We start from the raw sequence: 57,671 nt of genomic DNA, 5'->3' as shown, positions 1-57,671 counted from the left end.
AGATGAATACATTACTGGTGTCGCCAAACTCGAAAAAAGACTGCTGATTATGCTCAGTCTTGAGAAGATTTTTAAATAAGGGCTGTTCATGATGAACTATATTGATCACATTCAGCCTATTCATCTTGATATTTTAAAAGAAGTAGGGAATATTGGAGCGGGACATGCCGCAACGTCCCTGTCTACGCTCCTGAACCGGAAGATTGATATGAAGGTGCCAAGCGTCCGTGTTGTTCCGTTTACAGAGATGATGGAGCTGACAGGCGGTTCTGAAAAAGAAGCGGTCAGCGTCAGCCTCCGTATTGAAGGAGAAGCAGGCGGCAACATGTTTTTCATGCTGGCAGTAGAGGAAGCGGATCGGTTTATCCAAAAATTAACGATGGACGACATGTTTACATTCCATGACCGTGAGGTGCAGCATATCGGTTTTTCTGCGATGCAGGAAATGGGGAACATTTTGTCCGGCTCATACTTATCAGCATTGAGTGATTTTACGCATTTAAAACTGCAGCCGTCTGTACCGGAGCTTGCCGTCGATATGTTTGGCGCTATTATCAGCTATGGATTGCTTGAAATTTCCCAATACAGCGATTATGCCATCGTGATTGACACGATTTTGACGGAGCTTGAAGCGGGAGATATAGAAACAGTAAAAGGGCATTTCTTTTTATTGTTGTCTCCGGACTCATTCCCGGTAATTTTTGAAGCACTTGGAGCCGGTTATAATGAATAACGTGCGGGACGTTGTGAAAGTAGGGATTGCAGACCTGAATGTCGTCAAGCCGCCGGGGACAATCCGCACATCCGGTCTTGGTTCCTGCGTCGGCGTCGTGTTGTACGATGAAACAGCTCGTGTCGCTGGAATGGTTCATGTGATGCTTCCAGACTCAAGCCTTGCAAAATCAAATATGAAAAATGCCGCTAAATTTGCCAATACAGGGGTACCGGCTCTGATTAATGAGCTGACGAAAATCGGCGCACGTCCATCACGGCTTAAAGCCAAAATTGCAGGCGGTGCGCAAATGTTTCAGTTTAAATCCGGTTCTGATTTAATGAAGATTGGTCCGCGGAATGTCGATGCCGTCAAAGAACAGTTAAAGGCGGCCCGCATCCCGATTCTCGCTGAAGATGTCGGCGGAAACAGCGGCCGGACGATTGAGTTTGATCCATCTACGTCCATTCTTCATATTCGGACAGTCAATAAAGGTGAGCAGCAGCTGTAAGAAAAGCAGGGGCATCAATGCCGCTGCTTTTTTGTGCATAATGTTGGCAAATGCATGACTTTTCTTTAAAATAATAAAAAAAGGATGGTTTTGCACCGGTTAGGTCAGGGGGGATCAAATGACGAAGACAACGCAGCAGGAAGAGCAGGATCTATGGACAAGGTGGAAAAAAGAGAAGCATCCGGACGATGGGGATGCACTCGTCACCCGATACATGCCTCTTGTGACTTTTCACAGCCGGAGAATAGCGTCCACACTGCCGAAAGCGGTAAGCAGAGAAGAAATTATGAGTTTCGGCTTATCGGGTCTGTATGATGCTCTGTTAAAATTTGAACCTTCACGTGATTTAAAATTCGATACGTATGCCTCTTTTCGCATTCGCGGAGCCATATTAGACGGGCTTCGTAAAGCGGACTGGCTGCCGCGTGCCGCCCGGGAAAAATCAAAGAAGATTGAAGCGGCTGTGTCGAAGCTTGAACAGCGTTATTTACGGACAGTGACAGCGGAGGAAGTTGCAGAAGAGCTCGGAATCACGGCAGATGATGTTCATGATACAATGGCGGAACATTTTTTTTCTCACGTTTTATCAATGGATGAACAGATGAATGAACTGGATCAGCAGGAAGGTTTTGGTTTTGTCATTAAAGATGAACAGGTATTGTCACCGGAAGAAGAGCTTGTTAAACAGGAACAAATAAATGATTTGGCCGCGCAAATTGAAAAATTGACGGAAAAAGAGCAGCTTGTTATTGACCTTTTCTATAAAGAGGAGCTCACTTTGACAGAGATCGGTGAAATTCTCGGATTATCGACATCCCGGATTTCGCAGATTCATTCGAAGGCATTATTTAAGTTAAAGCAGCAGCTTGTGAAGAAAAAAGGGTAATCCATTTACGAAGGAAACGGGGTGGCGGTGTGGATTTTAAATCGGTTGAGATGCAGGTGGCACTTCCCCGGACTTATGAGGCGTCCAAAACGGTGCTGGACCAGCAGCAAAATGCCCTGTCTGCCCAGCAAAATGCAAATGCTGATGCGGAAAAAGAAGCAGAATGGAAACGAAAAGCCGTTGTTGAGGGGGATAACATCGATAAAATGAATTTGAATGAACGCGGCCGGGAAAATGAACAGCAAAGACAAAGAAGAAAGAAGAAACAGGATGAAAAAAAGAAATCCGCCCATCCTTATAAAGGGAAGCGTATTGATGTGAGCGGGTAAGGAGAATTATGACGACGTTTTTAATAACCATCTCATTTTTATTGCATGCAGTCAGTCTGTTTGCGCTTATTTTATTATACCAGCGGCAAAATAACATAAAGCTGACTGAACAAAAAATGAGGCAGACAGCATTGGAAACAGAAGAAATGATGACCGCCTTTTTAATGGAACTAAAAGAAGAGAATGAGCATCTTCTAAAGCAGTTGTCGAACAAGCCTCCTGAACAAAAAGAAATCGTGCCTCTGCCGGAGGAAATGAAACAGGATGCTGTACCGCTGCCGCCAATCGTTCCGAGAAAAGCTGCCGCGAAAGCATATACCCGTATAAAAAATGACCAGGAGAAGCCGGTGACAGTTCGTTCTCCGGCGGAACAGATGATTGAACTGAAAAAACAGGGGTTTTCAGACGAGGATATCGCACGCAAGATGCAGATTGGTATCACAGAAGTACAGCTTGGATTAAAATTGTACCGGCCGCAAGAAAAATAGTTGCGGACGGGGTCTCATTGTGATATAGTAACTAACGGTGTTAATACACACGTCTTTTGATTCAGGCAGACGGTGCCGTCCATGACGGATTTTGTCTGAAAGGGATAAAGACGGAGGAAATATAACCAAACAGGAGGAAACAAACATGTCAGTCATTTCTATGAAGCAATTGCTTGAAGCTGGTGTTCACTTCGGCCATCAAACACGCCGCTGGAACCCGAAAATGAAAAAGTACATTTTCCAGGAGCGTAACGGGATCTACATCATCGATCTTCAAAAAACGGTCCGCAAAGTGGAAGAAGCGTACAAATTTGTAAGAGAAGTTGCCGGTGACGGTGGTAAAGTATTGTTCGTTGGAACGAAAAAACAAGCTCAGGAGTCTGTGAAAGAAGAAGCAGAACGTTCAGGTATGTACTACGTGAACCAACGCTGGCTTGGTGGTACACTTACAAACTTCTCAACAATTCAAAAGCGTATTCAACGTTTGAAAAACATCGAAAAAATGGCGGAAGACGGTACATTCGACGTACTTCCGAAAAAAGAAGTTGTTCAGCTTAAAAAAGAGCATGAGCGCCTTGTGAAGTTCCTTGGCGGTATTAAGGATATGAAAGGTCTTCCAGATGCCCTTTTCATTATCGACCCGCGTAAAGAACGTATTGCTGTGGCAGAAGCGCGTAAATTGAACATTCCGATCGTTGGTATTGTTGATACTAACTGTGATCCGGACGAAATTGATTACGTAATCCCTGCAAACGATGACGCAATCCGCGCTGTAAAACTTTTAACTGGTAAAATGGCTGACGCTGTTCTTGAAGCGAAGCAAGGCGAAGAAATCGCTGAAGCAGCAGCTGGAGACGAAGCGCAGGAAGCTGAAACAGCAGAAGCTGCAGCTGAGTAATACATTATAAAGGTGATAAGAGGGATACCCTTATCACCTTTTTTTAAAGAAGTGCGGATTTCACCATGGCAATGCTTTCGTGGTCCGCTCTACATATTTAAGGAGGAATTATAATGGCGATTACTGCACAAATGGTAAAAGAACTACGTGAAAAAACTGGCGCAGGTATGATGGACTGCAAAAAAGCATTAGTTGAAACGGATGGCAATTTGGACCAAGCTATCGATTACCTTCGTGAAAAAGGAATCGCGAAAGCGGCAAAGAAATCAGACCGTATCGCAGCAGAAGGTACTACATTCATTACAAGCGAAGGCGACACAGCTGTGATCGTTGAAGTAAATGCAGAAACAGACTTCGTTGCGAAAAACGAAAACTTCCAGGTGCTTGTGAAAGAAATCGCGGCACATCTTTTGGCTAATAAACCGGCATCGGTTGAAGAAGCACTTCAACAAACAATGGAAAACGGTAAAACAGTTGATACGTACATCAGCGAAGCGATTTCTAAAATCGGTGAAAAAATCACACTCCGCCGTTTTGAAATCCGTACAAAAGGCGAGAACGCTGCTTTCGGTGAATACTTGCACATGGGCGGACGTATTGGCGTACTTGCTGTTGTTGAAGGTACAACAGATGCTTCGGCAGCAAAAGACGTGGCGATGCATGCAGCTGCATTGAATCCGAAGTATGTATCACGCGATCAGGTTTCTGAAGAAGAAGTAGAACGTGAGCGTAAAGTATTGACTGAGCAGGCGTTAAATGAAGGCAAGCCTGAAAACATCGTAGCCAAAATGGTAGAAGGCCGCCTTGGCAAGTTTTTTGAAGAAGTATGCATTTTAGATCAAAGCTTTGTTAAAGATCCTGACCAAAAAGTGCGTCAATTCCTTGAATCCAAAGGGGCAACATTGACGGAATTTGTTCGCTATGAAGTGGGCGAAGGTTTGGAAAAACGTCAAGATAACTTTGCTGAAGAAGTAATGAGCCAAGTGAAAAAATAATGCTTTCTTTTCCGCGGAGCGGAACGGAATAAATGAAATCCCTTGCCGCTCCGGTGAGGGATTTCATGTACATTAACAGATGGAGGTCTACATGAGCCAGCCTAAGTATAAACGCGTTGTATTAAAATTAAGTGGTGAAGCATTAGCGGGCGAAGCCGGTTTTGGGATTAACCCGACGGTCATTCAATCGGTTGCTGAACAAGTGAAAGAAGTAAGTGAACTCGACGTTGAAGTGGCGGTCGTCGTTGGCGGCGGCAACATTTGGCGTGGAAAAATCGGCAGTGAAATGGGAATGGATCGTGCTACGGCTGATTATATGGGCATGCTGGCTACCGTCATGAATTCTATGGCACTCCAGGACAGCCTGGAACAGCTTGGCATTGAAACGCGGGTACAGACGTCGATTGAAATGCGTCAGGTCGCAGAGCCATACATTCGCAGACGGGCAATCCGCCATCTTGAAAAGGGGCGCGTTGTTATTTTTGCGGCAGGTACAGGCAATCCGTACTTCTCAACCGATACAACCGCTGCATTGCGCGCGGCCGAAATTGAAGCGGAAGTTATTTTAATGGCGAAAAATAATGTGGACGGTGTCTACAGTGCGGATCCGAAAATGGATGCAGGCGCAGTGAAATATACAGAATTATCATACCTTGATGTCATTAAAGAAGGACTGGCGGTTATGGACTCAACAGCTTCTTCTTTATGTATGGATAACGATATTCCACTTGTTGTTTTCTCGGTAACAGAAAAAGGGAATATTAAACGTGTGGTTATGGGTGAAAATATCGGAACAATCGTAAGGGGGAAATAATCTTGGCACAGCAAATTATCGACCAGTCAAAAGAAAAAATGGATAAAGCGATTCAAGCTTTCACACGTGAACTGGCGTCAATCCGCGCCGGACGGGCAAGTGCAAATGTATTGGATCGTATTTCAATCGATTATTACGGGGCACCGACGCCGATTAATCAGCTTGCTTCCATCAGTATTCCGGAAGCGCGTCTTTTAGTTATTCAGCCGTACGATAAAACATCGATGGGTGACATTGAAAAAGCGCTTTTGAAATCGGATCTTGGTTTAACGCCATCGAATGATGGTTCAGTGATTCGCTTAAACTTCCCGGCATTGACAGAAGAGCGCCGTAAAGAACTCGCTAAGCTTGTGAAAAAGGAAGCGGAAGATGCGAAGGTGGCAATCCGCAACATTCGCCGTGATGCGAACGACGATTTAAAGAAAAGTGAAAAAAGCGGCGATATAACGGAAGATGATCTTCGCGGCTACACAGAAGATGTTCAAAAACAGACGGATGAATACATTCGTAAAGTGGATGACATCGCAAAAGAGAAAGAACAAGAGATTATGGAAGTGTAAAAAAGAAACCCTCTTGCTGGCAAGAGGGTTTCTTTTTTTGGATTTTATCGCCGCATTTCCTATGAAATCATCTTATATGTTAAAATGGATAGGAAGAAGCGATGTGGAGGATGTTGTATGGGACAAAAACAGTGGTTCTGGCAATCAAAACATACAGGGGAAACGACGATTTCAGAAGAAAATATACCTGTACATATTGCCATCATTATGGATGGAAACGGCCGCTGGGCAAAAAAACGGGCATTGCCGCGTATCGCCGGACATAACGAAGGAATGAAAACGGTACGGGAAATAACTCGAACCGCAAGCCGGATTGGCGTAAAAGTATTGACTCTATACGCATTTTCAACAGAAAATTGGAAACGTCCGAAATTGGAAGTCGATTTTTTAATGAAATTGCCGGAAGAATTTTTATCCACCTTTTTACCGGAACTCATAGAAGAAAATGTGCGTGTGGAAATGATCGGTGATATGGAGCAGCTGCCTACTCATACAAAAAAGGCTGTTCAAAATGCGATGGACAAGACAGCAGGAAATGACGGACTTATCTTAAATTTCGCCTTAAATTACGGCAGCCGGGCAGAGATCGTAAAAGCGTTTCACGCAATGATGAACGATGTACAATCGGGTGTTTTAAAGAAAAATGAAATATGTGACGAAACGATTTCCCGCTATTTAATGACGAGTCATTTGCCTGAGCCTGATTTGCTCATCCGCACGAGCGGAGAACACCGCCTCAGCAACTTTATGCTCTGGCAGCTGGCATACACCGAATTTTTCTTTACTGATGTATTATGGCCCGACTTTTCAGAAGAAGACCTTCTTGAAGCAGTGGCCGCTTTTCAAAAAAGATCGCGGCGCTTCGGCGGGTTGTCGTGAAGAATAAGCTGGGGGATTATGAATGATGAAACAACGAATTATCACGGGTGTCATTGCAGCCGCTGCGTTTTTACCAATCGTTTTGTATGGAGGGCTGCCATTTATTATGCTCGTTTATACGATGAGTGCAGCAGCCGTGCTGGAGGCGTTAAAAATGAAAGGCATTCCGACAGTGTCGTTGCCGGGACTGTTGTCTGTATTGCTTTCATTTGTTTTGCTGCTTCCATCAACTATTGCGGGCGAATGGCAGAAGGCAGGGTACGGAAAAATGGAGCTCCTGCTTGTTTTCGTCCTTCTTTTCTTAGTGTATACCGTCATCACTAAAAATAGATTTACGTTTGACGAAGCCGCATTTTGCGTGCTCGCTCCCCTATATATCGGCTTCGGATTTTTCTATATGATTGAAACGAGAGAAGCAGGGATCATGTTTGTCTTTTTCGCGCTGTTCATTACATGGGCAACGGATTCAGGCGCTTATTTTGTCGGCCGGTCAATCGGTAAACGGAAATTGTGGCCGGAAATCAGCCCAAACAAAACAGTTGCGGGTTTTTACGGAGGTATTGCTTCGGCTGTAGTGGTAGCGATTATCTTTTTGTTTATGATTGACTTTGAAGCGGGTGCTGTATGGGTACTGCTCGCCACGGCTTTATTATCTGTCGCAGGACAAATTGGCGATCTTGCTGAATCGGCATTGAAACGTCATTATAATGTGAAGGATTCGGGAACATTACTGCCGGGCCACGGGGGGATTTTAGACAGGACAGACAGCTGGCTCTTTGTATTCCCGCTATTGCATATGCTTCAACTATTGTAAGGAGATGATTTTTTGAAAACGATTAGTCTGCTCGGGGCCACCGGATCGATCGGCGTACAAACGCTCGATATTATCAGAAAGAATCCGGAATCATTCACGCTTTCTGCTTTTTCCGCAGGAAGAAATGTGGATGCGGCAAGACAGATCATCAACGAGTTTATGCCTGATTTTGTTTCCGTTGTCGATAAAGATGATGCTGAACGTCTTCAGTCCGAATACCCGAATGTCCAGATCATGCACGGGTCGCAGGGACTGGAACTAGCTGCCGTTTATTATAAAGCGGATACGCTTGTGAATGCTGTTATTGGCAGCGTCGGGCTTCAGCCGACATTAAGCGCAATTGATTCAGGCAAAACGATCGCGATTGCAAACAAAGAAACGTTAGTAACGGCAGGACATATTGTGACCGCTGCTGCTAAAAAAGCGGGTGTGGAATTACTCCCGGTCGATAGTGAGCATTCGGCGATTTTTCAGTGTATGCAAGGAGAACGCAACAAAAATGTCAGCCGAATTATTTTAACGGCTTCTGGAGGAAGCTTTCGTGACAAAAAGCGGGAAGAGCTTGCCGATGTGACGGTGGCAGAGACGCTGAACCATCCAAACTGGTCAATGGGCGCTAAAATCACAGTAGATTCTGCCACAATGATGAATAAAGGGCTTGAAGTAATTGAAGCACACTGGCTTTTTAGCTTGCCATATGATCAAATAGATGTTATTTTACATCGGGAAAGCATCATACATTCAATGGTAGAATTTCATGACCGTTCCGTAATGGCACAGCTTGGTTCGCCGGATATGCGGGTGCCGATTCAATATGCATTGACTTGGCCTGACCGTCTGCCGCTGCCGGATACAATGCCGCTGGATTTAGTGGAAATAGGGCGTCTGCATTTTGAAAAAGCAGATTTTAACCGGTATCGGATGCTTCATTTTGCGTATGAAGCAGGAAGAACGGCAGGGACAATGCCTGCTGTCATGAACGCCGCCAACGAAGAAGCAGTTGCCGCATTTCTTGATGGGAAACTTACTTTCCTGCAAATTGAAGAGATGGTGGAACGCGCGATGGAACAGCACAATGTCATTCTTTCACCGGAACTTGGGGCGATTATGGAATCGGATGCTGAAGCAAGAGCGTTTGTGCGCTCATTCTTATCATAAAAAGGTGGTTAGAAACGTTTGAATACCGTAATAGCGTTTATCGTTATATTTGGCACGCTTGTTTTTTTTCATGAGCTTGGTCATTTCCTGTTTGCCAAACGAGCAGGGATCTTATGCCGGGAATTTGCGATTGGATTTGGTCCGAAAATTTTTGCTCATAAAAAAGGAGAAACGGTTTATACGATCCGCTTGCTGCCTCTCGGCGGTTATGTTCGCATGGCAGGCGAAGATCCCGAAATGACGGAACTGAAAGCCGGACAGCGTATTGGTGTCATTTTTAACGAAACTGGTGAAGCCGTCAACTTAATTGTCAATGGCCGTGACCGTTTTAAAGAAGCGCGGGTCATCGAGATTGAAAAAGCGGATCTTGAGCATGGGCTGACAATCAGCGGATACGAAGAAGGAGAAGATGAATTAAAAACATTTCGTGTTCACCGTGAAGCGTTAATGACCGAAGATAATTTAAGCACGCAAATTGCGCCTTGGGATCGTCAGTTTAACTCAAAAACACTGTCCCAGCGTGCAATGGCTATTTTTGCTGGTCCGTTATTTAACTTTATTTTGGCTTTTATTGTATTCGTGTTGATTGCGCTGATTCAAGGTATTCCCACGAACGATCCGATGCTGGGCAGCGTAACGAAGGATGGTGCGGCTGCTGAAGCTGGACTGCAGGAAGGGGACCGCGTTACGGCCATTGACGGCGAGACGATGTCATCATGGGAGGATATTGTCTCGGTGATTCAAAAAAATCCTGGCGAGGAGCTCACATTTGACATTGAACGTGACGGAGAGCAAATGATGGTGCCGGTCACACCGTCAACGGAAGAAGCAGAAGGGGAAACCTTCGGCCGGATTGGGGTCCATAGCCCTTTTGAAAAATCATTTGTCGGTGCATTCACGTATGGGGCCAAAGAAGTATATTTTTGGACAACGGAAATTTTCCGTCTTCTTGGTACGCTTGTAACCGGTCAATTTTCCATTGATATGCTGTCCGGTCCGGTTGGTATTTATGCAGCAACAGATACCGTTGCGAAATCGGGCATTTTATACTTAATGAAATGGGCCGGCGTTTTAAGCATCAACCTCGGCATCATGAATTTGCTGCCGCTTCCGGCACTGGATGGAGGCCGTCTAATGTTCTTTCTTTACGAAGGTGTACGCGGCAAGCCCGTTGACCGTCAAATGGAAGGGATGGTCCACTTCGTCGGATTTGCGTTATTAATGTTATTAATGATTGTCGTCACATGGAACGACATACAGCGTTTCTTTTTACAATAATAGAACAACTACTTTTTAGTCGAGGTGCGATTGAATGAAACAAAGCAAAACGTTAATTCCAACAATGAGAGAAGTGCCGGCTGATGCAGAAGTAAAAAGTCATCAGCTCCTTCTCCGCGCCGGCTTTATACGGCAAAATGCGAGCGGTGTGTACAGCTACTTGCCGCTCGGGAAGAAAATGCTCCGCAAAGTGGAAGACATCGTCCGTGAAGAAATGGACGATGCCGGAGCAGTTGAATTGTTAATGCCGGCATTACAGCAGGCAGAACTCTGGCAGGAATCCGGCCGCTGGCAAACTTACGGTCCGGAATTGATGCGCTTGAAAGACCGTCATTCACGTGAATTCGCACTCGGCGCCACACATGAAGAAGTCATTACGGCACTCGTTCGGGATGAAGTGAAATCATATAAACGCCTGCCGCTGACATTGTATCAAATTCAAACAAAATTCCGCGATGAAAAGCGGCCGCGTTTCGGTTTGCTTCGGGGCCGGGAATTTGTGATGAAAGATGCGTATTCTTTCCATTCTTCTCAGGAAAGTTTAGATGAAGTGTATGACCGTCTATTTGAGGCGTATTCAAATGTGTTCCGCCGGTGCGGATTGAATTTCCGGGCAGTTATTGCCGATTCAGGGGCAATGGGCGGGAAAGATACGCATGAATTTATGGTTTTATCCGAAATTGGCGAAGACACTATTGCCTATTCAGATACATCAAGTTATGCGGCGAACGTTGAAATGGCTCCAGTTGTCACCGTTTATGAAAAAAGTACAGATGAGCAAAAACCGCTTGAAAAGGTTGAAACACCGGATGCGAAAACAATCGAAGCGGTTGCCGCGTTTTTAAACGTACCGGCTGAACAATGCATTAAAACGCTTGTTTTTAAAGCGGACGAAGAAATGGTTGTGGTGCTGGCCCGCGGTGATCATGAAATTAATGATATCAAATTGAAAAACCTGTTGAATGCCGTTACAGTAGAAATGGCATCTGAGGAGGAAGCATCCGCTTTATTTGGCGCATCATTCGGCTCACTCGGTCCGGTGGGACTGCCGTCAGATGTGAAAATTATTGCCGATAATGCGGTTCAGTCGATCGCAAACATCGTCTGCGGAGCGAATGAAGATGGCTGGCATTATGTCAATGCGAATATGGACCGCGATTTCAACGTATCTGAATTTGCCGACCTTCGTTTCATTTTAGAAGGGGACCCATCACCGGATGGACAAGGTGTGATTCAGTTTGCTAAAGGTATTGAAGTGGGGCATATTTTTAAACTCGGAACACGCTATAGTGAAGCGATGAATGCGGTATACCTGGATGAAAATGGACGCACACAGCCCATGATCATGGGCTGTTACGGAATTGGGGTATCGCGCATTGTCGCTGCGATTGCCGAGCAGTTTAATGATGAAAAAGGATTTGTCTGGCCGGCTGACATTGCGCCATTTGATGTTCACCTTATTCCGGTCAATGTGAAAGACGAAGCGCAAATGGAAGCGGCGGAGACTCTTTATGATGCCATTCGTCAGTCGGGATTGAGTGTATTAATGGATGACCGTGCTGAGCGCGCCGGCGTCAAATTTGCCGACTCCGATTTGATTGGTTTGCCGGTCCGTGTTACAGCCGGTAAAAAAGCGGCAGAAGGCATTGTGGAAATAAAAGTACGTAAAACGGGTGACGTGGTTGAATCGACAATCGAAAATGTTGTCAACGTCATTCGTGAGCTGCAGGCTTCACTTTAAACCGAGAAGGATGACCGGCATTTGCCGCTCATCCTTTTCTACGTAAGGGGGAAAAAACATGAATGGAGATTCATCCAGCGGCCGGAGCCGATTTTTGATCTTGCTCGAACAGCTTCGTTTAACAGAAGATGCGGTCGTCCGTCATTTTGATGAGACGGAAATAAAAAAATTGACCGTCCTGAAACAGGAGAGGAAATGGCATTTCGTTTTTTCCGCACCGGCACTTATCCCATGCGGTATATTAATGCGTTTTGCGGATGCGCTGACAAACACATTCTCTTCTTTTGCAGCAGTCACATTTTCAATCGACATTAACGAACGTTCCTGCACACCGGAGCACATTACCGACTACTGGCCTTACTGTATCCGTCAACTTGATGGCATTGCGCCGCCGCTTCTCGCTGCGTTAAACAATCAAAAGCCAGTTGTGTCCGGTACGAAGTTAATCTTTCGTACGCAAAATGAAATGGAAGGGATGGCGCTGAAAAATAAATATGGACGCCGTCTTTGTGACATCTATGAAAGTCTTGGCTTTCCACCGCTCACATTTGATGTTCAGGTAACCGAGAATGCGCAAAACGAAGAGTACGAGAAATTTCTTGAAGAAAAGCGAAAAGAGGATGCGGAACGGGCAAGACAGGCCGTTATCGATATGCAAAATCGTGTGAAAGAGCAGGAGGATGGCGCTGCAGAAGACTCCGGGCCTGTCACAATTGGGTATACCATTAAGCCTGACAGTGAGTTTAAACGGCTTGAAGAAATTATTGATGAAGAACGCCGCATTGCGTCTGAAGGTTATATTTTTGATGCGGAAACAAAAGAACTTCGCAGCGGCCGCACGCTGCTGACGTTTAAAATAACGGATTATACAGATTCATTAATGGTCAAAATGTTTTCCCGCGACAAAGAAGATGCGGCGATGTTTAACCGCATCAAAAAAGGCATGTGGGTGCGCGTAAGGGGTTCAGTTCAAAACGACACATTTGTGCGTGACCTCGTCATGATCGCAAATGATATAAACGAAATCCGTCCGCCGTCGCGTGAAGATACGGCAGAGAAAAAACGGGTAGAGCTTCACCTTCATTCACCTATGAGCCAAATGGATGCGGTCACATCGGTCAGCACACTTGTCAGCCAGGCGAAAAAGTGGGGACATTCAGCAATCGCCATTACGGATCATGCGGTCGCCCAGTCGTTTCCGGAAGCGTACAGTGCCGGCAAAAAGAACGGCATAAAAATTTTATACGGAATGGAAGCGAATTTGGTCGATGACGGTGTTCCAATTGCCTATGGAGATGCAGACCGGGAATTGGCTTCGGATACGTTTGTCGTTTTTGACGTGGAGACAACGGGTCTTTCCGCTGTATATGACACCATTATTGAGCTTGCAGCAGTCAAGATAAAAGATGGAGACATTATCGACCGTTTTGAACGGTTTGCCAACCCGCATCATCCCCTTTCCGCGACGACGATTGAATTAACGGGGATTACCGATGAAATGGTCAAGGATGCGCCGGATGTAGACGTCGCGCTGCGGGATTTCAAAGAATGGTGCGGCGATGCGATTTTAGTGGCCCATAACGCGTCGTTTGATATGGGCTTTATTCAAACCGGTTATCAGAAATACGGCCTTGGCCGAACGGACAACCCGGTTATTGATACGCTGGAATTGGCCCGTCTTTTGTATCCGGACATGAAGAATCATCGGCTCAATACGCTTGCGAAAAAATTTGATGTCGAATTAACGCAGCATCACAGGGCTATTTATGATGCCGAAGCGACCGGCTATATTTTATTCAAACTGTTGAAGGAAGCCGATGAGAAGGGCATAAAGAAACATAATGAGTTCAATAATTATATGGGTGAAGGCGGCGCGTACAAACGGGCGCGTCCTTATCATTGCACCATTCTTGCTCAAAATGCGGAAGGCTTAAAAAACTTATTTAAGCTTGTTTCGCTGTCTCATATTAATTATTTTTACCGGGTGCCGCGTATTCCGCGTTCTGTTTTGCAAAAACACCGGAACGGTCTATTGATTGGGTCTGGCTGCAACAAAGGTGAAGTGTTTGAAGCCATGATGCAAAAAGGGATGGAGGAAGCGCGTCAAGCGGCCCAATTTTACGATTATCTAGAAGTGCAGCCAAAACAGGTGAATGCGCCGCTGATTGAAATGGATCTTGTCAAGGATGAAGCCGGGCTGGAAGACATCATTCAAAACATTATCCAGCTTGGCAGGGAACAGGAGAAGCTCGTTGTCGCAACGGGAAATGTGCATTACTTAAACAAAGAAGATAAGGTGTACCGTCACATTCTTATTTCCTCTATGGGCGGTGCGAACCCGCTGAACCGCCAGACTTTACCGGACGTTCACTTTCGGACAACGGACGAAATGCTTGATGCTTTTTCGTTTCTTGGGGAAGAAACAGCACATGAAATTGTCGTGGAAAATTCGAATAAAATCGCTGACATGATCGAAGAAGTAAAGCCAATCAAAGATGATTTATACACGCCCAAAATTGAAGGCGCTGATGAAGAGATGCGTGAAATGAGTTACAGTATGGCCAGAAGCATTTATGGGGAGAATTTACCGGAAATCGTGGAAGCCCGTCTTGAAAAAGAGTTGAAAAGTATTATCGGGCATGGGTTCGCGGTTATATATCTCATTTCGCATAAGCTTGTAAAAAAATCGCTTGATGACGGCTATTTAGTCGGTTCCCGGGGATCAGTCGGCTCATCATTTGTGGCAACAATGACGGAAATTACGGAAGTCAATCCGCTCCCGCCGCACTATGTCTGCCCAAAATGTAAAAAATCCGAGTTTTTTGATGATGGTTCCGTAGGTTCAGGTTTTGACCTTGAAGACAAAGACTGCCCCGACTGCGGCATTCCATATAAAAAAGACGGCCATGATATTCCGTTTGAAACGTTCCTTGGCTTTAAAGGAGATAAAGTACCGGATATTGACTTGAGTGCGACACGTTCTTAACTGAAAAGGTTAAGCACTAGCTAAAGCTAGGAGAACTGCTATTCCGAAGTGTGGAATGATGGAGTAACGCCCTGAAACACACTCACTGAAGCTACGGCAAGCGATAGTGATATTGCAAACATCAACATCGTTTGAAGCCCGTTAAAGTAGGCTGAAGTTCACCCTAACGTTTAAGACGAGGAAAGGGGAGCATAAGCTTTCTGTGAACGATAGGTCTGGTGTCTATAAAATTCCTATGGTTAGAATCAGTAGAATCACTGGGACGAACCCTCGACTGACTTTTCGTGAATATCACGCAGCAGAAATGTTGCGGGGTCCAATGAGGACTTCTGAGTGTGGATGAGTAAGCGTTTGGTTATGAAAATCCATACTGTGTTACAGGCATAGTCAAGCTCAGCGGAATTTAGGGGGAACCTAAGGGAATGATGTAAAGATAGGAATAGTGGAACGTGTGAAGCTCCTGACATAAGAGAAGGTTGCACTTCGATGACGATGGTATGTGGAAAGGCGAATTGCTATAACACATTTTACGGGAGTGGCAGTAGTGCCGTAGTACCGTTTACTGAAATGCCAGAGATGACTGAATAACCAATAAGTCGGAGGATAAAATATTTCAGAGGGAAGGGCACAAGTCGTTAACGTCGAAACAAAACCTACAAAAGTCAGATTCGTGTATGACTAAAGAGAAACGAAAACTTCATAAGGAAGTGATTAGTTGGCTGACTTAATGATTCAAAAACTAAGAAACAACGAATACTTCGGCTTACAGTCAACTTTTGATAATCTTTATGAGGAAAGTAAAAAGGGTCGATATTTTAAAAACATTTATGAGCTTATTATTTCTGAAGGAAACATTCGGTTAGCCTTTCGAAACTTAAAAAGCAACACTGGAAGTAAAACGAAAGGCACCAACGGACACACAATAAAACATCTTAATAAAATGGATGCCAACAAGCTAATCAGATTAACGAAAAAGAGATTAGAAAACTACATGCCACATGCAGTCAGACGTGTACTTATCCCTAAGCCGAACGGAAAAATGCGACCCTTAGGGATTCCAACGATTGAGGACCGATTAATACAACAAATGTTCCTGCAAGTTTTGGAGCCAATTGTTGAAGGGAAATTTCACCCGCAAAGCTATGGGTTTCGACCAAAACGAAGCACTCATGATGCTTTAGCAAGGTGTTACCATATGGTCAATCACAGTCATCAGCACTTCGTAGTGGATGTAGATATTAAAGGTTTCTTTGATAACGTTAATCATAAAAAGCTTATGAGGCAGCTATGGACAATTGGAATAAGGGACAAAAGAGTGTTATCTATCATCAAAAAAATGCTAAAGGCGGAAGTTGAGGGTGAAGGTATTCCTGTTAAAGGGACTCCTCAAGGCGGTATATTATCCCCATTACTAGCCAATGTTGTCTTAAATGAACTTGACTGGTGGGTGTCAAACCAATGGGAAACAAAGCGGCAAGAGTGCCTTATAAATTGAAACGCAATAAAACGGATGCACTTAAAAAGACAAAGTTGAAACCAATGTATCTCGTAAGGTATGCGGATGACTTTAAAATCTTCACAAACTCCTACGACAATGCTAGAAAGATTAAAATAGCGGTAGAGAATTGGCTCAAAGAAAGGCTAGGACTTGAAATCAGTGAAGAAAAGAGTAAAATCACAAACTTACGAAAAAACGGAACAGACTTTTTAGGAATTCGGTTTAGAGCGGTTCAAAAAGGAAATGCCAAAACAGGTTATATCGTAAACTCAAAGATGGACTCGAAGGCAAAAGAGAAGGTACTAGGTGTTATTCGCCACCAACTCGTTAAGATGAGGAAAAGTCCCACTCCAGAGAAAGTGATGAATTTTAATTCGAACATTCTTGGTTTGCACAACTATTACAAAGTTGCAACGAGAATTTCTCAAGAATTTAATGAGATAAGACATAAAGTTCATCCGAATATAAAATCATTGATGTTTAGAAACGTCTTTGTTTATACAAAGGAAACGAACAATGTCATTGATAAGTTCTATGGAGATTACAATTGTCCAAGATTTAAAAGCAATGGGTTGCTCGTTTATCCGATTGAAGCTATACGACATGATATTCGAGGACAAAGGAAACCTGGATTCACAATTTATTGTGAAAAAGATAGGAAATCCATCCATAAAGAATTAACATATGTGTCCGTACGTGAAATCGAAATGTTTCGTAAAGGAATATATAAAGCAAAAAGTGTTTTATATGAAAACAACCGCTTAAGTAAATATGTTGCTCAAAAAAGGTGCTGTGGCATTACAGGGGAACGACTGACTCCTCATAATAGCTATATGCCACCATATTAAACCAACAGCCCAAGGCGGTAATGATAACTATGATAATTTGATTATTATGAACAAGAAATATCATATGTTAATCCACAATAAAGACCCACTTGCAAATAAAGATTACAAAAAAGTGTTAGCTAGGTTTGAAAAGAAAGCTTTAAACAAATTAAATAAGCTAAGAACGGAAGTAGGAAATCCAAAACTTAGTTTATAAACTTCGACAATGTTAACGATGGAACGCCGTATGACACCGAAAGGGTCACGTATGGTGTGGGACGGGGGAAAAGCTGGAGATGATTTCAAAGGCTTACCTATCGTCATACTTCTCCGGAGAATATCAGCCCCGCGCGCACAACTATACGAAAGAATTGTTTGGTGAAGACTATGTATTCAGAGCCGGGACAATCGGCACAGTGGCGGAAAAAACGGCCTATGGCTACGTAAAAAAATATGCGGAAGAGTATACGAAGCAATATCGAAGTGCTGAGGTGGACCGTCTTGTTTCGGGCTGCACCGGAGTAAAGAGAACAACAGGCCAGCACCCGGGCGGCATTATCGTTGTACCGAATTACATGGATATATACGATTTTTCACCGATTCAATACCCGGCCGATTCCGACAAATCGGAATGGAAAACGACTCACTTTGATTTCCACTCCATCCATGATAACTTGCTGAAGCTTGATATTCTCGGACACGACGATCCGACAGTGATCCGGATGCTACAGGATTTGTCCGGCATTGATCCGAAAACGATTCCGACTGACGATCCGGAAGTCATGAAAATTTTCAGCGGGACAGAATCACTTGGGGTTACGGAAGAACAGATCATGTGTAAAACGGGTACATTAGGCATTCCGGAATTCGGTACACGATTTGTCCGGCAGATGCTTGAAGAAACGAAACCGACAACGTTTTCTGAGCTTGTCCAGATTTCCGGTCTTTCCCATGGAACGGACGTATGGCTTGGGAATGCGCAGGAGCTTATTCAAAACGGTATTTGCGAGCTTTCGGACGTCATCGGCTGCCGGGATGACATTATGGTGTATTTAATCTACCAGGGACTTGATCCGGCGTTCGCGTTTAAAATTATGGAGTCTGTTCGTAAAGGGAAAGGGCTCACTGACGAAATGGAAGAGGAAATGCGCAAAAATGAAGTGCCTGAATGGTATATTGATTCCTGTAAAAAGATTAAATACATGTTCCCGAAAGCCCATGCGGCTGCTTACGTGTTAATGGCGGTTCGGATTGCCTACTTTAAAGTACATCTTCCGCTTTTGTATTACGCAGCCTATTTTACAGTGCGGGCCGAAGATTTTGATATTGATGTCATGTCAAGAGGATCAGCGGCGATTAAATCATTGCTTCAGGAAATTAATGCAAAAGGACTTGACGCTTCACCGAAAGAAAAGAACTTAATGACGGTGCTTGAACTGGCACTTGAAATGGTGGAGCGCGGCTTCACATTCAAAAAAGTCGATTTATACCGCTCAAGCGCGGATGAATTCATTATCGATGGAGATTCACTTATCCCGCCGTTTAATGCACTTCCGGGTCTTGGGACAAATGCGGCGAAAAATATAGTTGCTGCGAGAGCCGACGGCGAATTTTTATCGAAAGAAGACCTGCAGCAGCGAGGAAAAGTATCAAAAACGATTATGGAGTATTTGGAGAAAATGGGCTGCCTCGATGCACTGCCTGACCAGAATCAGCTGTCGTTATTCTAATGTGCTGTTTGCAAAAAGGGCCCATTTATGGTATCTTTAAAGATGGAAATTGCATGATAACTCTCTTCGAAAGAGTGGGCCGCCCCCACTCTTTCGTGTTTGTTGCGGGGATGTTCCGAAACAAATTTTTTCATGCGGGAGGATAAAATATGAGTAAAATCATTGAAACGGTCGAAAAAATAGCTGTACCGATCATTGAAGAACTGAATCTGGAACTTGTAGAAATCGAATACGTAAAAGAAGGAAAGAACTGGTTTCTTCGCTTGTATATCGACAAAGAAAACGGCATTGATATTGAAGAATGCGCCGTTGTCAGCGAGCGTTTGAGCGAGAAATTAGATGCGCTTGATCCAGATCCGATTCCGCACAATTATTTTCTTGAAGTATCGTCACCCGGCGCTGAACGGCCGCTTAAAAAAACAGAGGACTTCGAACGCGCTGTCGGTAAATACGTAAACGTAAAACTGTATGAACCGATCGACGGAGAAAAAACATATGAAGGAACGCTTCTCTCCTTTGAAGGAGAGGAATTGACCATTGAATATGCGGTAAAAACACGTAAAAAACAGCTGACTGTCCCGCTTTCCAAAGTGGCAAAAGCCCGTTTAGCTGTCTCGTTTTAAAAAAATATAATAAGATATATATGTAAGGAGGCTTTTTGGCCAATGAGCTCAGAGCTATATGATGCCCTCACTTATCTTGAAAAAGAAAAAGGCATCGAACGAAATTTATTGATTGATGCAATTGAAGCGGCACTTGTTTCCGCCTATAAACGTAACTTTAACCAAGCGCAAAATGTACGGGTTGATTTAAACCTTGAAGGCGGATCGATGCGCGTATTTGCCCGCAAAGAAGTTGTTGAGGAAGTGTTTGATTCACGCCTTGAAATCGCTGCTCCGGATGCCGCGTTAATTAACCCGGCTTATGAAATCGGCGATATTGTTGAAATGGAAGTAACACCGAAAGATTTCGGCCGCATTGCAGCGCAGGCGGCGAAGCAGGTTGTCACACAGCGAGTACGGGAAGCGGAGCGGGGCATTATTTATTCCGAGTTTATCGACCGGGAAGAAGACATCATGACCGGAATCGTCCAGCGTCAGGATGCCCGGTTTATTTATGTCAGCCTCGGTAAAATTGAAGCACTTTTGCCGCAGTCAGAGCAAATGCCAAATGAAACGTACAAGCCTCATGACCGCATTAAAGTGTTTATCACGAAAGTGGAGCGGACAACAAAAGGGCCGCAAATTTTTGTGTCACGTACACACCCTGGTCTTTTAAAGCGTCTATTTGAAATTGAAGTGCCGGAAATTTTTGACGGCACGGTTGAAATCCGTTCCGTCTCACGTGAAGCAGGCGACCGCTCTAAGATCTCTGTTCATGCGGAAAATCCGGAAGTGGACCCGGTCGGCGCATGTGTAGGCCCGAAAGGAAACCGCGTGCAGGCGATCGTAAATGAATTAAAAGGGGAAAAAATTGACATTGTGAAATGGTCAGAGGATCCCGTTGTATTCGTTGCAAATGCGCTCAGCCCGGCGAAAGTGGTGGAGGTAAGCGTTGATGAGGAGAATAAAGCAACAACGGTGATCGTGCCGGACTATCAATTATCCCTTGCGATCGGAAAACGCGGTCAAAACGCACGTCTTGCGGCGAAATTAACCGGGTGGAAAATTGATATTAAAAGTGAATCAGATGCCCGTGCAGCAGGGATCTATCCGTCTGGGAACAGCAAGGTGCCGGCCGAGGAAGACGAGTTTGAATCTGCTAACGACAACCTTGAAGATTTCTTTTCCGAAGAAATCGAATAAGGAGGAACAGCAATGCCTGTACCGAAAAAAATTCCGCTCCGCAAATGTGCGGCAACGGGAGAAATGAAACCGAAAAAAGAAATGATCCGTATTGTCCGTTCAAAAGAAGGAGAAGTATCTGTGGATCCGACAGGTAAAAAATCGGGACGCGGTACATACGTGTCCAAAACGAGGGAAGCCGTTGAAGCGGCGAAGAAAAAGAATGTTCTTGCACGGCAGCTCAGCGCGGAAGTTCCGCCATCCATTTACGATGAACTGCTTGATTTCATCATAAAGGACGAAAAATAACATGACCGTGTCAAAGTGGACATCCTTTTTGGGACTTGCAAACCGGGCCGGTAAAATTATTTCCGGTGAAGAATTAACGGTGAAAGAAATTCAGCGCGGCAATGCAAAACTCGTGATTTTATCAGAGGATGCATCCCGCAATACAGAAAAGAAAATTACCGATAAGGCGGCTTTTTACAGCGTACCGGTCAGTCGTGTACAGGATCGCGCGGCACTGGGTCAGGCGATCGGCAAAGAGGCGCGTGTCGTAGTGGCCGTAACGGATACCGGATTCGCGAAAAAGCTGAAGACGCTTATCGATGGGGAATGACCATTTACAAAAGATGGTCATGACAAGGAGGCTATTCAATCTTGGATAATAAATCAAATAACCAACAATCAGCGAATAAATCAGCAAACAAGCCGGCGCAAAACCGCGGACCGGCGAAACCAAAACCAACCGGATCAAAACCGGGCGCACAGCAAAAGCAAGGGGGCGGTGCACGCGGCGGTTCAAAACCAGGGCAGCGCGGCATAAATGGCGGACCACGCGGAAAAGGCCGTTCAGGCGGGCAGCGCAGCGGATCACCGAAACCGCCGATGCCGGTGAAAAAGAAAGAGATTCCGGAAAAAATTGTTTTCTCGGGTTCACTGACGGTAGCCGAACTTGCAAAGAAAATGAATGTCGAACCATCGGAAGTTATTAAAAAGTTGTTTATGCTGGGCGTCATGGCCACCATTAACCAAGAGCTTGATAAAGATGCCATCGAACTTGTAGCAAGTGAGTTTAATGTAGAAGTGGAAGAAGAAATTTTAATCGACAAAGCGGATCTTGAAACGTACTTTGAAGAAGAGGATGCAGAAGAGAAGGCCGTTGAGCGTCCTGCTGTTGTCACAATTATGGGACACGTTGACCATGGCAAAACAACCCTTCTTGATTCCATCCGCAATACGAAAGTGACGGAAGGTGAAGCAGGCGGTATTACGCAGCACATCGGTGCCTACCAGGCGGAAACAAACGGCAAGAAAATCACGTTCCTTGATACACCGGGACATGCTGCATTTACAACGATGCGCGCCCGCGGTGCAAAAGTAACGGATATTACCATTCTGGTTGTCGCAGCGGATGATGGTGTTATGCCGCAGACGGTTGAGGCAATCAACCACGCGAAAGCGGCGGAAGTGCCGATCATTGTGGCTGTGAATAAAATCGATAAACCGGCTGCCAACCCGGACCGCGTGATGCAAGAATTGACAGAGCACGGCCTCGTACCGGAAGCATGGGGCGGGGAAACGATTTTTGTCCCTCTTTCCGCTAAGCAAGGTGAAGGAATTGATACATTGCTTGAAATGATCCTGCTTGTAGCAGAAGTAGAAGAATTGAAAGCAGATCCGACCCGCCGGGCAATGGGAACAGTCATCGAAGCAGAACTAGATAAAGGCCGTGGTTCGGTTGCGACGCTCCTTGTTCAAAACGGAACGTTACATGTCGGCGATCCAATCGTAGTCGGCAACACATTCGGCCGCGTTCGTGCGATGGTCAATGATGTTGGGCGCCGCGTGAAATCAGCAGGCCCGTCCACACCGGTGGAAATTACCGGCTTGAATGATGTCCCGCTTGCCGGAGATCGTTTTGTCGTGTTTGAAGACGAGAAAACAGCCCGTCAAATCGGTGAGTCACGTGCACAGGAGGCTCTTCAGGCACAGCGCAGCGAGAAAACAAAAGTAAGCCTTGATAATTTGTTTGAACATATGAAACAAGGTGAAATGAAAGACTTGAATATCGTTTTAAAAGCAGATGTTCAAGGTTCTGTCGAAGCGGTAGCGGCAGCTCTTCAAAAAATTGAAGTTGAAGGCGTCAACGTGAAAATTATCCATACCGGTGCCGGTGCCATTACAGAATCAGACATTATTCTCGCCTCCGCATCCAATGCGATTGTCATCGGATTTAACGTTCGTCCGGATGTCAATGCGAAGCGTACAGCTGAAGCCGAAGATGTAGAAGTTCGCTTGCACCGCATTATTTATAAAGTGATCGAAGAGATCGAAGCGGCGATGAAAGGAATGCTTGATCCGGAATTTGAAGAAAAAATTATTGGCCAGGCAGAAGTGCGTCAAACATTTAAAGTATCTAAAATCGGTACCATTGCCGGAAGCTATGTAACAGAAGGCAAAATTACTCGAGATTCGGGCGTGCGGTTAATCCGTGACGGCATCGTCATTTTTGAAGGCGAAGTCGATGCGCTGAAACGTTTTAAAGATGATGCAAAAGAAGTGGCGCAAGGCTATGAGTGCGGAATTACGATTCGCGGTTTCAATGATGTCAAAGAAGGAGATATTATTGAAGCGTTCATCGAACAGGAAATCGAGCGCAAATAACCTTCCGTTTTAAGGGGTGATACACATGACAATGCGTTCTAATCGTGTCGCAGAACAGATGAAAAAAGAATTGACAGATATTTTGAGCCGGAAAGTAAAAGATCCGCGCATCGGTTTTTTGACCGTGACAGATGTGGAAGTAACCGGCGACCTGCAGCAGGCAACGGTGTATATTACGGTGCTTGGCGGGGAAGAAGAGCGCGATGGAACGTTAAAAGCACTTGCGAAAGCGAAAGGTTTTATCCGTTCTGAACTCGGCCAGCGAATCCGCCTTCGGAAAACACCGGAGCTCATGTTTGAATTTGATGAATCGGTTGCATACGGCAACCGGATTGATTCACTTTTAAGAGAAATCAGCGATTCAAACGATCCGTCCTAAGAAAAATAAGACGCCATGACAGCAGCGGACCCGGTCTGCTGCTTGTCTGGCGTCTTTTTTATGAACCTGGAGACTTGGAGGCGAAAAAAATTGAACGGAATTTTACCGCTTTGGAAAGAAAAAGGCATGACATCGCATGACTGCGTTTTTAAAGTACGAAAAATATTGAACACAAAAAAAGTCGGCCACACCGGCACGCTGGACCCGGATGTGGAAGGCGTACTCCCGCTGTGTATCGGAAAAGCAACACGTCTTGCTGAATACATAACGGACAGCGGCAAAACATATGAAGCGCAAGTCACAATCGGCGTGTCAACGGAAACGGAAGATGCATCAGGTTCAGTCATTGAAACAAAAAAAGTGGATGCTTCATTGACAAAAGAAGAGCTGTTAACAGTCTTGTCTCAGCTGACCGGACAAATTGAACAGACCCCGCCGATGTATTCTGCAGTAAAAGTAAACGGCAGGCGGCTTTATGAATATGCCCGCGCAGGCCAGGTGGTGGAGCGTCCATCCAGAATGGTAACCATTCATCAAATCGAATTGATTAGTGATATGAAACAAAACGAGGACACAGCTAGTTTTTCTATTCGTGTGGCCTGCGGCAAAGGGACATACATCCGAACGCTGGCGGTGATGATCGGTGAAAAACTTGGCTATCCAGCGCACATGTCGAAGCTTGTCCGCACAAGCTCGGGCGGATTTGGAGAAAATGACTGTGTGACCTTGTCAGAACTTGCCGAAAGTGAGCCGGAAGATGTCTTAAAACCGGCTGCCACCGCGGTTTCTCATTTGCCGAAGTGGGACGTAAATGATACAGTAGCAGTAACGATAAAAAATGGAGCAGTACTGCCGGTGCCCGCTGAATGGCCGGATGGAGAAGAGGAAGCAGCGGTTTTTTGGAATGGAGAGCTGCTGGCCATTTACCAGTTTCATCCTGAAAAAGACGGAAAAATAAAGCCGGTTAAAGTAATGCCTGATTGAAAGAAAGCCAGGTGTCAACAAATGGAAACAATAATGCTTCGTCATCCCCATGAAAAGAAGACAGACGAGTTTCAGCCAATGGCGCTTGCACTCGGTTTTTTTGACGGTGTGCATAAAGGTCATCAAAAGGTCATTCGCACAGCCAAACAAATCGCGGACCAGCATGGCTGGAAGAGCGCTGTCATGACGTTTGATCCTCATCCGTCTGTCGTTCTGGGACAGAAACACCGGCATATACGCCACATTACACCGCTTGAAGAAAAAAAACGGCTGATTGAAGAGCTTGGTGTTGATTATTTATTTATTGTCCGGTTTACATCCGATTTTGCGGCTTTGGAGCCTCAGCAGTTTATCGATGAGTACATCATCGGATTAAATGTGCGGCACGTCATTGCCGGATTTGACTATACGTACGGCCGTCTCGGCAAAGGAACGATGGAAACCATTCGATTCCATTCGCGTGGACAGTTTGAGTATACCACCGTTAAAAAACTGGACTTGGAGGAGGAAAAAGTAAGCTCGACAAAAGTGCGTGAATTACTTTCGAGCGGTCTTGTACGCGATGCATCCGATTTGCTGGGACGCCCGTACCGGATGCGCGGCACGGTTATTCACGGCGATAAACGAGGCCGGAAAATGGGCTTTCCAACCGCGAATATCGAACCGGACGATTCATACTTTTTGCCGCTTACAGGCGTGTATGCGGTAAAAATGCGCGTCCAGAATGAATGGCGCGAAGGGGTATGTAATGTAGGCTACCGGCCAACATTTAAAAGCCCGGACAAGCCAGTTTTATCTATTGAAGTGCATATTTTTCAGTATAGTGGAGATATTTATGGAGAAGAAGTGGATGTAGACTGGTACATTCGTCTCCGCGGTGAACAAAAATTTAACGGAATTGAAGAATTGTCCGCTCAAATTGAAAAAGATAAGCAGTCGGCGATACGCTTCTTCGACAAGAAGCGCCTTGACGAAAACAGCTAAGTTTCGTATAATATTCATTGCTTGACATTTTGAACCGCTGCTTGGCATAGCGAGTCTCCAACGCATGCTCGGCTGACGGGGATGAAACAATTTAAAGGAGGAACTACACATGGCATTATCACAAGAACGCAAAAACCAACTCATTCAGGAGTACAGAACACACGAAAGCGATACTGGATCTCCAGAAGTGCAAATCGCTGTATTGACTGAACAAATCAACACTTTGAATGATCATTTACGCACACATAAAAAAGACCATCATTCACGTCGCGGTCTTTTGAAAATGGTCGGCCGCCGCCGTAACTTGCTTTCATACCTTCGCAACAAGGATGTTCAACGTTACCGCGAGTTGATACAAAAACTTGGTTTGCGCCGATAATTCACGATAAAGCGGGATTTTTCCCGCTTTTTTGTTAGGAAAAAAACGTTTTTTAAATAAGAGAGGTGCAAATAAATGGAGCAGGGAAAACAAACATTTTCCATGGATTGGGCAGGGCGTAAGCTGACTGTTGAAGTCGGACAAATCGCTAAGCAGGCCAATGGTTCAGCGTTGATTCGCTACGGCGATACCGTTGTATTAAGCTCTGCAACAGCCTCAAAAGAACCAAAAGCAGTCGATTTCTTTCCTTTAACTGTAAACTATGAAGAGCGACTATACGCTGTCGGTAAAATTCCCGGCGGATTTATTAAACGGGAAGGACGTCCGAGTGAAAAAGCGACATTGGCGAGCCGTTTAATTGACCGGCCGATCCGCCCGCTGTTTCCGGATGGTTTCCGCAACGAAATCCAAGTGATCAGCATGGTGATGAGTGTCGATCAAAACTGCTCTTCTGAAGTGGCAGCGATGTTCGGTTCATCACTCGCTCTTTCAATATCGGATATTCCGTTTGAAGGACCGATTGCCGGCGTGCAGGTCGGCCGTATTAATGGTGAATTCGTGATTAACCCTACTGTTGAACAGGCGGAGCAAAGCGATATCGATTTGACGGTTGCCGGTACGAAAGAGGCCATTAACATGGTGGAAGCGGGTGCCAAAGAGGTGCCTGAAGAAGTGATGCTTGAAGCGATCATGTTTGGTCACGAAGAAATTAAACGACTCATTGCTTTCCAGGAAGACATTGTAGAAAAATGCGGAAAAGAAAAACGCGAAGTTGAATTGTATGAACATGACAAAGAACTTGAAGCGAAAATCCGTACAATGTGTGAAAGCGATATGATTAAAGCCATTCAAACAGCTGAAAAGCATGCGCGTGACGAAGCGATTACAGAAGTCAAAAATTCTGTCAAAGCAGCGCTTGAAGCAGAAGGCAGCGAAGAGTCTCTTCGGGAAGCGTCTGAAATATTGGATAAAATTGTTAAAGAGGAAGTCCGCCGTTTAATTACAGTTGAAAAAATCCGTCCGGACGGCCGTAAAATCAATGAAATCCGTCCGCTTGCCTCGGAAACAACCTTGCTGCCGCGCACGCACGGTTCTGCAATGTTTACGCGCGGTCAGACACAGGTGCTCAGCATTGCGACACTTGGCGCGCTTGGTGACGTTCAAATTTTGGATGGGCTTGGTGTAGAAGAGTCAAAGCGTTTTATGCACCATTACAACTTTCCTTCATTCAGCGTAGGGGAAACAAGACCGCTTCGCGCGCCGGGACGCCGTGAAATCGGCCACGGTGCACTTGGTGAACGTGCGCTTGATCCCATCATTCCGGATGAGAAAGATTTCCCATATACGATTCGTCTTGTGTCAGAAGTGCTTGAATCAAACGGTTCATCTTCGCAGGCAAGCATTTGTGCCAGTACGATGGCGATGATGGATGCAGGGGTGCCGATTAAAGCACCGGTTGCAGGTATCGCGATGGGTCTTGTGAAGTCGGGAGATCACTACACCATTCTCAGTGACATTCAAGGAATGGAAGATCACCTTGGCGACATGGACTTTAAAGTGGCCGGTACAGCTAAAGGTGTAACCGCTCTTCAAATGGATATTAAAATTGAGGGATTAAGCCGTCAAATTTTAGAAGAAGCGCTGCAACAGGCAAAAGAAGGAAGAATGCATATTTTAGAGCATATGCTGTCCGTTATTGATAAGCCGCGTACGGAATTATCCGCGTATGCACCGAAAATCATCACCATGACGATTAACCCGGACAAAATCCGCGATGTCATCGGGCCGAGCGGAAAGCAGATCAATAAAATCATTGAAGAAACAGGCGTTAAGATTGATATTGAACAGGATGGAACGGTCTTTATTTCGTCCGTCAATCAAGAGGACAACGAACGCGCGAAGAAAATCATTGAAGATATTGTCCGTGAAGTGCAGGTCGGCGAACTTTACATGGGGAAAGTGAAACGAATTGAAAAATTCGGAGCGTTTGTCGAATTGTTTAAAGGAAAAGACGGACTTGTCCACATTTCGGAACTCGCAGAAGAACGCGTTGCCAAAGTGGAAGATGTGGTGAAGATGGGCGATGAGTTCCTTGTTAAAGTCATTGCCATTGATAATCAGGGACGTGTAAACGTATCCCGTAAAGCTGTTATAAAAGAACAAAAAGAAAAAGAAGAAGCAGCTAAGCAGCCATAACGCCATAAAAACACCAGTCTTGAGTAAAAGACTGGTGTTTTTTTCTGGTATAAATGCCAGACCTGTGTTAATGTTATTCATTGATATTGGTAAATAGACATCCTGGTGAAACAGAAATAGGGGGCTTTGATTACGTTGATTAAAAGATTTACATGCGACAATGGTGTGACCATTGTAACGGAGGAAATTTCCACTGTCCGTTCGGCAGCAATCGGCATTTGGATAGCGACCGGATCAAGGGATGAATCTCCGGAACTGAATGGAATATCCCATTTTCTTGAACATATGTTTTTTAAAGGTACCAAGTCGTTAAGTGCAAAAGAGATTGCGGAAAGTTTTGACAGCATCGGCGGTCAAGTCAATGCGTTTACGTCAAAAGAATATACATGCTACTATGCAAAAGTGCTTGATAATCATGCGGATCATGCTTTAAACGTGCTCGCTGACATGTTTTTTCATTCGACGTTTGAGGAAGAAGAAATGGAGAAAGAAAAAAATGTCATTTATGAAGAAATTAAAATGTACGAAGATGCACCGGACGATATTGTCCATGACTTATTAAGCAGAGCTGCATACGGGGACCATCCGCTGGGACTGCCCATTTTAGGAACAGAAGAAACACTGGCTTCCTTTACGCGCGATACTTTAAAAGAGTATATGTACAATATGTATGCGCCGGACCGCGTCGTTATTTCCATCGCCGGAAACATCGATGAGACCATTGTCCGTAAAGCAGAAGCGCTTTTCGGTTCATATTCAGGCGGTAAAGCGACATCTATGTCTGCCGTTTCTGATTTTTATTACGAAAAAAAAGCGCGCTCCAAAGAGACAGAACAAGCTCATTTATGCCTTGGTTATGAAGGTCTTTCGATTGGAGATAAGGATATATACAGCTTAATTGTGATGAACAATATTATCGGCGGCAGTATGTCGAGCCGTTTGTTTCAGGAAGTGCGTGAAGAACGGGGCCTTGCTTATTCCGTTTATTCATACCATTCGTCCTATAAAGATACCGGGTTAATTACGTTTTATGGAGGGACTGGTGCCGAGCAGCTGGATGAATTGTATGAAACCATTATGAACTCCATTGATCTTGTGAAAGCAGACGGCTTTACAGAGAAAGAGTTGCATAACAGTAAAGAGCAGCTAAAAGGCAGCTTAATGCTAAGTCTGGAGAGTACAAACAGCCGCATGAGCAGAAATGGGAAAAACGAGCTGCTGTTAAAGCGGCATCGTTCCCTTGATGAAATTGTGTCACTTATAGACGGCGTAACGAAAGAAAGCGTTGACCAATTGGCGAAGCAGCTGTTCGATAAACCATTTTCCGCTTCCTTGATCAGCCCCGACGGCAAATGGCCAACATCAGCCGTGAATTGAATCCGCTTTTTGCGGATTTGAGACTGTAGACAAAGTCGGCGACAGCAAATCAACAGGCGTCTTTTGTGAAGACCCCGCTTTTTATCCGGAGCCAATAGGGGAAGCCGTCCGGACTTCGCTTTCCGCGGGCAGTGCGGGAACTTCCTCGGCTGCGCCTGCGGGATCTCCCGATTCACTGTGCATCCCGCAGGAGTCTTCGTCCGGACGGCTTCCCCAAGGCGTTTTAGAAAAGCAGCAAGTGAGCGCGAGACTTTATATACAGTATTTATTGAACAATCGCGAGGAACATGTCTGCGTATTTTTCACCATTGCTGCTGCGAAGAAATAGGGAACTGCCAGACGATATTGTTTTGTTTAAAGCACTAGCGGCAGGCGCACGGCGCAGACTCCTATGGGACGAGCTCAGCGCCTGCCCCATGGAAAGCGAAGCCGCGCGCCTGCCGCTTTGTCAAATCCCGTCAAAACAGCTTGTATAAAAAGAAGCAAAAGGATATTAAGGTAAAAAATTTTTATTTTTCTACAATACGGAATCCGCTTTTTGCGGATTCTTTTTTATACGCTGGTAAAGGCACAGGGAAATAAACGGGTCATACAATAAAAAGAACACGTCACAAATGGAGGAGATGAAAATGAACGCAGTTTTATTCGGCGGTGATGCCAGGCAGTTGGAAATAAGCCGTATTTTGCTGCAAAGCGGGTATCGTGTTTGGATGGTGGGATTTGAAAAAAGCGAAAAAGTGTACGGTGCAGATCATATCCAGGTTAGCGAACTGAAAAACATCCCCATTGATCTTTTTATTTTGCCTGTTTCCGGTGTGAAAAAAGGCGGAGAAGTGGAAGCTTCGTACGCTGGCGGGCCGCTCGTTTTGACAAAAGAAATAGCAGCACTTCTTACTGAGACGTGTATGATTATCAGCGGCATACACACCCCGGAGCTAACGAATATCCTAAAACGGGAAATCTGTTTTTTATTTGACCGTGAAGATGTAGCGATTCATAATTCGATCCCGACAGCGGAAGGGACCCTTTTGCTGGCAATGCAGCATACACCATTTACGATACATCGTTCGAATGTCGTGGTCATTGGCTTTGGCCGCGTCGGCTTGACAACTGCCCGGCTATTTAGGCAGGCAGGCGCTTTTGTAAAAACGGCAGTGAGAGAGACTGGTAAATTTGCACGCGCTGTTGAAATGGGACTTGACCCGTTTTATATGGAAGAAATCAATGCGTATATGGAACAAGCTGACATCATCATTAACACAGTGCCGTCACTTGTTATCACGGATGAAGTGATTCAACATATGAACAAAACAGGTCTCATTATTGATCTTGCCTCACTTCCGGGAGGCACTGATTTTGAAGCGGCAAAAAAAGCGGGCGTTCAAGCGATTCATGCGCTCAGTTTACCGGGAAAAACGGCGCCGCAAACAGCAGGAAAAATACTGGGCCGCGTCATTGTCGATGCAGCGCGTGAATGGAAAAAGGAAAGGGGATTGTAAACTGTGGAACCGTCTTTAACCGGCCGCCGAATCGGCTTCGGATTAACAGGATCTCATTGTACATTTGAAGAAGTGGTGCCTATTGTAAAAAGATTGGCTGAACTTGGTGCAGAGGTCGTTCCTGTCGCGAGTGCAACGGTACAAAAAGAAGCGAGCCGGTTTGGCGAAGCCGGAGAATGGCTTCAAAAAATAGAAGAGGAAGCAGGCCGACAAGCGATTGTGACCATTCAGGATGCAGAACCGCTTGGCCCGAAAGAACCGCTCGACTGCATGGTCATTGCCCCAATGACAGGCAGTTCGCTTAGCCGGTTTGCCAATGCGAATACGGATTCCCCCGTTTTAATGGCAGCAAAAGCCACCCTCCGTAACGGATGTCCGGTTGTTGTCGCCGTTTCAACAAATGATGGACTGGGCTTGAACAGCCAGAACATTTTCAAGCTGTTAAATACGAAAAACATTTTCTTCGTTCCATTCGGACAGGATGATCCATTTAAAAAACCGAACTCGCTCGTGGCCAAAATGCATCTTATTCCGGAAACTGTAGCCGCCGCATTAAACTACCGCCAAATTCAGCCGCTGTTAAAATAAAAGACAAACAGCCCTCTCCTAATCGGTCTTTTTTAATGAACGATAGATTTTCTTCTTTTATTCATTCTTTATTGTGTTAAAATAATGCTATTAATAGTATCGAGATACTTTTTTCACTATTTGCTATTATTCGACAGCGTATCCTATACGTTAATTGAATCATTTATTCTGGAAGGGGAAGATTTACATGAGTAACAAAGGTTTTCACGTAGCCGTCGTAGGTGCGACGGGAGCGGTCGGACAGCAAATGCTTAAAACATTGGAGGAGCGCAATTTCCCGATTAAGACATTGACGCTTCTTTCATCCGCCCGTTCAGCGGGAAAAACCGTTTCTTTTAGAGGCGAAGACGTAACGATTCAAGAAGCGAAGCCGGAAAGCTTTGAAGGCATCGATATCGCATTGTTCTCAGCAGGCGGCAGCGTATCCCAGGTTCTTGCTCCGGAAGCAGCAAAACGGGGTGCGGTTGTCATCGACAATACAAGCGCATTCCGCATGGACCCGGAAGTACCGCTTGTTGTACCTGAAGTGAACAAAGAGGATTTGCGTAAACATAAAGGCATTATCGCCAATCCAAACTGTTCAACGATTCAAATGCTTGTTGCACTTGAACCGATCCGCCAGGCACATGGCTTGAAAAAAGTGATCGTTTCGACATACCAAGCAGTTTCAGGCGCTGGCGCCAAAGCGGTTGAAGAACTTTACAATCAAACGAAAGCTATTGTGAATAACGAACCATTTGAGCCGCAAATTTTGCCGGTTGGCAGCGATAAGAAGCATTATCAAATCGCGTTCAATGCGATCCCGCAAATTGATAAATTCCAGGACAATGGCTTCACATATGAAGAAATGAAAATGATTAACGAAACGAAAAAAATTATGCACATGGATGACCTGCCGGTTGCGGCTACTTGCGTACGTCTGCCGGTTGCGACAGGACACTCTGAATCGCTTTATTTCGAAACGGAAAAAGGCGGCTTAACAGCGTCAGACATTCAGGCATTATTGAAAGATGCACCGGGCGTTGTCCTGCAGGATAATCCGGCCGAGCAAGTATATCCGATGCCTGCAGACTGCGTGGGCAAAAATGATGTATTTGTCGGACGTATTCGTAAGGATCTTGACACAGATAACGGTTTCCACATGTGGGTTGTATCGGATAACCTGTTAAAAGGTGCAGCCTGGAACTCCGTGCAGATTGCTGAAACTTTGATTGAAATGGAGATTGTCACAGAAAAGTAATGTGGACTTCATCTGGCGGGAATCGAAGCGCCCGCTGAATGTTCGTTAACCCAATCGGCGTATACGGGCAGCCTGCTTTTCAATGATTGTAAGCCGGTGGGTACTGCCCGTTAGCCGGGATAAACGGCTTCCATTCATCATGAGAAGGCTAGGTGTTCAATGTGAAGATCATTATCCAGAAATTCGGCGGTACATCGGTTCGTGATGAACAATCGAGGCTGAGGGCGCTTGTTCATGTTCAGCGGGCTGTCCGCGAAGGCTATAAAGTAGTTGTTGTTGTGTCCGCAATGGGCCGAAAAGGCGATCCATATTCCACGGATACATTGCTCTCGCTTACAGGCAGTGGAGAAAGTATGCTGACAAGAAGAGAAACCGATCTTCTGATGTCAGCTGGCGAACTTATTTCCAGCCTTGTTTTCTCGAACATGCTGAAAGAAAATGGGCTTGAGGCAACAGCATTAACCGGCGGGCAGGCAGGATTTGTGACGGATCATGATCACATGCAGGCAAAAATTATTGAAATGAATTGTACACGCCTTATGAAAGAACTGGAAGCGCATGATGTCGTTGTCGTGGCCGGCTTTCAAGGGGCATCCAAGTCAGGCGAAGTGACGACTCTCGGACGAGGCGGCAGCGATACATCCGCCGCCGCATTAGGCGCCGCCGTCGGTGCTGACTTTATCGATATTTTTACGGATGTGAACGGTATTATGACAGCGGACCCGCGCATTGTACACCATGCGCGGCCGCTTTCTGTCGTGACATATACAGAAGTGTGCAATATGGCGTATCAGGGAGCAAAGGTCATTCATCCGCGTGCGGTTGAAATTGCGATGCAGGCGAAAGTGCCGCTTCGCATCCGCTCTACGTATTCAGAAGAAACGGGTACACTTGTGACGTCATCGCCGGATGAAAATCATGGCTCCGATACACGTGACCGTCTTGTTACAGGTATTGCCCATGTCTCCGGTATTACCCGGATTAGAGTCCAGACGACGGATCAAGCGCGGGTTTTTCAGCTTATAGCAGATGAGGGAATCAGCGTTGATTTTATTAATATTTCGGAAGACCGCGTCACTTACACCGTCTCGACAGCCCTTGCCGCCCTCGCGCAGCAAAAACTGATCGACAGCGGTTATGCTCCGATTTTGGAACCGGATTGTGCAAAAGTATCCGTTGTAGGGGCGGGCATGACGGGCGTCCCTGGCGTAACGTCTAAAATTGTCACTGCTCTTTCTAAAAAAGGGATTAAGATTATGCAGTCAGCGGACAGTCATACGACGATCTGGGTTCTTGTCAAAGAAAACCAGATGCCGGCAGCTGTTAACGCACTTCACGATGCATTTTTATTAGAAATAATAAACGAACAGGCTGAATTGAATGAGGAGGCCGAGATTACAGGAGGCGAATACGAATGATTTCTTTCGGCCGGTTGTCAACGGCGATGGTAACGCCGTTTGATTCAAAAGGAAACATTGATTTCGACAAAACAACCCAACTGATTGAACATTTAATTCAAACCGGGACGGACTCGCTTGTTGTGGCTGGTACAACCGGTGAATCACCAACACTTACGTCAGAAGAGAAAGTGGCGCTGTTCCGTCATACGGTAAAAGTAGCTGCAGGCCGTATCCCGGTTATTGCCGGTACAGGCAGCAACAATACAAGAGTATCGATCGAATTGACAAAAAAGGCCGAAGAGGCAGGCGTCGACGCAATTATGCTCGTTGCACCATATTATAATAAACCGAATCAGGAAGGGCTTTTTCAGCATTTTAAAACAATTGCTGAATCAACTAGTCTGCCTGTAATGATCTATAATATTCCAGGACGTACATCCATTTTAATTGAACCGAAAACAACGATCCGTCTTGCAAATGAAGTGCCGAATATTATCGCGACGAAAGAAGCAAGCGGCAGTATAGATATTGTGACGGAAATTTTGGCGAATACGGCAGATGATTTTCTCGTCTACAGCGGTGATGATGGCTTGACGCTTCCGGTATTGTCAGTCGGCGGCACAGGCATTATTTCGGTGGCGTCTCACGTTGCAGGAAACGAAATGAAAAAAATGGTCGATGCCTTTTATGCAGGTGATGTACAGACGGCCGCTGTCATTCATCAGGAACTTCTTCCGCTTTTCCGCGGATTGTTTGCCGCACCAAACCCGGTGCCGGTAAAGACTGCACTTCAGCTGAAAGGATTGGATGTCGGCAGCGTACGGCTTCCACTTGTTCCGCTGACAGAAGACGAGCGGACAACATTATCGGCATTGCTTTAAAAAAAGCCGGCTTTTGCAAATCCATACTGCAAAAGCCGGCTTTTCCTTTTTTATGTTAGATTGTATTGGCTTTACTTTTCTCCATCGATTATAATAGACGTAATGTATGGAACGGGCTTGTTAAATGTTTAGGAGGAAAATATTGTGAGCAAGAAAGTAAATGAACAAATTAAAATCATTCCGCTCGGAGGAGTCGGAGAAATTGGCAAAAACATGACTGTGGTGGAAGTGGATCGCGATATTTTCGTGATTGATACCGGACTCATGTTTCCGGAAAACGAAATGCTTGGCATTGATATCGTTATTCCGGATATCACGTATTTAGAGGAAAACAAAGATCGGGTTAAAGGCATTTTCTTAACGCACGGACATGAAGATGCGCTCGGATCGCTCGGATATGTACTGAAAAAAGTGAAAGCGCCAGTATACGGAACGAAATTGACACTTGCGCTTGCCAAAATGCGTCTTCGTGAAGAAAATGTAAAGGAAGATGTGAAATATTATACGGTGCATTCAGAATCACGTCTTCGGTTTGATCATGCGGAAGTGACGTTTTTCCGTACGACGCACAGCATTCCGGATTCAGTCGGTGTCGCTATTCACACATCTGAAGGGGCCATTGTACATACGGGTGAATTTAAATTTGATCAAAGCGCAAAAGGGCATTATGCACCGGATATCAGTAAAATGGCCGCCCTCGGAAAAAATGGCGTATTTGTATTGCTGTCTGATTCAACAGAAGCGGAACGTCCCGGTCATACAACGTCTGAAGAAGTGATTGCGGCACAGCTTTCTGATGCATTCCATACCGCAAGCGGACGTATTATCGTCTCACTATTTGCATCCAACTTAATCCGTATGCAGCAAGTCTTTGATGCGGCCTTTGAAAACGGACGTAAGGTAGCGGTAAGCGGGAAAAGCATCCAGCGCGTAAACGACATTGCTATCCGGCTGGGCTATTTGACTGTTGAAGAAGACATTTTAATTAACTTAAATGAAATTGGAAAGTACCCGGATCACGAAGTTGTTATTTTAGCGACTGGCGTCCAAGGCGAACCGATTGAAGCGCTGCAAAAAATGGCGAAAGGAACGAACCGTCATGTGAAAATTAAAGAAGGCGATACAGTGTTAATTACCGCCACACCTTCAGCGGGACTTGAACTCCTTCTAGCGAAAACCGTAAACTTGCTGTATCGTGCCGGCGCAAATGTCTTAACAGGCAGCAGACGCGTTCATGTGTCAGGTCACGGATCCCAAGAAGATTTGAAGTTTATGCTGAATTTAATGAAGCCGAAATATTTTGTTCCCATTCAAGGGGAATATCGGATGCTTAAATCGCATGCAAAGCTGGCTGAAATGACGGGTGTGCCGCGTGAGAATATTTACATTCCCGAAAAAGGCGATGTTATTGAATTTAAAAACGGCGGCATGCGTCCAGCCGGCAGAGTAACAGCCGGCAATGTTCTTATTGATGGAATTGGTGTCGGCGATGTCGGCAATATCGTTCTTCGTGATCGGAAATTGCTTTCACAGGATGGTATTTTTACCGTTGTCATTACGTTAAGCAAAAAACAGAAAAAAATAGTGGCTGGACCGGAAATTATTTCCCGGGGATTTGTGTATGTCCGTGAATCAGAAAAATTAATAGATGCTTCCGTTAAACTCGTAACGGACATTGTTGAAAAAAACCTTGCAGGGGAATCGTTTGAATGGTCGGGTATTAAACAGGATATTCGCGATCAGCTTAATTCATTCTTACATGAAAAAACGAAGCGCCGTCCCATGATTTTACCTATTATTATGGAAGTGTAACCGCTCGTGTGTTCGATTAAGTAAATATGGTATAATTGGAAAGCAGCCCAATGAAGGCTGCTTTCCACCTGTTTATAGAACAAAATTTAAGGGTGATGGAATTGGCACAGAAAAAAAGAAAAAAAACAACTCGGCGGCGGACAAACAAAGAAAAAGCAAAGGCTGCAGCTTATAAATTTCAAATAGCAGGTGCTGTGATGACCGCTGTATCGGTAATAGGACTTATCGGAACAGGTGAACTAGGAAAGTATGTTACCCAAGGGTCTGATTTTATTTTTGGTTATTTAAGTATTGTTGGTCTAAGCGGTCTTGCAGCTTTCGGGTTGTTCATGCTCACGAAACGAAAATGGCCTCCAATCTGGACAAAAAAATCGATAGGTGTGCTGTTACTTATCGCAAGTGCGGCGCTCTTTATGGAAATGCTCAAAGTCAATACAGATGAGGGTATTGGCGGTGGAATCATCGGATCCGGATTATATTCGTTTTTCTTCTTTTTATTTGGCACTCCGGGCACATGGATTTTTGCTGTTTTACTGTTTTTGACGGGTGTTATATTAATCGGGGGCAAACCGCTCGTGGAGAAAGTTTCTCATGCTGCCGTGATTCTGAATGAGAAAATAAAAGAAAAATGGATTGGATGGCGTGAGCGAATGGCTGAACGTGAAGAAGAAAAGGAGCGCATTCAGGAGTCTCGGGAAACGACTAAACAAATTGTGCACACAGAGCCGGATTTACCGGCAGAAATACGTGAACCTGAACCGGTTATTTCCAGTTTTGCGGAAAAAGCGTACAGCGATGAACCAGCGGCTTCTCTATTGAAAGAACAGGAAAAGGAAACAGGAGAACCCGTTTTGCTGTTTGCGGAAGAGGAAAATAAAGAATATAAACTGCCTCCTGCTTCTATTTTGAAAAAACCGCAGCAAACAGACCAGAGCAATGAAAAAAAACACATTCAAAAAAATGCGCAAAAACTGGAAAAAACATTCCAAAGCTTTGGTGTGAAAGCAAAAGTCACACAAGTGCATCTTGGTCCCGCTGTCACAAAATATGAAGTACATCCCGATACAGGGGTGAAAGTAAGCAAAATTGTCGGCTTAACGGATGACCTCGCGCTGGCGCTTGCGGCGAAAGATATCCGGATGGAGGCGCCGATCCCAGGAAAATCAGCAATCGGCATTGAAGTGCCAAACGCTGAAGTGGCGATGGTCAGCTTTCGCGAAGTAATTGAAGCAAAGCAAAATGACAAGCCGGACTCGAAACTGCTGGTCGCTCTAGGCCGCGACATTACAGGAGAAGCCATTACTGCCGAGATGAACAAGATGCCGCATCTCCTTGTTGCCGGTGCAACCGGGAGCGGGAAAAGCGTGTGCATCAACGGCATCATTACGAGTATTTTAATGCGTGCAAAGCCGCATGAAGTAAAAATGATAATGATTGATCCGAAAATGGTGGAGTTAAATGTATATAACGGCGTCCCGCATTTACTGGCGCCTGTTGTCACAGATGCCAAAAAAGCATCACAAGCATTGAAAAAAGTCGTCGGGGAAATGGAACGGCGCTACGATTTATTTTCTCACACCGGCACAAGAAATATAGAAGGCTACAATGGACATGTAACGAAACATAATAAGGAAACCGGCGAAAAACAGCCGCATCTTCCTTATATTGTAGTCATTGTAGATGAACTTGCCGATTTAATGATGGTTGCGTCCAATGATGTGGAAGATTCGATTACCCGTCTTGCACAAATGGCCCGGGCAGCCGGCATTCATCTCATTATTGCGACACAGCGGCCGTCTGTTGATGTCATTACGGGTGTGATCAAAGCGAATATCCCATCGCGAATTGCATTTGCTGTGTCATCGGCTACCGATTCACGAACAATTCTGGATATGGGCGGAGCCGAAAAATTACTCGGCCGCGGCGATATGCTTTTTTATCCGTCAGGCGCCGTTAAACCTGTGCGTGTGCAAGGAGCCTTTTTATCGGATGAAGAAGTAGAGGATATCGTCGACTTTGTGATTTCTCAGCAAAAAGCTCAATATCAAGAAGAAATGATTCCCGAAGATATTCCTGAAACAACGGCACAGTCAGAGGATGAACTGTATGATGATGCGGTTCAGCTTGTAGCAGAAATGCAGACAGCATCCGTTTCCATGCTGCAGCGGCGCTTTCGCATCGGCTACAGCCGGGCAGCCCGATTAATAGATGAAATGGAAATGCGCGGGGTAATTGGCCCTTATGAAGGAAGCAAACCGCGCACCGTGCTTGTTTCAAAACCATCTGAAGAAATGATGTAAAAGAACAGTCTCCGGCTGTTCTTTTTTTGAAAAATAATTTTACGTTATACTTATTGAATGGAAGAGATGACTAAAGGTTTTTTAATTTGTTTGAATAATGATGCATTTAAAAGAATAATTAACAAAAAGTAACCGCTTTAGTTGGAATATCATCTTTTCAATGAACTAAAAAAATGATATGTTATGGTTAAATTAGCATAAACGTTAAACCTCAGAGGTCTGATGTCATGTGTGAATGAAAGAAGGGTGGTGAGAAATCCATGTCTATTAAACAGGACAACCGTCATTTATATTTGCAAGTGATAGATCGTTTGAAAAAGGATATTGAGGAAGACATTTATCAAGAAAAAGAAAAACTTCCTTCTGAATTTGAACTGGCGAAACAGCTTGGAGTAAGCCGGGCGACGCTTCGTGAAGCCCTTCGTATTCTGGAAGAAGAAAATGTGATTATCAGACGCCACGGTGTCGGCACATTCGTTCACTCAAAGCCGCTTTTTATGTCGGGGATTGAACAGTTAATCAGCGTGACGGATATGATTGTAAACGCCGGCATGGAACCGGGCACCATCTTTCTTTCGTCCCACATTCAGCAGGCAACTGAAGAAGATGCACGCCGTCTAAATTGTGATCCGGACGGGGAGTTGATGGTGATTGAACGGGTGAGGACAGCGAATGGGGAACCGGTTGTGTACTGTATTGACAAAATACCGGCCGAACTTTTTCCGGGCCAGTTTGATGCAGGGCATAAATCGCTTTTTACCTTGTTTGATGAGCAGGCATCCGATCGCATCTCCCATGCGGTAGCAGACATCGAACCGTTCGGATGGCATGAAAAAGTATCGCCGATTCTACAGTGTGATCCTGAAACGGCGCTTTTAGCTTTGAAGCAGCTCCACTATACGGAAACAGATGTCCCTGTTTTATACTCGGTCAACTTTTTTCGTGCGGACAAATTCAGTTTCCATGTTTTGCGCAGACGGATGTAAGCTGTTGTTCCCCCGTTTTGGACTGACCCACGGAAATGAGAAAAAAAACTGCCCGGCTGTCCTGTTCAATGACTGCCGGGTAGTTTAGTTTTTCCTGTATTCATTTTTCGTTAGCATGATTTTTCCCGGTATCCCATTAACATGGGTTTGAGTGTTCTGTTTTTTGGGAAAAAGCTGCTGCTGTCTAGATTTTGATTGCGCCTTATGTCCCGCCAAATATTGGCGGTTTTTTCTATTTAAGAAAGGTTTTTTGGCATACCGCCGCCTTCAGGAAAATTCATACCACGCATCAAATTCTTTTTCATTTCATGAATGCTCATGTATAGTGAAGATATACTAGTAAAAGCTATGTAGAAGTTTGGATCAGGGGAGGAATTATGATAATGGAAGCAGCACGGGAACAATCGTTCAATCATCCGGGGTGTACCGTCCATGTGATTGAAACGGAAAAATATAAAACAAATACAGTCATTATTAAATTGAAGGCGCCGCTTGAGCGTGAAACGATTACAATGCGCGCACTTCTGCCGCATGTTTTGCAGGCAGGTACGGAAAATGCGCCGTCTGCAACGGCCTTTCGTTCCGCTTTGGATGATTTATATGGTGCAACTTTCTTCGCGGATTCGGCGAAAAAAGGGGACGGCCATGTCTTGACGTTTACCATCGAAGTGGCGAACGAAACGTTTCTGCACGGTGAAAGCGACTTGTTTGATCAAGCTCTTTCTGTTATGTCCGATGTTTTGTTCCGCCCTTTCCTCAAAGAAGGAGTTTTCCCGGAAAAAACAGTGATGCAGGAAAAAAGAAGTCTGCAGCAGCGCATCCGCTCCATATACGATGATAAAACACGCTATGCGTCGATGAAATTAGTGGAAGAGATGTATAAAGATGATCCATATGCCCTGTCAGCAGGCGGCATTTTAGAGGATGTGGAACCGATCACATCGGCGGCCCTTTATGACTATTACCGGAAAACGCTTGCGGGAGATACGATCGATATTTTCGTCATTGGCGATGTCAAGGCAGCGGAAGCCGCAGCAAAAATTGAAGCGCATTTCCCATTTGAAAAGCGGACAGCATTCTTTCAGAAAAAAAGTGCTTCTACCCAGGTGACAGATGTCCGGGTCATTCATGAAACACAGCAGATTAATCAGGGAAAATTAACGATTGGCTGCCGGACAAGCGTGACTTATGCGGATCCGCAGTTTGCCGCGCTGCAAGTGTTCAACGGCGTATTTGGCGGTTTTGCCCATTCGAAGCTGTTTATGAATGTTCGGGAAAAAGAAAGTCTGGCGTATTATGCGGCGAGCCGTCTTGACAGCCATAAAGGCTTTTTAATGATGCTGGCCGGTATTGATCAAAAGAATTACGATAAAACGGTCAAAATTATGAATGAGCAATTGGACGACATGAAGGAAGGCCGCATTACCGATCTCGAAATGGACCAGACGAAAGCCCTTTTGAAAAATCAGCTGAAAGAATCGTCGGATACAGCGCGCGGCATGGTGGAGCTTTTGTATCATAATATTGCAGCGGGTGTGGACCGTCCGATTGAAACGTTGATCGAGGAAATTGATGCGGTGACGAAAGAGGAGACGGCGGCAGCAGCGAAAACAGTCGTTGTCGATACAGTGTACTTTTTGTCAGGCAAGGAGGAGCGGGAATGAATAATACAGTGTTTGAGCAAATGAAGGAAACCGTGTATCATGAACAGCTTGAAAATGGGCTGAATGTATACATTTTACCGAAAGCGGGCTTCAATAAAACATATGTGACGTTTACGACGAATTACGGCTCTATTGATAACGATTTTATTCCGGAAGGCGAATCGGATTTTTTGCACGTGCCGGATGGGATTGCTCATTTTTTAGAACACAAAATGTTTGAAAAAGAAGATGGCGATGTATTCCAGAAGTTCAGCAGCCAGGGGGCTTCCGCAAACGCCTTTACGTCTTTCACAAGAACGGCGTATTTGTTTTCCGCAACATCAAACATTAAAGAAAACACAGAGACATTACTCGATTTTGTTCAGGCGCCGTATTTTACGGAACAGACGGTTGAAAAAGAGAAAGGCATTATTGGACAGGAAATTAGAATGTACGATGACAACCCGGACTGGCGTGTGTATTTTGGGCTGATTGAAAACTTATACAAAAATCATCCTGTCAAAATTGATATTGCCGGCACGGTTGAATCGATTGCACACATTACGAAAGATCACTTGTATACTTGTTACGAAACGTTTTATCATCCAAATAACATGTCGCTCTTTATCGTCGGCCCTGTTGACCCGAATGAGATGATGGAATTTGTGCGCCGTAATCAGGCAAGCAAAACATTTCCGGCTCCGACTCCGATTAAACGCCGCTTTCCGGATGAACCGGCAGAAGCAGCAGAAACACACCGTTCTCTCCGTATGACCGTAAATACATCGAAATGTGAAGTCGGTTTGAAGATGCCTGTATCAGATAAAAAAGGCACAGAAAAGTTAAAAGAAGAGCTCGCTGCAGGGCTGCTGCTCGAAATACTGTTTGGAAAAAGTGCGGAATTTTATGAGAAATCATATAATGCCGGACTGATTGATGATACGTTTGGTTTTGACTACACTGCCGAGCGCGGATTCAGCTTTGCTATCGTCGGCGGTGACACAAATGAGCCGGATAAGCTTTCTCAGCGTATTAAAGAGCAGCTGCTTGAAGCAAAAGAAGGGCAGCATATGGCAGAAGATTCTTTTCAGCGAGCGCGCAAGAAAAAAATCGGTTCCCTGCTTCGGTCATTTAATTCACCGGAATTTATCGCCAACCAATTTACCCGTTATCAATTTAACGGATTAAATTTATTTGAAACAGTGCCGCTTCTTGAAGCGATGACGATGGACGATGTCGTTCGTTTTGCCCGTACGATGATTCAGGAAGAAGGATTTTCTTCCTGTTTTGTTCTTCCAAAAGAGAGCGCATAATGAGAAAAAAAGCATTCATTACCGGTGCCTCAGGCGGTATCGGCTCAGCCATTGCGCTCAATTTAGCAAACAATGGCTGGGACTTATTTCTTCATTACAATCAACAGGAAGAATCGGCTCACCGTCTGGCGGCTCAGGTGCGGAATACAGGAAGAGAAGCTGTTCTGCTCAAAGCGGATTTAACAAAGGCCGATGATATTGAAGCCCTTTCCAAATCAGCTTATGAGGCGGCAGCTGTTATATTCGCAGCCGGGATGAGTCAATACGGGATGCTGCAAGACGTGACAGACGCGGAAATGGATGCGCTCTGGCATGTTCATATGAAAGCGCCTATGATGGTTTCACGTGCCATGATTCCGTCTTTAATTAAGCAAGATAACGCATCGATTACCTTTATATCATCCATTTGGGGAGAAACAGGAGCCTCCTGTGAAGCGGTGTATTCCGCCGTAAAAGGAGCGCAGATTGCGTTTGCAAAAGCGCTGTCAAAAGAACTTGGCCCATCCGGCGTCCGTGTGAATACAATCGCACCAGGCGCAGTTCAAACAGCCATGAACAACGGATTTTCAGCAGAAGAGCAGGAGGAAATCGCCGCGGATATACCGCTTGGCCGTTTCGCTCAGCCAAATGAAATTGCCGACGCCGCGGCTTTTTTAGTGTCGCCCGCGGCCAGTTATATTACTGGACACACGTTATCAGTGAACGGCGGCTGGTATGCATAAATGGATAAAGGACAGAACATACTACGAATGATTCCACTTTTAAAGGAGGACTTTCATATGTCTGTACTGGATAATTGGCAGGACTGGAAGCGTTTTTTGGGCAATAAAATGGACAATGCGGTGCAGCGCGGCGTACCGGACGAAGCGATTAATAAGCTCGCATATGAAATTGGCGACTATTTGCATTCGAATGTCGATCCAAAAAACGAGCAGGAACGTGTTTTGTCTGATCTATGGTCGGTTGCGGATGAAAATGAGCAAAAAGCATTGGCAAAATGCATGATGAAGCTCGTTCAAAAATAACATTTTTAGAGACCCTTCTTGAACAACTCTTCGTTCAAGAAGGGTTTTCTTTTCACTTCTGCTTTTAAAAATACATATTATCCTTTATTATAGTAAACAGATGCTTAAGCATGCCGCACTGGAGGAATACGATGATGAAAAAAGAGTGGTACCTTGAATATAAAATAAAAAAGAACCGGCCGGGACTGCTCGGTGACATTTCATCATTGCTCGGTATGCTGTCGATTAATATTGTGACGATTAACGGCGTCGATGATAAAAGCCGCGGTCTCTTAATGAGAGCGGAAAGTGAAGACCAGATTAAGCGGCTGGCGTCCATTTTAATGACGATGGATACGATTGAAATTGTAAAACTGCGTGAACCGAAATTGCGCGACCGTATGGCTGTCCGTCACGGAAGATATATAGAACGTGATGCGGATGACCGTAAAACATTCCGTTTTATTCGCAGCGAGCTTGGACTTCTCGTCGATTTTATGGCAGAATTGTATAAAATGGAAGGGCATCGGCTGATCGGTATTCGGGGAATGCCGCGCGTCGGAAAAACCGAATCCATTGTCGCGGCAAGTGTATGCGCGAATAAGAAATGGCTGTTCATGTCTTCTACAATGATTAAGCAGACCATACGTGAACAGCTTTTACGTGATGAATACAGTTTAAATAATATTTTTATTTTAGACGGGGTTATTTCCGCACAGCGGGCTGGAGAAAAACACTGGCAGCTCGTTCGTGAAGTCATGCAGCTGCCGGCTGTAAAGGTTGTTGAGCATCCGGATGTTTTTGCGGAAAACAGTGACTACTCACTCGATGATTTTGATTATATTATTGAGCTTCGTCATGAACCGGATGAAGAAATCACATATGAAGCAGTAGAAAAAAACAACTTGTTCCAGGATTCGAACTTTGGTGGTTTTAACTTTTAATATTGGAAGGTGTTACGGGTGACAGAATTAGGGAGAAAATTAAAGGAAGCGCGCGAGTCAAAAGGGATGTCGCTGACGGATGTTCAAGACGTCACGAAAATTCAAAAACGTTATTTGGCCGGCATTGAAGAAGGCGATTATGATATTATGCCGGGCAAATTTTATGTCCGGGCGTTTATTAAGCAATATGCGGAAGCGGTTGGCTTGAATGCAGAAGAATTGTTTGAAGAATTTAAAAGTGAAGTGCCGTCTTCAAAAGAAGATGAAGTGCCGCTGCGTCCAACAGGGGCTGCGGCTTCCGGTCAGACGACACGTGTCGATACATCAAAACCGGTGCGCGATTCATCAAAGTTTTTAGATTACCTGCCCAAAATTTTAGTAACGGCATTTATTATCGGCGCTCTGTTCCTGGCGTGGCTGCTTATTCCGAAAGGCGGTACAGATAACGAGCCTGCTGTTGATGACGAAGTGCAGGTACAGGAACAACCGGTAACAGAAGAACCGGCTGGTGAAGAAGAGCCTGCTGAAGAGGAACCGGCTGCAGAAGAACCGGCAGCACCTGCGCAGACGTTAACAGCTGTATCTTCAAGCGGCCGTCAAACTGTTTATGAACTTTCCGGTGCAGAAGCGTTTGAAGTGTCTATTTCATCAACCGGCGAAACATGGGTTGAACTGGCGGATGGAAGCGGGAAAAAGTACTACAGCGGTATGCTTGCGAGCGGGCAGACACAGACACACAATTTAACCGGACAGACAGAAGCGCAAATCGTTGTCGGATTTGCTCCTGACACCGTTATTACGGTAAATGGCGAAACGCTTGCGTATAAACTTCCGGCCGCAGATGAAGTACGGCAGGATATCGTCATTCGCATGAAAGCACAATAACGGTCGTTTCTGGAGGGAACTGTTTTGAATTTACCAAATAAAATCACTATTTCACGCATTCTTATGATCCCGTTTTTTATCTTGATTATGGTCGTTGATTTCGGCTGGGGAACGGTGAATGTGTTTGGAACAGACATGCCGGTAGAGCATTTAGCCGGAGCTTTAATTTTTATTTTTGCATCGACGACCGACTGGATCGACGGTTATATTGCTCGGAAATACAATCTTGTTACCAATTTAGGGAAATTTTTAGACCCGCTTGCGGATAAATTGCTTGTTTCAGCCGCATTGATTATTTTAGTCGAATTAAACTTTGCGGCGTCGTGGATTGTCATTGCAATCATCAGCCGTGAGTTTGCGGTTACAGGTCTTCGGCTTATCTTAGCCGGTACGGGTGAAGTGGTCGCAGCAAACATGCTGGGGAAAATTAAAACATGGACGCAGATTGTGGCAATCGCCGTTTTATTGCTTCACAATGCCCCATTTGAAAGCATAGGCATCCCATTTGGAAATATTATGCTTTGGATTGCACTCTTTTTCACGATGTGGTCCGGCTGGGATTATTTTAAATTAAATAAAGATGTTTTTAAAAACTCGAAATAATGAACAGGCACCTTGGGCGATTCCACAGGTGCCTTTCTTAAACGAATGGGGAGAATACATATGAATGCAGAAATTATTGCGGTTGGATCGGAGCTGTTGCTCGGACAAATTACAAATACAAATGCCCGTTTTCTTTCGCAGCATCTTGCTGAAATAGGTGTCAACATTTACTATCATACCGTTGTCGGCGATAATGAACAGAGGCTGGAAGAAGCGGTGAAGCTGGCACAAAAGCGTGCTGATCTCATCATTTTTTCAGGGGGGCTCGGTCCGACAAAAGATGATTTAACGAAAGAAACGATTGCACGCCTGATCGGTACGACGCTGGAATACAACGAAGAAGCGCTTGTCAGTATCCAAGCTTATTTTGATAAAACCGGGCGCGTCATGACGGAAAATAATAAAAAACAGGCGCTGGTCATTAAAGACAGTAAGGTTCTTGCCAATGACAACGGAATGGCACCGGGTATGTTTGCTAAATCAGATGGGAAATATTACATGCTATTGCCAGGACCCCCGCGTGAAATGCAGCCGATGTTTTTAAACTACGGCCGGCCGGAAATTTTAAACGTGATGGAAAAAGTGGAACGGATTGAATCACGTGTCCTGCGTTTTTTTGGCATCGGCGAATCGGCACTTGAAACGGAAATTGATGATATCTTAATAAAACAGACGAATCCGACTATTGCGCCGCTTGCTGGCGATGGAGAAGTGACGCTGCGTATTACAGCCAAACATGAATCTCCAGAAGAAGCGGTTAGGATGATCCAGCAGGCGGAAGATGAGATATTGGAACGAGTCGGCCATTATTTTTACGGCTACGGTGAAACGACAATTGCTGCAGAGCTTGCCGGCCGGCTAAAAGAAAAACAGCTGACGATTGCAGCGGCCGAGAGTTTAACAGGTGGACTGTTTCTCGGGGAATTAACTGCCATTCCAGGTATGAGCGCGCATATTAAAGGCGGGGTTGTCTGCTATACGAATGAGGTAAAAGAACACGTTGTCGGTGTGAAAAAGGAAACGCTGACGAAATATGGTGCAATCAGCAGAGAGTGTGCGAAAGAACTTGCTGAAAAAATCCGTCAGCTGTGCGGGTCGGATATCGGCATTGGTTTTACAGGTGTGGCCGGACCTGCTGGGCTTGAAGGACACGAACCAGGAACCGTTTATCTGGCGATTGCTGCAGAAGGACAGGAAACGATCGTTCACCCGTTAAAGATGGCGGGAAGCCGGGATGGTGTACGGAAACGGTCTGTCAGATACGGCTGTCATTACTTGCTTCAATTATTAAGTTGAATTTTCCTTCAAGAACCAGTTGTTAATTTATTGGCGTACCGGATGCTCCGGTACGCTTTTTCCATCGTTCTGTGATATAATAAAAGAAGCTGCCGGCCGGGTGTGCTGCAAGACAGCACTTCTCTTGACCCCCTTTATATCTTCTCAGAATTTCCACTCATCCCGACTATTTCTTTCCTTTGAAAGCAGGTGAAAAAATCGAATAAACGTTCGTTTTTTGCTTGTAATTAACATTCGTATGCTGTATAGTTAAGACAGGTTTTAACACAACCGGCAAAACAGCTGTTCCTAATATAGATAAAACAATTTGAGGGAGGAAATTTATAGTGAACGATCGTCAAGCCGCCTTAGATATGGCGCTAAAACAAATTGAAAAGCAATTCGGCAAAGGCTCGATTATGAAATTGGGCGAGCAGACGGAACGCCGAATTTCAACTGTACCGAGCGGTTCGCTTGCTCTCGATGCGGCACTCGGTGTGGGTGGATATCCACGTGGCCGCGTGGTTGAAATTTATGGCCCGGAAAGTTCCGGTAAAACAACCGTTGCCCTTCATGCTATTGCAGAAGTGCAGGCAAAAGGCGGACAAGCTGCCTTTATCGATGCGGAGCACGCGCTTGATCCCGTGTATGCACAAAAGCTTGGCGTCAACATTGACGAATTGCTTTTATCGCAGCCGGATACTGGCGAGCAGGCACTTGAAATTGCCGAAGCACTTGTGCGAAGCGGCGCTGTTGATATTATTGTCATTGACTCTGTTGCCGCTCTTGTGCCAAAAGCGGAAATTGAAGGTGAGATGGGCGACTCCCACGTCGGCTTGCAGGCCCGTCTCATGTCACAGGCACTACGCAAACTATCAGGTGCGATCAACAAATCGAATACGATTGCGATCTTTATTAACCAGATTCGGGAAAAAGTCGGGATCATGTTTGGAAATCCTGAAACAACACCAGGAGGCCGTGCCCTTAAATTCTACAGCTCTGTCCGTCTTGAAGTAAGACGCGCGGAAGCATTGAAGCAAGGCAATGATATTGTCGGGAACAAAACAAAAATCAAAGTCGTGAAAAACAAAGTGGCCCCTCCGTTCCGCGTGGCGGAAGTTGATATTATGTATGGAGAAGGCATCTCGCGCGAAGGTGAAATCATTGACCTTGGTTCTGAAGAAGATATCGTGCAAAAAAGCGGCGCCTGGTATTCATATAATGAAGAACGTCTTGGTCAGGGCCGCGAGAATGCGAAACAGTTCTTGAAGGAAAATCCGGAACTGCGTCATGAAATTATGATGAAAATTCGCGAACGATATGGATTGGATGATGTGTCCGCCCACCCGGTACCGGAAGATGACAACGTCAGCGAGACACTTTTTGAAGAAGAATGATATTGAAGCAGGAGACAGGGACGCCCCGATCTCCTGCTTTTTTGTTGAACCCTTTTAGAAAAGCGTCTTTCCTTGAGAAAACCTTGACAATAAATTTTCACACCGATAAAATTGAAGTTGTATATTTGACATTTTTTATCTTGAAAATGGAAATGTAGCGCTGTTTGTTCCATTCATGTTTGTGACAGCAGCCGACATGTTAAAAACATGACAAACAATTACAGCAAGGGGAGGTGAAATGATGGAACCCATTACAATCATCTCCATTTTGCTTGGCCTTATCATTGGTGTCGTTGTTGGCTATTTTGTACGAAAATCAATTGCCGAATCAAAAATCGCAGGCGCGAAAAACGCCGCGGAACAAATTGTGGATGACGCGAAGCGTGAAGCGGAAGCGTCGAAAAAAGAAGCATTACTCGAGGCAAAAGATGAAATTCATAAACTGAGAACGGAAACAGAACATGAACTCCGTGAGAGAAGAAATGAATTGCAAAAACAGGAAAACCGCCTCCTTCAAAAAGAAGAAAACCTTGATCGAAAGGATGATTCCCTTAACAAACGGGAAGAAACGCTCGAACATAAAGAGGCAGCGTTAATCGCAAGACAACAACATATTGAAGATATGGACAGCAAAGTGGATGAGATGGTGAAAAAGCAGCAGTCCGAACTTGAGCGTATTTCCGCTCTTACCCGGGATGAAGCGCGCTCCATCATTTTAGAAAGAACAGAACAAGAATTGTCCCACGATATTGCCGTCATGGTAAAAGAACACGAACACCGTGCAAAAGAAGAATCGGAAAAGAAGGCACGTGAAGTATTGTCGCTTGCGATTCAGCGCTGTGCCGCCGATCATGTTGCAGAAACAACTGTGTCGGTTGTCACTTTGCCAAATGATGAAATGAAAGGCCGTATTATCGGGCGCGAAGGACGCAACATCCGTACACTTGAAACGCTGACGGGCATTGATTTAATTATCGATGATACACCGGAAGCGGTTATTCTGTCCGGCTTTGATCCGATCCGTCGTGAAACGGCCCGGATTGCACTCGAAAAATTAGTGCAGGATGGGCGCATTCATCCGGCTCGTATTGAGGAAATGGTTGATAAAGCACGCCGTGAAGTGGACGAGCACATTCGTGAAATCGGCGAGCAGACGACATTTGAAGTCGGTGTGCATGGCCTTCATCCAGATTTGATCAAAATTCTCGGCCGATTGAAATACCGGACGAGCTATGGTCAAAATGTGCTAAAGCATTCTATCGAAGTGGCTTATTTATCCGGCCTTCTTGCGGCTGAACTAGGGGAAGATGAGACGCTTGCCCGCCGCGCAGGTCTTCTGCATGATATTGGAAAAGCGGTGGACCATGAAGTGGAAGGCAGCCATGTTGAAATAGGGGTGGAACTTGGTCAGAAGTACAAAGAGCATCCAGTCGTTATTAACAGCATCGCGTCTCACCATGGTGATACAGAACCGACATCAGTGATCGCCGTCCTTGTCGCTGCTGCTGATGCATTGTCTGCTGCCCGTCCTGGAGCACGAAGCGAAACATTAGAAAACTATATTCGTCGTTTAGAGAAACTGGAAGAAATATCAGAATCCTATGATGGCGTAGAAAAATCTTTTGCTATTCAAGCCGGCCGCGAAGTGCGGATCATGGTCAAGCCGGAACAAATTGATGACCTACAGGCGCATCGGCTCGCCCGGGATATTCGAAAAAGAATTGAAAGCGAACTCGATTACCCTGGTCACATCAAAGTAACGGTCATCCGTGAAACGCGGGCTGTCGAATACGCAAAATAAGAAAAGCGGTGTGCGCTGGTCACACCGCTTTCTTTTTGGCAAAAAACGAGAAAGAAGGCAGTAGCTATGGAATTGTTATTTATCGGTGATGTCGTCGGCTCGCCCGGCCGCGATATGGTAAGTGAGTACTTACCAAAATTAAAACAAAAATATCGTCCATCGATCACGATTGTCAACGGCGAAAACGCGGCAGGCGGCAGAGGTATCACGGAAAAAATTTATAAAGGATTTATGAATGATGGAGCCAATGTCGTCACGCTTGGCAATCATGCATGGGATAACCGCGATATTTTTGAGTTCATTGATACCGCAAAGTGGCTTGTCCGTCCGGCCAACTTCCCGGAAAGTGTACCAGGCACCGGAATTGTATACGTCCCATCAGGTGAATTGGAAGTGGCGGTCATTAATTTGCAGGGCCGCGTCTTTATGAACGACCTTGACTGCCCGTTTAAAAAAGCTGATCAGCTTGTAGAAGAAGCGAGGAAGCGGACACCTCTAATTTTTGTTGATTTTCATGCGGAAACAACGAGTGAAAAACAAGCTATGGGCTGGTTTTTGGACGGGCGTGTTACAGCCGTCGTCGGGACTCATACACACATACAGACGGCCGACAATCGTGTATTGATAGGCGGCACTGCATATTTAACGGATGCCGGCATGACAGGACCGTATGACGGCATTCTCGGCATGGAGAAAGAAGCGATTATCAAAAAATTCCAAAATCAGCTTCCTGCCCGCTTTGAAGTACCGAAAGAAGGGCGCACGCAGCTTTCCGGATGTCTTGTAAAGGCAGAGCGGAAAACAGGACGGGCGGTATCAATCCGCCGTATTTTAATAAACGAAGACCATCCATTCAGCGATTATTAATTCATAGCCCCGCCTCATTTGAATATATATGAAAGACGAATGACGGCTTTTGAAAGGGGATAGCGGAATGGATGTGTTAAAAGTATCATCAAAATCAAACCCGAATTCAGTGGCCGGCGCACTTGCCGGTGTCATGCGTGAAAGAGGAAGCGCGGAAATTCAAGCTGTCGGTGCCGGTGCGCTTAATCAGGCAGTGAAAGCCGTTGCCATTGCCCGCGGATTTGTCGCTCCAGGCGGCATCGATTTAATTTGTATTCCAGCCTTCACAAGCATTATGATCGCTGGAGAAGCACGAACAGCGATGAAATTAATTGTTCAATCCCGTTAAAAATTTCGGTCATTCGACCGGAATTTTTTTATGGGAAAATCTTTTGCATTTTTGTATTAAAAGGAGTACACTATGAACATTAAATTTTTCCGATTAAATTAGTAAGTTTTATCATAAGTAATTTCGTATTCATATCATAAAGGATTCGTATAGTGATTTACTTATAAAAGTGATACACTATGATAAGCAGGAAAATGATGGGGTACATTTAAAGGAGTGTAACGAACAATGGCAGAACAGCTTTCTTGGAAAGTGGGAGGACAGCAAGGAGAAGGGATTGAAAGTACAGGGGAAATTTTCTCCATGGCGTTGAACCGCCTCGGATATTACCTGTATGGCTACCGCCACTTTTCATCCCGAATTAAAGGCGGTCATACAAACAACAAAATTCGTGTAAGTACAAAAAGAGTGAGTGCGGTTGCTGATGATCTTGATATTTTGGTAGCGTTTGATCAGGAAACAATTGATGTTAACTACCATGAACTTCATCACAATGGCATCATCATTGCGGACTCAAAATTCAACCCGGTCAAGCCAGAAGATACAGATGCCGCGTTTTATGCCGTTCCATTTACGGAAATCGCGACAGAACTTGGCACGTCTCTGATGAAAAACATGGTGGCGGTGGGCGCTACTTGTGCGATCATTAACCTGGACGTATCGGTCTTCCTTAATGTTGTCGAAGAAATTTTTGGCCGTAAAGGGGAAACGGTTGTTCAAAAGAATATGGAAGCGATTCAACAAGGCTATGATTATATGAAAGAAAAAATGGGCGGCGCGTCAAGCGATCTGGAATTGCCGCCAGCAGATGGAAAAAAACGGATGTTTATGATCGGGAACGATGCAATTGCACTCGGCGCGCTGACAGCGGGTGTTCGGCTGATGGCCGCGTATCCGATTACACCGGCATCTGAAATTATGGAATATTTGATTAAAAAGCTGCCGAAAGTCGGCGGTACGGTTATTCAAACAGAAGATGAAATTGCCGCAGCAACAATGGCGATCGGTGCCAACTACGGCGGAATTCGTTCGTTCACAGCGTCTGCAGGACCAGGTCTTTCTCTTATGATGGAAGCAATCGGTCTATCAGGTATGACCGAAACACCGCTGGTAATCGTGGATACACAGCGGGGCGGCCCATCGACAGGTCTTCCGACAAAGCAGGAGCAGTCCGATTTAATGGCCATGATTTACGGTACGCATGGTGAGATTCCGAAAGTGGTGATCGCACCGGGGACAGCGGAAGAAGGCTTCTACGATACAATTGAAGCGTTCAATATTGCCGAAGAATATCAAGTACCGGTTATCATTTTGTCCGATCTGCAATTGTCACTTGGTAAACATACGGTCGATCCGCTCGACTACAGCAAAGTGAACATCCGCCGCGGCAAACTTATCAAAGAAGGCTTGCCGGAATCGGAAAATAAAGGGTATTTCAAACGCTATGAATTAACCGAGGACGGTGTATCGCCACGCGTCATTCCTGGCGTTGCAAACGGAATTCACCACGTGACGGGTGTTGAGCATGATGAAACGGGTAAACCGTCTGAATCACCTGCGAACCGCAAAGCGCAAATGGACAAGCGTATGCGCAAGCTTGACAATCTGCACAACGTATTCCCGAATGCGGTTTATAAAAATGCAAAACATGACGAAGCGGACTTGCTTCTGATCGGCTTTAACTCAACAGGCGGTGTAATTGAAGAAGCGATGGAACGCTTAGAAGCAGACGGCGTAAAAGTGAACCATGCGCGCGTGCGTCTCGTTCATCCGTTCCCGACAGACGAAATTTTGCCGTTAATTGAATCGGCGAAACATGTCGCGGTTGTGGAAAACAATGCGACAGGCCAGCTTGCAAGCATTATTAAGATGAATGCCGGCTATCCGCAAAAAATTAAAAGCATCTTAAAATATGACGGCAATCCGTTCCAGCCGCATCATATTGTTGATAGCAGCAAGGAGTTGATCTAATCATGGCGACATTTAAAGATTTCCGTAATAACGTAAAACCAAACTGGTGCCCTGGGTGTGGTGACTTCTCGGTGCAGGCAGCGATTCAGCGCGCCGCAGCCAACGCCGGCTTAACACCGGAAAATCTTGCAGTCATCTCCGGAATCGGCTGTTCCGGCCGTATCTCCGGTTATATTAACTCATATGGCCTTCATGGCATTCACGGCCGTTCCCTTCCGATTGCGCAAGGTGTAAAAATGGCAAACAAAGATTTGACAGTCATCGCTTCAGGCGGCGACGGCGACGGGTTTGCCATCGGGATGGGCCACACGATCCATGCGATGCGCCGTAACATTGATTTAACCTATATCGTCATGGATAACCAAATTTACGGATTAACGAAAGGGCAGACGTCTCCGCGTTCAGCGGCTGGATTCAAAACAAAATCCACACCGCTCGGCTCAATCGAGCAGACGTTATCACCCATGCAGTTAGCCGTAACAACTGGTGCTACATTTGTGGCGCAAAGTTTTTCAACTGATTTGAAAGACTTAACAGCGATCATCGAAGCCGGTATTAACCATAAAGGGTTCTCCTTGATCAACGTATTCAGCCCATGTGTAACATACAATAAAGTAAACACATATGACTGGTTTAAAGAAAACTTAACGAAGCTTTCTGATATCGAAGGCTACGATCCATCAAGCCGTAAAATCGCGATGAATACATTGATGCAGCACGATGATTTAGTGACAGGCATTATCTATCAAGACAAAGAGCGCCCGTCCTACCAGCAGCTTGTAGAAGGCTATTCGGAAACACCGCTGTCTGATGCGGAACTCCGTCTTGGCGAAGAAGCGTTTGACCAGCTTGTAAAAGAATTTATGTAATCTTTTTGACGCAGAGAATCAATTCTCTGCGTCTTTTTCTGTCCGTTTGCTTGAGCGCATCGTTTTTCCGGTATATACTTAAGGAATGTGCACGATAGTTTTTCAAGATCGGAAAGGGGATTCACAATGAACGAAGAACAACGAAAAGATGCGGAACAGGCAGTAAATCCATCGGACAAAAAATCCGGCAAGGATTACAGCCAATATTTCGAAACGGTATACACGCCCCCTTCTTTAAAGGACGCGAAAAAGCGTGGAAAAGAAGAAGTGGCCTACCATCATGATTTTAAAATCGACGAACGCTTTCAAGGAATGGGCAAAGGGAAAAACTTTTACATCCGCACATACGGCTGTCAAATGAATGCGCATGATACGGAAGTGATGGCCGGTATTTTTATGGCGCTTGGCTACAATGCAGTTGAAAAAGCGGAAGAAGCAGATGTCATTTTATTGAATACGTGTGCGATTCGTGAAAATGCCGAAAATAAGGTATTCGGCGAAATCGGTTTCTTGAAGCACTTAAAACGGGATAACCCAAACTTGCTGCTGGGTGTATGCGGATGCATGTCACAGGAGGAAGCCGTCGTCAACAAAATATTAAAATCGTATCACCACGTTGATATGATTTTCGGTACGCATAATATTCACCGTCTGCCGGAAATTTTAAATGAAGCGTATATGTCAAAAGAGATGGTCGTCGAAGTATGGTCAAAAGAAGGCGATGTAATCGAGAACCTTCCAAAGGTACGCCAGGGCAATGTGAAAGCATGGGTAAACATTATGTACGGATGTGATAAGTTCTGCACATATTGTATCGTTCCTTATACGCGAGGAAAAGAACGGAGCCGACGTCCGGAAGAAATTATTCAGGAAGTGCGCCAGCTCGCAGCTCAAGGCTACCAGGAAGTCATGCTTCTCGGTCAAAATGTCAATGCGTATGGTAAAGATTTTACAGATATTGAGTACCGTCTCGGTGATTTAATGGATGAAATCCGTCACATCGGTATCCCGCGTGTCCGTTTTACGACGAGTCATCCGCGTGATTTTGATGACCATTTAATTGAAGTGCTTGCCAAAGGCGGCAACTTGATGGATCACATTCATTTGCCGGTGCAGAGCGGTTCAACGGACATTTTAAAAATTATGGCCCGCAAATATACACGTGAACAGTACCTGGAGCTTGTCCGCAAAATTAAAGCAGCGATGCCAGATGTCGCGCTGACAACGGACATTATCGTCGGCTATCCGAATGAAACAGAAGAGCAGTTTGAAGAAACGATGTCACTGTACCGTGAAGTCGGATTTGAGATGGCCTACACGTACATTTATTCTCCGCGTGAAGGAACACCGGCTGCGAAAATGAACGATAACGTGCCGATGAATGTGAAAAAAGATCGTCTGCAGCGCCTGAATGCACTTGTCAATGAATTATCCGCCGAAGCGATGAAGCCGTATAAAGGACAAATTGTGGATGTGCTCATTGAAGGGGAAAGTAAGAAAAACCCTGATGTACTGGCGGGCTACACATCAAAAAACAAGCTTGTGAACGTGAAGGCGCCGAAATCCGCGATCGGAAAAATCATTCCGGTAAAAATCATCGAAACGAAATCATGGTCGATGGACGGAGAAGCAGTAGAAATTCAAAATATGGCCGGGGTGAACTAATATGGAAAAAACAATTTACACAAAAGATGACATTATCGCAAAAGCAAAAGAAATTGCTGACATGATTTCAGCGACGGAAGAAGTGGAATTTTTCAAGCAGGCAGAAGCCAAAATCCATGAAAACCAAAAAATCCGTGAAAAAATGGCCGGCTTGAAGAGCCTGCAAAAGCAAGCGGTAAACTTTCAGCATTACGGAAAAGCAGAAGCGCTGAAAATGGTCGAAGAAAAAATTGAGAAAATCGAAACAGAATTGGATGAAATGCCGATTGTTCAGCAGTTTAAACAATCGCAAACGGATGTAAACGAAATTTTGCAAATGGTTGCCACAGCCATTTCCAATAAGGTTACGGACAACATCATTGAATCAACAGGCGGCGATTTGCTGAGAGGCGAAACCGGCGCTCAGGTTCAAAATAGTACACCAGGAAGCTGCTGATTGAACGGTTGGGGCTGTCCCAAAAGTCAGTGGAAACTGCCTTTTGAGGCAGCCCTGTTTTTATGCACAAAAAAATCGCCTCATCCGATATAATGTAAGTGACCAAACCA

General features: G+C 45.1%; 52 protein-coding genes and 2 pseudogenes (1 of these 54 running past the window's edge). All 54 read left to right on the top strand.

Going from position 1 to position 57,671, the window contains the following annotated elements; genetic code table 11:
* A protein-coding gene (locus BTO30_RS07530) for a chemotaxis protein CheW (RefSeq protein WP_075398112.1) crosses the window boundary here: on the top strand, positions 1-79 show its 3' portion. The gene continues 359 nt to the left of window position 1, outside the view; only the last 79 of its 438 coding nucleotides appear in the window; its start codon lies beyond the left edge, outside the window; it ends in the stop codon at positions 77-79.
* Positions 80-91: 12 nt separating this feature from the next.
* Positions 92-733, top strand: a complete 642-nt coding sequence (locus BTO30_RS07525) for a chemotaxis protein CheC (protein WP_075398111.1) — start codon at positions 92-94, stop codon at positions 731-733.
* The gene (locus BTO30_RS07520) at positions 726-1,223 is read left to right on the top strand and encodes a chemotaxis protein CheD (RefSeq protein WP_075398110.1); all 498 of its coding nucleotides are present in this window, start codon (positions 726-728) and stop codon (positions 1,221-1,223) included. The genes BTO30_RS07525 and BTO30_RS07520 overlap by 8 nt, the downstream gene beginning before the upstream one ends.
* A 118-nt stretch (positions 1,224-1,341) precedes the next feature.
* Positions 1,342-2,109, top strand: coding sequence for a FliA/WhiG family RNA polymerase sigma factor (locus tag BTO30_RS07515; RefSeq protein ID WP_075398109.1), 768 nt, complete (start codon positions 1,342-1,344; stop codon positions 2,107-2,109).
* A 29-nt stretch (positions 2,110-2,138) separates the two neighbouring features.
* Positions 2,139-2,438: a hypothetical protein gene (locus tag BTO30_RS07510; RefSeq protein ID WP_083632335.1), complete on the top strand. Its 300-nt coding sequence runs from the start codon at positions 2,139-2,141 to the stop codon at positions 2,436-2,438.
* An 8-nt stretch (positions 2,439-2,446) separates the two neighbouring features.
* Positions 2,447-2,926, top strand: a complete 480-nt coding sequence (locus BTO30_RS07505) for a DUF6115 domain-containing protein (RefSeq protein ID WP_075398108.1) — start codon at positions 2,447-2,449, stop codon at positions 2,924-2,926.
* A 145-nt stretch (positions 2,927-3,071) separates the two neighbouring features.
* Positions 3,072-3,824 carry a 30S ribosomal protein S2 gene (gene rpsB, locus BTO30_RS07500; protein WP_075398107.1) on the top strand — a complete coding sequence of 251 codons (753 nt, stop codon included), beginning with the start codon at positions 3,072-3,074 and terminating at the stop codon, positions 3,822-3,824.
* A 113-nt stretch (positions 3,825-3,937) separates the two neighbouring features.
* Positions 3,938-4,819 carry a translation elongation factor Ts gene (gene tsf, locus BTO30_RS07495; RefSeq protein WP_075398106.1) on the top strand — a complete coding sequence of 294 codons (882 nt, stop codon included), beginning with the start codon at positions 3,938-3,940 and terminating at the stop codon, positions 4,817-4,819.
* Between the two features lie 91 nt (positions 4,820-4,910).
* The gene (gene pyrH, locus BTO30_RS07490) at positions 4,911-5,633 is read left to right on the top strand and encodes a UMP kinase (RefSeq protein ID WP_075398105.1); all 723 of its coding nucleotides are present in this window, start codon (positions 4,911-4,913) and stop codon (positions 5,631-5,633) included.
* Between the two features lie 38 nt (positions 5,634-5,671).
* Positions 5,672-6,193, top strand: a complete 522-nt coding sequence (gene frr / locus BTO30_RS07485; protein ID WP_425429446.1) for a ribosome recycling factor — start codon at positions 5,672-5,674, stop codon at positions 6,191-6,193.
* Between the two features lie 117 nt (positions 6,194-6,310).
* Positions 6,311-7,072, top strand: a complete 762-nt coding sequence (locus tag BTO30_RS07480; protein ID WP_075398103.1) for an undecaprenyl pyrophosphate synthase — start codon at positions 6,311-6,313, stop codon at positions 7,070-7,072.
* Between the two features lie 25 nt (positions 7,073-7,097).
* On the top strand, positions 7,098-7,886 hold the full coding sequence (locus tag BTO30_RS07475; protein ID WP_075398219.1) for a phosphatidate cytidylyltransferase: 789 nt from the start codon (positions 7,098-7,100) through the stop codon (positions 7,884-7,886).
* Between the two features lie 12 nt (positions 7,887-7,898).
* Positions 7,899-9,044: a 1-deoxy-D-xylulose-5-phosphate reductoisomerase gene (dxr, locus tag BTO30_RS07470; protein ID WP_075398102.1), complete on the top strand. Its 1,146-nt coding sequence runs from the start codon at positions 7,899-7,901 to the stop codon at positions 9,042-9,044.
* Positions 9,045-9,062: 18 nt separating this feature from the next.
* Positions 9,063-10,322: an RIP metalloprotease RseP gene (gene rseP / locus BTO30_RS07465; protein ID WP_075398101.1), complete on the top strand. Its 1,260-nt coding sequence runs from the start codon at positions 9,063-9,065 to the stop codon at positions 10,320-10,322.
* A 34-nt stretch (positions 10,323-10,356) separates the two neighbouring features.
* Positions 10,357-12,063 carry a proline--tRNA ligase gene (locus BTO30_RS07460; RefSeq protein WP_075398100.1) on the top strand — a complete coding sequence of 569 codons (1,707 nt, stop codon included), beginning with the start codon at positions 10,357-10,359 and terminating at the stop codon, positions 12,061-12,063.
* A gap of 58 nt (positions 12,064-12,121) precedes the next feature.
* Positions 12,122-15,034: pseudogene (locus BTO30_RS07455) on the top strand (PolC-type DNA polymerase III); the annotation flags it as partial.
* 730 nt (positions 15,035-15,764) lie between these two features.
* Positions 15,765-16,544 (top strand): reverse transcriptase domain-containing protein, encoded by a 780-nt coding sequence (locus tag BTO30_RS17855; RefSeq protein ID WP_281248600.1) that lies wholly within the window; start codon positions 15,765-15,767, stop codon positions 16,542-16,544.
* Positions 16,508-17,395, top strand: coding sequence for a reverse transcriptase domain-containing protein (locus tag BTO30_RS07445; protein WP_281248599.1), 888 nt, complete (start codon positions 16,508-16,510; stop codon positions 17,393-17,395). Before BTO30_RS17855 ends, BTO30_RS07445 begins: the two co-directional genes overlap by 37 nt.
* A 305-nt stretch (positions 17,396-17,700) precedes the next feature.
* A pseudogene (locus BTO30_RS07440) lies at positions 17,701-19,104 on the top strand (PolC-type DNA polymerase III); the annotation flags it as partial.
* A gap of 149 nt (positions 19,105-19,253) precedes the next feature.
* The gene (gene rimP / locus BTO30_RS07435) at positions 19,254-19,727 is read left to right on the top strand and encodes a ribosome maturation factor RimP (protein WP_075398097.1); all 474 of its coding nucleotides are present in this window, start codon (positions 19,254-19,256) and stop codon (positions 19,725-19,727) included.
* 42 nt (positions 19,728-19,769) lie between these two features.
* The gene (nusA, locus tag BTO30_RS07430; RefSeq protein WP_075398096.1) at positions 19,770-20,909 is read left to right on the top strand and encodes a transcription termination factor NusA; all 1,140 of its coding nucleotides are present in this window, start codon (positions 19,770-19,772) and stop codon (positions 20,907-20,909) included.
* A gap of 12 nt (positions 20,910-20,921) precedes the next feature.
* Entirely contained in the window at positions 20,922-21,197 is a 276-nt protein-coding gene (gene rnpM, locus BTO30_RS07425; RefSeq protein ID WP_075398095.1) for an RNase P modulator RnpM, read from the top strand.
* A 1-nt stretch (position 21,198) separates the two neighbouring features.
* A complete protein-coding gene (locus tag BTO30_RS07420; RefSeq protein ID WP_075398094.1) occupies positions 21,199-21,507 on the top strand; it encodes a YlxQ family RNA-binding protein in 309 nt (102 codons plus the stop codon).
* A gap of 41 nt (positions 21,508-21,548) precedes the next feature.
* Complete coding sequence (infB, locus tag BTO30_RS07415; RefSeq protein WP_075398093.1) at positions 21,549-23,555, top strand: translation initiation factor IF-2; 2,007 nt, start codon at positions 21,549-21,551, stop codon at positions 23,553-23,555.
* A gap of 25 nt (positions 23,556-23,580) precedes the next feature.
* Positions 23,581-23,934 (top strand): 30S ribosome-binding factor RbfA, encoded by a 354-nt coding sequence (gene rbfA / locus BTO30_RS07410; RefSeq protein WP_075398092.1) that lies wholly within the window; start codon positions 23,581-23,583, stop codon positions 23,932-23,934.
* Positions 23,935-24,024: 90 nt separating this feature from the next.
* Positions 24,025-24,918, top strand: coding sequence for a tRNA pseudouridine(55) synthase TruB (gene truB, locus BTO30_RS07405; RefSeq protein WP_075398091.1), 894 nt, complete (start codon positions 24,025-24,027; stop codon positions 24,916-24,918).
* A 21-nt stretch (positions 24,919-24,939) separates the two neighbouring features.
* The gene (ribF, locus tag BTO30_RS07400; protein ID WP_075398090.1) at positions 24,940-25,902 is read left to right on the top strand and encodes a bifunctional riboflavin kinase/FAD synthetase; all 963 of its coding nucleotides are present in this window, start codon (positions 24,940-24,942) and stop codon (positions 25,900-25,902) included.
* A gap of 109 nt (positions 25,903-26,011) precedes the next feature.
* Positions 26,012-26,281: a 30S ribosomal protein S15 gene (gene rpsO / locus BTO30_RS07395; protein ID WP_075398089.1), complete on the top strand. Its 270-nt coding sequence runs from the start codon at positions 26,012-26,014 to the stop codon at positions 26,279-26,281.
* A gap of 75 nt (positions 26,282-26,356) precedes the next feature.
* Positions 26,357-28,477 (top strand): polyribonucleotide nucleotidyltransferase, encoded by a 2,121-nt coding sequence (gene pnp / locus BTO30_RS07390; RefSeq protein ID WP_075398088.1) that lies wholly within the window; start codon positions 26,357-26,359, stop codon positions 28,475-28,477.
* Between the two features lie 135 nt (positions 28,478-28,612).
* The gene (locus tag BTO30_RS07385; RefSeq protein ID WP_075398087.1) at positions 28,613-29,854 is read left to right on the top strand and encodes a M16 family metallopeptidase; all 1,242 of its coding nucleotides are present in this window, start codon (positions 28,613-28,615) and stop codon (positions 29,852-29,854) included.
* 629 nt (positions 29,855-30,483) lie between these two features.
* Positions 30,484-31,353, top strand: a complete 870-nt coding sequence (dpsA, locus tag BTO30_RS07380; RefSeq protein ID WP_158023574.1) for a dipicolinate synthase subunit DpsA — start codon at positions 30,484-30,486, stop codon at positions 31,351-31,353.
* A gap of 3 nt (positions 31,354-31,356) precedes the next feature.
* Positions 31,357-31,941 carry a dipicolinate synthase subunit B gene (locus tag BTO30_RS07375; RefSeq protein ID WP_075398085.1) on the top strand — a complete coding sequence of 195 codons (585 nt, stop codon included), beginning with the start codon at positions 31,357-31,359 and terminating at the stop codon, positions 31,939-31,941.
* 187 nt (positions 31,942-32,128) lie between these two features.
* A complete protein-coding gene (asd, locus tag BTO30_RS07370; protein WP_075398084.1) occupies positions 32,129-33,181 on the top strand; it encodes an aspartate-semialdehyde dehydrogenase in 1,053 nt (350 codons plus the stop codon).
* A 161-nt stretch (positions 33,182-33,342) separates the two neighbouring features.
* Complete coding sequence (gene dapG, locus BTO30_RS07365; RefSeq protein WP_075398218.1) at positions 33,343-34,599, top strand: aspartate kinase; 1,257 nt, start codon at positions 33,343-33,345, stop codon at positions 34,597-34,599.
* A complete protein-coding gene (dapA, locus tag BTO30_RS07360; protein WP_075398083.1) occupies positions 34,596-35,462 on the top strand; it encodes a 4-hydroxy-tetrahydrodipicolinate synthase in 867 nt (288 codons plus the stop codon). Before dapG ends, dapA begins: the two co-directional genes overlap by 4 nt.
* A 144-nt stretch (positions 35,463-35,606) precedes the next feature.
* Complete coding sequence (locus BTO30_RS07355) at positions 35,607-37,274, top strand: ribonuclease J (protein ID WP_075398082.1); 1,668 nt, start codon at positions 35,607-35,609, stop codon at positions 37,272-37,274.
* A gap of 101 nt (positions 37,275-37,375) precedes the next feature.
* Positions 37,376-39,574 carry an FtsK/SpoIIIE family DNA translocase gene (locus BTO30_RS07350; RefSeq protein ID WP_211272829.1) on the top strand — a complete coding sequence of 733 codons (2,199 nt, stop codon included), beginning with the start codon at positions 37,376-37,378 and terminating at the stop codon, positions 39,572-39,574.
* 260 nt (positions 39,575-39,834) lie between these two features.
* Positions 39,835-40,560 carry a GntR family transcriptional regulator gene (locus tag BTO30_RS07345; protein ID WP_075398081.1) on the top strand — a complete coding sequence of 242 codons (726 nt, stop codon included), beginning with the start codon at positions 39,835-39,837 and terminating at the stop codon, positions 40,558-40,560.
* A 383-nt stretch (positions 40,561-40,943) separates the two neighbouring features.
* Positions 40,944-42,224, top strand: a complete 1,281-nt coding sequence (yfmF, locus tag BTO30_RS07340) for an EF-P 5-aminopentanol modification-associated protein YfmF (RefSeq protein WP_075398080.1) — start codon at positions 40,944-40,946, stop codon at positions 42,222-42,224.
* Complete coding sequence (gene yfmH / locus BTO30_RS07335; protein ID WP_075398079.1) at positions 42,221-43,516, top strand: EF-P 5-aminopentanol modification-associated protein YfmH; 1,296 nt, start codon at positions 42,221-42,223, stop codon at positions 43,514-43,516. Before yfmF ends, yfmH begins: the two co-directional genes overlap by 4 nt.
* Entirely contained in the window at positions 43,516-44,238 is a 723-nt protein-coding gene (ymfI, locus tag BTO30_RS07330) for an elongation factor P 5-aminopentanone reductase (RefSeq protein ID WP_075398078.1), read from the top strand. Before yfmH ends, ymfI begins: the two co-directional genes overlap by 1 nt.
* Before the next feature lie 57 nt (positions 44,239-44,295).
* The gene (locus tag BTO30_RS07325; RefSeq protein ID WP_075398077.1) at positions 44,296-44,541 is read left to right on the top strand and encodes a DUF3243 domain-containing protein; all 246 of its coding nucleotides are present in this window, start codon (positions 44,296-44,298) and stop codon (positions 44,539-44,541) included.
* Positions 44,542-44,672: 131 nt separating this feature from the next.
* Positions 44,673-45,464, top strand: a complete 792-nt coding sequence (locus BTO30_RS07320) for a DUF3388 domain-containing protein (protein WP_075398076.1) — start codon at positions 44,673-44,675, stop codon at positions 45,462-45,464.
* An 18-nt stretch (positions 45,465-45,482) separates the two neighbouring features.
* Positions 45,483-46,349: a helix-turn-helix domain-containing protein gene (locus BTO30_RS07315; RefSeq protein WP_075398075.1), complete on the top strand. Its 867-nt coding sequence runs from the start codon at positions 45,483-45,485 to the stop codon at positions 46,347-46,349.
* Between the two features lie 24 nt (positions 46,350-46,373).
* Positions 46,374-46,952 (top strand): CDP-diacylglycerol--glycerol-3-phosphate 3-phosphatidyltransferase, encoded by a 579-nt coding sequence (gene pgsA / locus BTO30_RS07310; protein ID WP_075398074.1) that lies wholly within the window; start codon positions 46,374-46,376, stop codon positions 46,950-46,952.
* Positions 46,953-47,012: 60 nt separating this feature from the next.
* Positions 47,013-48,248 carry a competence/damage-inducible protein A gene (locus BTO30_RS07305; RefSeq protein ID WP_075398073.1) on the top strand — a complete coding sequence of 412 codons (1,236 nt, stop codon included), beginning with the start codon at positions 47,013-47,015 and terminating at the stop codon, positions 48,246-48,248.
* A gap of 326 nt (positions 48,249-48,574) precedes the next feature.
* A complete protein-coding gene (recA, locus tag BTO30_RS07300; protein ID WP_075398072.1) occupies positions 48,575-49,624 on the top strand; it encodes a recombinase RecA in 1,050 nt (349 codons plus the stop codon).
* A gap of 241 nt (positions 49,625-49,865) precedes the next feature.
* Entirely contained in the window at positions 49,866-51,425 is a 1,560-nt protein-coding gene (gene rny / locus BTO30_RS07295; RefSeq protein ID WP_075398071.1) for a ribonuclease Y, read from the top strand.
* 66 nt (positions 51,426-51,491) lie between these two features.
* Positions 51,492-52,292: a TIGR00282 family metallophosphoesterase gene (locus tag BTO30_RS07290; RefSeq protein ID WP_075398070.1), complete on the top strand. Its 801-nt coding sequence runs from the start codon at positions 51,492-51,494 to the stop codon at positions 52,290-52,292.
* A gap of 67 nt (positions 52,293-52,359) precedes the next feature.
* The gene (locus BTO30_RS07285; protein WP_075398069.1) at positions 52,360-52,620 is read left to right on the top strand and encodes a stage V sporulation protein S; all 261 of its coding nucleotides are present in this window, start codon (positions 52,360-52,362) and stop codon (positions 52,618-52,620) included.
* Positions 52,621-52,848: 228 nt separating this feature from the next.
* Positions 52,849-54,591 carry a 2-oxoacid:acceptor oxidoreductase subunit alpha gene (locus BTO30_RS07280; protein ID WP_075398068.1) on the top strand — a complete coding sequence of 581 codons (1,743 nt, stop codon included), beginning with the start codon at positions 52,849-52,851 and terminating at the stop codon, positions 54,589-54,591.
* A 2-nt stretch (positions 54,592-54,593) separates the two neighbouring features.
* Positions 54,594-55,460, top strand: coding sequence for a 2-oxoacid:ferredoxin oxidoreductase subunit beta (locus tag BTO30_RS07275; protein ID WP_075398067.1), 867 nt, complete (start codon positions 54,594-54,596; stop codon positions 55,458-55,460).
* Positions 55,461-55,586: 126 nt separating this feature from the next.
* A complete protein-coding gene (gene miaB / locus BTO30_RS07270) occupies positions 55,587-57,125 on the top strand; it encodes a tRNA (N6-isopentenyl adenosine(37)-C2)-methylthiotransferase MiaB (protein WP_075398066.1) in 1,539 nt (512 codons plus the stop codon).
* A 1-nt stretch (position 57,126) separates the two neighbouring features.
* Positions 57,127-57,561, top strand: a complete 435-nt coding sequence (locus BTO30_RS07265) for a YlbF/YmcA family competence regulator (protein WP_075398065.1) — start codon at positions 57,127-57,129, stop codon at positions 57,559-57,561.
* Positions 57,562-57,671: the final 110 nt, after the last annotated feature.

Source organism: Domibacillus antri (assembly GCF_001936625.1).
In the GTDB taxonomy this organism is placed as follows: Bacteria; Bacillota; Bacilli; order Bacillales; family Domibacillaceae; genus Domibacillus; species Domibacillus antri.
This window is presented reverse-complemented; position numbering and strand designations above follow the sequence as displayed.

Excerpts from the sequence above, each read along its gene's own strand:
- BTO30_RS07345 (WP_075398081.1), top strand. The coding sequence starts at position 39,835 with ATGTCTATTAAACAGGACAACCGTCATTTATATTTGCAAGTGATAGAT.
- BTO30_RS07475 (WP_075398219.1), top strand. The coding sequence starts at position 7,098 with ATGAAACAACGAATTATCACGGGTGTCATTGCAGCCGCTGCGTTTTTA.
- rpsB (WP_075398107.1), top strand. The coding sequence starts at position 3,072 with ATGTCAGTCATTTCTATGAAGCAATTGCTTGAAGCTGGTGTTCACTTC.
- pyrH (WP_075398105.1), top strand. The coding sequence starts at position 4,911 with ATGAGCCAGCCTAAGTATAAACGCGTTGTATTAAAATTAAGTGGTGAA.
- BTO30_RS07280 (WP_075398068.1), top strand. The coding sequence starts at position 52,849 with ATGGCAGAACAGCTTTCTTGGAAAGTGGGAGGACAGCAAGGAGAAGGG.
- yfmH (WP_075398079.1), top strand. The coding sequence starts at position 42,221 with ATGAATAATACAGTGTTTGAGCAAATGAAGGAAACCGTGTATCATGAA.
- rpsO (WP_075398089.1), top strand. The coding sequence starts at position 26,012 with ATGGCATTATCACAAGAACGCAAAAACCAACTCATTCAGGAGTACAGA.
- tsf (WP_075398106.1), top strand. The coding sequence starts at position 3,938 with ATGGCGATTACTGCACAAATGGTAAAAGAACTACGTGAAAAAACTGGC.
- rbfA (WP_075398092.1), top strand. The coding sequence starts at position 23,581 with ATGACAATGCGTTCTAATCGTGTCGCAGAACAGATGAAAAAAGAATTG.
- ymfI (WP_075398078.1), top strand. The coding sequence starts at position 43,516 with ATGAGAAAAAAAGCATTCATTACCGGTGCCTCAGGCGGTATCGGCTCA.
- BTO30_RS07525 (WP_075398111.1), top strand. The coding sequence starts at position 92 with ATGAACTATATTGATCACATTCAGCCTATTCATCTTGATATTTTAAAA.
- nusA (WP_075398096.1), top strand. The coding sequence starts at position 19,770 with ATGAGCTCAGAGCTATATGATGCCCTCACTTATCTTGAAAAAGAAAAA.
- pnp (WP_075398088.1), top strand. The coding sequence starts at position 26,357 with ATGGAGCAGGGAAAACAAACATTTTCCATGGATTGGGCAGGGCGTAAG.
- BTO30_RS07520 (WP_075398110.1), top strand. The coding sequence starts at position 726 with ATGAATAACGTGCGGGACGTTGTGAAAGTAGGGATTGCAGACCTGAAT.
- ribF (WP_075398090.1), top strand. The coding sequence starts at position 24,940 with ATGGAAACAATAATGCTTCGTCATCCCCATGAAAAGAAGACAGACGAG.
- BTO30_RS07505 (WP_075398108.1), top strand. The coding sequence starts at position 2,447 with ATGACGACGTTTTTAATAACCATCTCATTTTTATTGCATGCAGTCAGT.
- BTO30_RS07325 (WP_075398077.1), top strand. The coding sequence starts at position 44,296 with ATGTCTGTACTGGATAATTGGCAGGACTGGAAGCGTTTTTTGGGCAAT.
- rny (WP_075398071.1), top strand. The coding sequence starts at position 49,866 with ATGGAACCCATTACAATCATCTCCATTTTGCTTGGCCTTATCATTGGT.
- asd (WP_075398084.1), top strand. The coding sequence starts at position 32,129 with ATGAGTAACAAAGGTTTTCACGTAGCCGTCGTAGGTGCGACGGGAGCG.
- BTO30_RS07275 (WP_075398067.1), top strand. The coding sequence starts at position 54,594 with ATGGCGACATTTAAAGATTTCCGTAATAACGTAAAACCAAACTGGTGC.
- dpsA (WP_158023574.1), top strand. The coding sequence starts at position 30,484 with ATGAACGCAGTTTTATTCGGCGGTGATGCCAGGCAGTTGGAAATAAGC.
- BTO30_RS07290 (WP_075398070.1), top strand. The coding sequence starts at position 51,492 with ATGGAATTGTTATTTATCGGTGATGTCGTCGGCTCGCCCGGCCGCGAT.
- BTO30_RS07285 (WP_075398069.1), top strand. The coding sequence starts at position 52,360 with ATGGATGTGTTAAAAGTATCATCAAAATCAAACCCGAATTCAGTGGCC.
- dapA (WP_075398083.1), top strand. The coding sequence starts at position 34,596 with ATGATTTCTTTCGGCCGGTTGTCAACGGCGATGGTAACGCCGTTTGAT.
- BTO30_RS07460 (WP_075398100.1), top strand. The coding sequence starts at position 10,357 with ATGAAACAAAGCAAAACGTTAATTCCAACAATGAGAGAAGTGCCGGCT.
- BTO30_RS07320 (WP_075398076.1), top strand. The coding sequence starts at position 44,673 with ATGATGAAAAAAGAGTGGTACCTTGAATATAAAATAAAAAAGAACCGG.
- BTO30_RS07445 (WP_281248599.1), top strand. The coding sequence starts at position 16,508 with ATGGGAAACAAAGCGGCAAGAGTGCCTTATAAATTGAAACGCAATAAA.
- rimP (WP_075398097.1), top strand. The coding sequence starts at position 19,254 with ATGAGTAAAATCATTGAAACGGTCGAAAAAATAGCTGTACCGATCATT.
- BTO30_RS07265 (WP_075398065.1), top strand. The coding sequence starts at position 57,127 with ATGGAAAAAACAATTTACACAAAAGATGACATTATCGCAAAAGCAAAA.
- yfmF (WP_075398080.1), top strand. The coding sequence starts at position 40,944 with ATGGAAGCAGCACGGGAACAATCGTTCAATCATCCGGGGTGTACCGTC.
- frr (WP_425429446.1), top strand. The coding sequence starts at position 5,672 with ATGGATAAAGCGATTCAAGCTTTCACACGTGAACTGGCGTCAATCCGC.
- BTO30_RS07515 (WP_075398109.1), top strand. The coding sequence starts at position 1,342 with ATGACGAAGACAACGCAGCAGGAAGAGCAGGATCTATGGACAAGGTGG.
- BTO30_RS07480 (WP_075398103.1), top strand. The coding sequence starts at position 6,311 with ATGGGACAAAAACAGTGGTTCTGGCAATCAAAACATACAGGGGAAACG.
- BTO30_RS07305 (WP_075398073.1), top strand. The coding sequence starts at position 47,013 with ATGAATGCAGAAATTATTGCGGTTGGATCGGAGCTGTTGCTCGGACAA.
- BTO30_RS07420 (WP_075398094.1), top strand. The coding sequence starts at position 21,199 with ATGACCGTGTCAAAGTGGACATCCTTTTTGGGACTTGCAAACCGGGCC.
- rnpM (WP_075398095.1), top strand. The coding sequence starts at position 20,922 with ATGCCTGTACCGAAAAAAATTCCGCTCCGCAAATGTGCGGCAACGGGA.
- miaB (WP_075398066.1), top strand. The coding sequence starts at position 55,587 with ATGAACGAAGAACAACGAAAAGATGCGGAACAGGCAGTAAATCCATCG.